We start from the raw sequence: 57,671 nt of genomic DNA, 5'->3' as shown, positions 1-57,671 counted from the left end.
AAAATCAGTGGTTTGGACTTTGACATTTCATACAATATCCAAAATGAATCGACGCTTAATCGAATGGAAGATAGTGGAATTTGGGTAAAAACAAAGTAAAAACTACTTACAACAGCCTGTTGATATAGCCGGTGTATAGTGGAGTTAGCATTCCGCAATCAAGTTTTCTTTAGCCCGAAAATACTCGTTTTCAAAATTGTCGCTACCACCAGTGTCTCGCTTGTCCCTCAAACTAAGCACTGATAGCATCATAAGTAGAATATATAAATTTAGTGAAGGTACTGCAGCCTATTTTTAAGCCTTGTAACTGTTAACTGAACTGATGTATTTACACTGGATAATCATTTTTTAAACAGTAAATTAAAAGCCTAGTAGTAGCATATAATATTTACTTAATAACAAGACCTTTTCTATTACTCAGGATAAAATAACCTATTAAACAACCAAAATCAATTAGATAAACCAAAAATAACCATATGAAAAAAAGTATTTTACTAGGACTGTTTTTACTGCACGGCAGCCTATCATTTTCACAGTCATTTGAACAAAAAATTGCTGTAGAAGCTTGTAACTGTATTTCGAAATTTGAAAAAGCCACAGAGAAAAATTATAGTGACTGTTTTGGGAGTTCTTTCTCGACTGTGTTTTTTGCAGAAAAAGATCAGAAAGTTAAAGAAAAAGCCAATTCCGTTGCAGGAATTACTCAAATAATGAAAGAGGTATTTGCTCTTTTGCCTACCACATGTACTATAAAAAAAACAGTAAGCAGCAATGATAAAAAGAGTTTGTTTTACACAGCGTCTAAAAATGAGAAGGCAATGAGTTCTTATATTATAGGTAAAGATTTAATGAACAATTCTAAATACGAACAGGCAATAGTCCATTTGCAAAAAGCAGTAAAAGATGATAAAGACTTCGTACTCGCTTATGATGATCTGGCTGCATGTTACAGACAACTTAATGATTATGATAATGCCATCAAATACTATCAAAAATCATTAACTGTTTTTCCAGAAGGTGATTTTGCTTTAATGAATTTAGGTGTGGTTTATACATTAAAATCAGATTTTAAAACTGCGATTGATTATTATGAAAAATTAATCACTTTTGAGCCTAACAATGCCGAAGGTTATTTTGGAGCAGCAAAAAATTACTTTCAGATAAAGGAATATGAAAAAGCCTTAAATTATATTTTTATAGCGCACAGAATTTATACCACTGAAAACTCGAATTATAAAAGTGATTCAGAACAAATTTTGGCAGCTATGTACCAACAGCTCAAAGCTGAAAATAAGGAATCTCTTTTTTTAAAAATTGCCGAAAAGAATAATATAAAAATTGATTAATATTCATGAAAATCGGTTTCTTTTCTTCTAGTTATCCCTTCTGGTTACGTCTTTATTTATTTTTGAGAATTTAAATTTAATAGTAATAATCCGTAAAAAAGAACTACTTTTAATTCTAGCATTGGCTAAAATCACTACCCAAATTTAAAACAAATAGTACTATGACAAATTACCTTCAAAGAATTATAATAGTATTTGCTGTTTTTACGGTTAGTACAACGACTTATTCCCAACGAGATAAAGTAGATGATGCTATAAATAAAGTGATGCAAAAGAATAAGATTGTTGGTTTGCAATTAGCTGTAATTAAGGATAACAAAATAGTTAAAACGAGTCAGTATGGTTTAGCAAATATTGAAGATTCTATTGCCGTAGATAGTGAAACTGTTTTTAGCATTAATTCGATGACTAAGTCCTTTACTGGAGTTGCTATTATGCAATTAGTAGAACGAGGGAAATTGCGACTAGACGATCCTATTTCTAAATATTTGAATAATTTGCCTGCTAGCTGGCAAAATATTACGGTCAAGCAAATTGCAACACATACTTCTGGAATTCCTGATATCTGGGAGAAACCAGAGCAAATGTGGTCAAATGATAGTGCTATTTTGTTTCAAAAAATAAAAGAACAACCTATAGTTTTTAAAGCAGGAGAAGAGCAACGGTACAATCAAACGAATTTCTTATTACTTGGGATGATAATCGAAAAAATTAGTGGTCAAACTTTTGAAGAATTCGTAATTAAAAACCAGTTTGAAATAGCTGGTATGAAAAAATCCATTAGGGCAGGAATGGGAGATTTCTTTAGTATAATTAACCATTCTGCAAAACCGTATACCTATTATATAAATGGAAGTTTAACAAATATCTACCAACCAATGCCCAAAAATTTGTATCCAGCAGGTGGCATATTTTCTACTGCCACCGAAATGGCACAATGGGCAATTGCTTTGCAAACAAATAAATTAATCAGCGTAGAAAACTTAAAAATATTGATGGCTCCAACATCTCTAAAAGATGGAGTGATTCACGAAGGAACTGGATTTTTTAATCAAAGTTCGATTGGATTTTTTTTAGCTACAAAAACGAATATGCCTGTAATTGCAACTTTTGGAGGTGCTAGAAACGCTTTATTCATTTACCCCAAAGATAATATTACTGTTGTGGTATTATCAAATTTGGTAGGTGCACGACCACAAGATTTTATTGGAGAAATAGCTAATTTATATTTAACAGATAAGTAATCGTTTCTTCCAAAATACTAAGACAATTACTTTATAGCTGCAATGCTATTCGAAAGAAAACGACAAACGTAAAACCTACTTTATGAAATCCAGGATTATTTTCACAGTCTTCATCGTATTATTATCTATAAACTGTATAGCCCAACAAAAAGCACTCAAAGTGGGTGTTATAGGACTTACACATACTCATGTTCATGGAATTTTAGGAATTAAAGACCGCGGAGATATCAAAATTGTTGGGATTGTGGAACCCAATCGTGTATTGGCACAACGCTACGCTGAACAGTACCATTTTCCAATGGACTTGGTTTTTGATACTATAGATGAAATGATTGCCAGAAAACATCCAGAAGCGGTAACTGCTTTTGGGACTATTTATGAACATTTAGACGTTGTAGCCACTTGTGCTCCAAAAGGAATTCATGTAATGGTTGAAAAACCACTGGCAGTAAGTCTAGAACATGCTAAAAAAATGGAAGCACTTGCTAATAAGTACCACATTAAATTATTGACTAACTATGAAACAACTTGGTATCCCTCCAATAAAGAATCCTATGATTTAGTGAACAAAGGAGCAATTGGTGAGCTGCGCAAAGTAGTCGTTCATGATGGACATAGAGGGCCTAAAAAGATTGGTGTTAATTCGGAATTTTTAGATTGGTTGACAGATCCTGTTCAGAATGGAGGTGGAGCTATAACTGATTTTGGCTGCTATGGTATTAATCTAATGACTTGGTTGATGGAGGGAAAAAGACCTAATTCAGTTACAGCAATAACGCAACAATTGCAACATGAAAACAATCCAAAAGTGGATGATGAATCAACTATTTTATTGACTTATGATAATGCCAATGCCACCATTCAAGGTTCTTGGAACTGGCCAATAGGAAGAAAAGATATGGAAATTTATGGCTTAACTGGAGTCATTTATGCTGACAATAAGAATGACATGCGTGTAAGAATTGCAGAAGGTTATGACGGTTTTAAAGAAGATGCCTACAAAGCAAATAGTCTAGAATCTCCTTATAATGATCCATTTAAGTTTTTTGCCGCAGTAATAAGAAATGAAATAACAATAAAACCTTATGATCTTTCTTCTTTAGAAAACAATATGATTGTTATGGAAATACTTGATGCTGCCCTAAAAAGTAGTAAAACAAAACGAACAATTGAACTCAAATAATACACGCGTTATTTTTTTATGAAAATGAACAAAAACATCTATTTGGCATTAGCAATACTTTTTTTAATTTCTTTTACAAGTTCGTTATTTGCTACTGGAACAACGCACGAATTACTGTTTTGGGAAGTGAACATTTGGGTGTACCGCTTGTTTAGGTTGGTTATCGCTGTGGTATTTATGAAATACTATATAGATAGTAGAAAAGTACAAAAAACAGTTGAGAAATAAAAAGAGCATAAATTTCAGCGCAGCGCAATTAATAAACTTTTAAAAAATAGCCTGATGAGTAATGAATTGGTCCAAAATAAAAGTGGGTTGGAAAGAAATTGGAAGTTAATTTTAACGGTATTGTTTTTTCTCTTAATCAGTGGCTATTTCTTGTTTTCAAGTTTTAAAACTGATGGTATGGATTTAATTCAAGCCTATAATGAAAAAGAGCTTTATGAAAAAGCGTTAGAAATGGTAAAAGAGAATAATGAAGTGAAACACGCTCTTGGCGAATTAGAACCTTTAGACCCGCTGGCTATTATAGAAGGAAGTGCAAAATATAGCACGAACAAAGATTCTATTGAAACAACCGTCCGCATCAAAGGTACTAAGGGAAAAGCTAAGATGGATATATGGGCGATTAAAGTAGGAGGCGAATGGCAGTATTCCAAAGTCGATGTGAGAATAAACTCCAGTAAAAAACGCATCAGTATTATAATGTAATCTTCTAACTTCTGTTATGAATAACTTTAAAAAGTGCTATTTAGTTGTTGCCATGGCTACGCTTCTTTTGGGACTTAACTCTTGCAACAGTAGTAAGCCACAATTTGGAAAAACGCTTGTCCCAAAAGATAGTGATACGCTTTCCTTACAAAATACAAAAGCTGCCATCAGGAAGATTCCCAATACTGCTTTTGAAATAGGGTCTTATTCGGGAAATCAACATGTTCCTATTCAGTACCGTTTGATGAAACCCAAAGTAAATAACCCAACTAAAAGATATCCATTAGTAATTGTCTTTCATGGATCGGGCGCTATAGGGAATGATAATGAAAGTCAGTTAGGATTATTGGCAAAACTCTGGGCTGTGGACAGCATTCAAAAAAAATATCCCGCTTATGTGCTTGCACCACAATTCACAGTCCGTTCTTCTAATTATACGATGGATAAAAGTAGGGGAGTACTCGCCTCTGTCGGACAGGAACCTTTGCCAATAGTACTACAGCTTATTGACTCTTTGCGATCGACTGCGAATATTGATAACAAAAGAATTTATCTCTTGGGTTTCTCCATGGGAGCATCAACGGTAATGAATGTCTTATCAGCCCGACCTGATGTATTTGCTGCAGCGGTAAGTATTGCAGGCATTCCGCAATTTGACAAGATAGAATCATTAGCACAGAAACCTATTTGGCTCATTCACGGTAACCAAGATAAGGAAAACCCTTTTGAAAGCGATGTACAGTTTTATTCCGAAAGGAGTATGTACGATAAAACGCTTTTTTTGGAAATGGATGCATTAGCACATAATGATATTCTTTCGATGCAACTTCTTGGTGAAGCCATTCCGAAGTGGTTATTCCAATTCCGCAATCCATAATTAATTTTTGCAGAGGAATTAGTAGGCGTAAAACAATTTATAGTTATATTTACATAACTAATTATATAATTAACTATGCAAACAGAATTTTTCAATAGAACAGGTAAAATAGCGATTGGTAGCCGACTAAGAATGTTGACCTCAAAAATCACCGAAGACGCTAAAAAATTATACAAAATTTATGATGTTGCACTAGAACCAAAATGGTTTCCTGTATTTTATGTTTTAGCCGCTAACGCTGCAATGACTGTTACTGAAATTGCCTTAGAAATTGGACATTCGCAGCCATCAGTGAGTAAGATAATTCGGGAGATGGCTAAGAAAGGATTGATTGAGGAAAATAAAGACAGTACGGATGGTCGTAAAAATGTTATTACACTCACCGAATCCGGAATTAAAATCAGTGAAAATATTAAACATCAATATACTGATGTGGCTAATGCGATAGAAAACATCTTAACTGAAACACAAAATGATCTTTGGAAAGCAATTGAAGAATGGGAGTTTATGCTAGAGCAAAAGTCTCTTTTGCACCGAGTGATGGAAAAAAGAAAAGAGCGGGAAGGGGCTAATGTGAAGATGGTTGATTATGACGCACAGTATTACAAAGCGTTTAGAGATTTAAATGAGGAATGGATATCCACTTATTTCAAAATGGAAACTACTGATTACAAATCATTAGACAATCCAGATGATTATATATTGAGTAAAGGTGGCCATATCATAGTTGCTTTGCATAATAATGAGGCGGTGGGAGTATGTGCACTGATTAAAATGAATGACGATGACTATGATTATGAATTAGCCAAAATGGCTGTTTCACCAAAAGCACAAGGTCTAAGTATTGGTTGGCTTTTAGGTCAAGCAATAATTGAAAAGGCAATATCGTTAGGAGCAAATTCTTTATACTTGGAAAGTAATACCGTATTAAAACCAGCCATAAATTTATATCATAAATTGGGATTTCAAAAAATTGTTGGGCGTGACACTCCCTACGAGCGTTGCAACATACAAATGGAATTGATTTTAAAATAGTAATACTTACTTTAAAAAAGGTGTGAAACGTAAAAAATTCCTGGTAATAAAACAAAGCGTACATTTGAAATTATAAAATATCGATAATGAAAGAATTAAAAATTGCCGCTTACGAATCAATGTACCATCATGAATATAAAAGACTTTCTATAGAATGGTTAGAGAAATATAATTTATTAGAACCAGCTGACTTGCCAATGCTAGACTATCCACAAGAGGAAATATTAGACAAAGGCGGATCTATTTTTCTGGCTCATTATGACAAAACCATTGTAGGAACAATTTCAATAATGAGAGAAGGGAAAAATAATTTTGAAATCTTAAAATTAGGTGTCAATTCAGATTATCAAGGATTAGGAATTGGACGCAAATTGATGGTGCATTGTATAGATATTTGTAAAAACAAGAATGCTGACGCCATTATTCTTGAAACCAATACTAAACTGTTGAGTGCTATTACACTTTATAAAAGTTTAGGTTTCAAAGAAGTTCCTTTAACAAATTTGATGTATCAAACCGCCAATTATAAAATGGAGTTGGTACTTTCGGAATGGATAGACTCAAACTAAAATAGAAAGAATTCGAGACTATAAATAATTCATTTCGGTTAGGTTAAAAAACTTCTAATTTTAACAATTTAATAATTAAACCCTATTATTTTTTTAGTTATGATGTGAATACATAGCCATTTTATTATAAATTTATGCTTTATCAATTTTAATTAGTTAATACTATGAACTTTATCAAAATTAGCAATGCTCTTTTAGGCTTGACATTATTCTCGACAAGTTTTATCATGGCGCAACATCCAGTAATAAATACGCCTCCTGAAGTTTCTCCCATGGCGATGAAACCAGAAATGACTGAAATTTGGGAGCCTGAAGTAGCTGTGGTTACGCCTGCTAAGAAAGTAGGAGATGCTCCATCTGATGCCATAATTTTATTTAACGGTAGTTCGATGAATCAGTGGGTCAGTCAAAAAGATGTAACTAGGGCTGCTGCCTGGAAAATTGTCAATAATGACTATATGGAAGTAGTACCTGATGCGGGCGGTATTCAAACTAAAATGCAGTTTGGCGACTGTCAATTGCATATAGAATGGAGCGCACCTGATGAAGTGGTTGATGGCGGACAATGGAGAGGGAATAGCGGCGTATTTTTTCAAAATAGATACGAATTACAAGTTCTAGATTCTTATAAAAACAGGACTTACAGTAATGGTCAAGCAGCTAGTATTTACAAAGACCATCCGCCATTAGTCAATGCAATGAAAACGCCTTTAGAATGGAATACCTATGATGTAATCTATACAGCACCTCGTTTTAAAGCCAATGGAAAAATTGATGCACCAGCTAGAATAACTGTTTTACACAATGGTGTGTTAGTACAAAATAATGCTACCATTAATGGATTAACACTGTATACAGGTTTACATAATTATCCAGAATCTCATGGAGAAGATGTGATTTCATTACAAGAACATGGTTGCAAAACACAGTTTAGAAATATTTGGATTAGGAGACTATAATTTTAAATCTCGAATAATGCGATAAAAAAAAGCCCTTAAACTATGTGTTTAAGGGCTTTTCAAATTAAAATAACCTACATTAATTCAGGGTACAGAATTAAGCTATTGCCATCCACCGCCAAGGGCTCTGTATAATTGAATGATGGCTTTGTACTGTTGGAATTTATTATCTACAAGATTTAATTTAGCACTTAAGGCATCATTTTTAGAAGTCAAAACTTCTATATATGTTGCCATACCATAAGTTAGCAATTCGTCAGAGAAAGAACTAGCTTTAGTCAGTGCATCCACTTGTTTTTCACGAACTGCTATTTTGTAAGTTTCATTATTGTATTGTGCCAATGCATCTGAAACTTCTTTACCAGCCGTAAGTAATGATTGTTCAAACTGCAAATAGGCTTTTTCCTGATTTGCTTTAGCAACTTCATATTTAGTTTTCAATTGTCTTTGATTGAAAATGGGTTGTGTTAAACCCGTGACGATATTAGCAAAAATAGAATTGGCACTAAACCATTCTTTTAAGTCGATACTTTGTAAACCGCCGGCCGCTGTAATTCTCAAGCTGGGGTAAAAACCGCTTTTGGCAACATTAGCCATTTCAAAATTGCTAATTAAATTAAACTCAGCAGCGATAACATCTGGTCTGTTGCGCAATAAATTAGCCGGTACGCCAAGTGTAATACTAGGTTGCAGGTTTTGATCTTCAAAGGTCGAACGGGCAATTTTTCCCGAAGCTTCCCCAAGCAATGCACTCATTGTATTTTCTAAAATAAGTACATTGTTTTTTAAATCAGCAATAATAATCTCAGTTGCGTATTTTTGTGCTTCCGTTTGTTTTACACCAACTTCAGTTACGTTCCCCGCTTTTTTTAAGGCTAGAATGGTTTCCACACTTTTATTGCGATTAATCAAAGTTTCTTCGGCTACTTTGATTTGGGCATCAACCGCAAGTAATTGGTAATAGGTTGTGGCAATATTAGCAATTAACTGCGTTTTTATAGCTTGATTTACAGCAGTTGTCTGTAAGAATGAAGCATTTGTAGCGCGCTGATTACTTCTTATTTTACCCCAAATATCGGCTTCCCATGACAGATTTCCAGCTAATTGGTATTGATCAGTATTTAAGTCATTAAGGAAAGATCCTGACTGACTGTTTTTAGAAATTTTCTGATGTGTCCAGTCTGCACCTGCAGAAAGAGTGGGGAAGTAGCCCGCTTCGCCTTGCTTCATCGTAGCTTGTGCAGCAGCGATATTTTGCATGGCAATGCGAATATCCAAATTGTTCGCTAAACCTTTTGCAATGTATCCTTGTAAAAGAGGATCAGTAAAAATCTTGTCCCAAGACACCGCTGCAAAAGAATTCGTGTCTGTTGCCACTACTTCGTTTCGATATAAATTTTCTGTTTTTAATTCAGGACGCTGGTAATCTTTCGCAACAAAACACGACTGTAATAGTGTTGCAGTAACTCCTAAGAGTGCGATTCTATATAGTTTATTTTTCATTTTTTTCTTCTAAAAGTGCAACATCTGATTCCTGATTTGCTACAGGAAGGGGTTTTGTACTAATTCTTTCCTGTAATGACTGGAAGACCATAAACAATACAGGTATAACAAAAACGCCTAATAGTGTTCCTATTAACATTCCTCCAATGGCTCCAGTACCAATCGCTTTATTTCCTACAGCTCCTGCACCTTGCGCCAGCATAAGTGGCAATAATCCGAAGATAAAGGCAAACGAAGTCATCAAAATAGGACGTAACCTAGCAACGGCTCCTTGGATCGCTGCCTGTGCAATACTGAGGCCTTTTTTCCTGGCTTCTACAGAAAATTCGACAATCAAAATGGCATTTTTGGCAAGTAAACCAATAAGCATGATGAGCGTAATTTGTAGGTAGATGTTATTACTCACATTGAATAAAAAAGCAAAGATATATGCTCCAGCTAAACCAATGGGTAACGAAATCAAAACTGCAAATGGTAGCATATAACTTTCATACTGAGCAGCTAGTAAGAAGTAAACAAAAACTAAACACAGTAAGAATATATACAAGGTTTGTCCGCCAGCACTAATTTCTTCACGTGTCATTCCTGAAAATTCATATCCGTATCCGATAGGTAGTTTTTGACTCGCGACCTCTTCTACTGCTTTAATTGCATCACCAGAACTGAATCCTTCATTAGGAGCTCCGGTCACTTTAACCGAGGTAAACAAGTTGAAACGATCAATGGCTTGTGGCCCAAATACCTTTTCTAAGGTCACAAATTGAGAAATAGGAGCCATTTGCCCTTTGTTATTTCGAACCAATACTTTATTTAAAGATTCTGGATTGCTTCTAAACTGTGGTTCTGATTGGTAAACGACGCGATATTGTTTACCAAATTTATTGAAGTTAGACGCATAAACTCCACCATAATATCCTTGCATTGTTCCCAGAACATCAGTTACCGTTAAACCGGATCTTTTTATCGCAGCAACATTTAAATCAATTCGATATTGAGGATAATTAGGAGAGAATGATGTTGCAGCATATTTGATTTCTGGACGGCTATTTAAGGCAGCTAGAAAAGCATTATTGACTTCACTTAATTCCTGAATTGTTCCTCCTTTTTGATCTTGAAGTTGAAATTCAAATCCATTAGTGAAACCAAAACCAACAAGTGTAGGGCGAGCAAAATAAAGTACTTTGGCATTTTTAACCGCTGCTGTACGTTTAAATAATTCTTGAACAATCATTGAAATCTCTTGATTAGCATCTTTACGTTCTGCCCAAGTTTTTAATTTCACAATAACCATCCCGTAGTTACTTCCTGTACCACTAATCAAACTTCGTCCAGATATACGAAGCACTTCTTTAATTTCGGGGATATCTTTAACTTTATTTTCGATTTCCAACAAGACTCTTTCTGTATTTTCTAGTGAAGTCCCTGGTGGAAGTGAAACATCCGAAAGGATAGCACCTGTATCTTCTCCTGGTACAAAAGCTTTTGGAGTGATGTTTAATAATAGCACAAAGATTCCTGCAAAAATGGCAATTCCTAGAAATGCCAACCATTTTCTTTTAATGAAAAACTCAACAGATCGTTTGTATTTCTTAGTGGTCGTATCAAATCCTACATTAAATGCAGTATAAAAACGGTCCAAAAATCCTGTTTTCTTTTGATTGTCATGAGGTTTTAAAAAGATCGCACATAAGGCAGGCGAAAGTGTTAACGCATTAATAGCTGATAACACAATAGAAACCGCTAATGTCAAACCAAATTGCTTGTAGAACACCCCCGCTGATCCACTGATGAAAGAAACTGGTATAAATACTGCCGACATCACTAATGTAATGGAAATAATGGCGCTACTAATGTCTCCCATAGCACTGTGTGCCGCTTTTTTAGGATCGTGTTCTCCTGCTTCCATTTTGGCATGGACAGCTTCGACTACCACAATAGCATCATCGACAACGATACCCACGGCGAGTACTAAGGCAAACAGCGTTAGTAAGTTGATCGTAAACCCAAAGACACTAAGGAAAAAGAAGGTTCCCAAAATTGCTACGGGCACTGAGATCGCAGGTATTAAAGTAGATCTCCAATCTTGTAAGAAAATGAAAACGACAATAAATACTAATAGGAACGCTTCAATTAATGTGTGAATTACTTTGGTAATAGACTCCTCTAAGAAGTCATTGGCATTAATTAAAGTGGTATAATGAACTCCTTTTGGAAAGCTTAAAGAGGCTTTATCTAAAACATTTAAAGAACCTTCAATAACTTCCTGCGCATTAGAACCAGCAGTTTGTGCGATTGCAATCGCCACTGATTGATTTCCATTAGTAAGGGTATTACTAGCGTAATTCACTGCTCCTAATTCGATGCGGGCAACATCGCCTAATTTTAAAATCTCTCCATTCTCTGTGGAACGAACAACAATTTCTTCAAATTCTTTAGCGTCTTGTAAGCGGCCTTTGTACTTCAAAGTATATTGAAAAGATTGGTTGCTGTTTTCTCCCAGTTGTCCTGGTGCAGCTTCAATATTTTGCTCGGCTAATAATGCCGTGATATCAGAAGGAATTAATCCATAAGCTCCCATGACATCTGGCTTTAGCCAAATACGCATGGAATAATCTTTTTGACCAAAAATAACAGCTTCTCCTACACCAGCCACCCTTTTAATTTTGGGTAATATATTAATGTTGGCATAATTTTGTAGGAATGTCATATCATAATCTGGATTCTCACTATATAAGGAGAAAATCAAGATGTTATCACTTTGTCTTTTGGAAGTAGTAACTCCCGCTTTGGTCACTTCTTGTGGCAACAATGGTGTGGCACGTGATACTCTATTTTGAACATTAACTGCTGCTAAATCTGGATTAGTCCCTAATTTAAAATAAATACTAATCGAAGCTGAACCGTCATTATTAGAAGTCGAAGTCATGTAGGTCATGTCTTCGACACCATTAATTTGTTCTTCTAGCGGAATTACAACAGAGTTCATTACCACTTCGGCACTGGCACCTTGGTAATTTGCGGTCACCGTAACTGTGGGTGGCGCTATTTCTGGATATTGTGAAACAGGAAGGGAGACTAGTCCAATCACTCCTAAGATTACGATGATAATGGAAATCACCGTTGACAATACCGGTCTGTCAATGAATTTTGAAAACATATTTTGTTATTTATGCAATAGTTAGTATGCCAATTATTTTTTTGTAGGATCAATAGTAGTATTAAAATCAACTACCTCAGGCTTTATAGGCGTACCTTCTGTAACGATACCCACACCTTCGATCAACATTTTGTCGTTGACATTAAGTCCGCTATCTACTACAAAAAAGCGACCACCAGGAACGGGGCGCACCACAATAGGTACAGCTTTTACTTTGTTCTCCTTGTCAACAATTAGTGCAATGCGTTTGTCCTGCATTTCTAAGGTTGCATTTTGTGGAATAATAATAACATCTTGCAAATCTGTAGGGATTTGAATAGTTCCGCTTCCACCAGAGCGCAATAATCTATTGCTGTTTGGGAAACTGGCTCTTACGTTAAAGGAACCTGTTTGTGCATTGGCTTGACCACTAAAAGTCTCTATTTTTCCTTTTTGTTCGTAAGCAACACCATTGCTTAAAACTAAATTAACAGCCGGCATTTTGTTTATTTTATCTTGAAAAGTCTTTCCTTCAGAGTTCATCATGATATCCAATTGTTGTTTTTCATTCACAGAAAAATAAGCATAGATAGTACTCACATCAGAAATACGTGTTAGAGGCTCTACAGTTTGACTACTTACATAACTTCCTAAACGTAAAGGAAGGCTTCCTACAATTCCGTTAACGGGACTTTTGATAGTAGCATAATTAATTCTGGCTAGAATACTTTGATAAGTACTTTTAACACCAGCTAGATTTGCCTTAGCAGTTTCTAGTTGTACGTCGCTTATGATATTGCGGTCAACCAAAGGTTTTAAACGATTTACTTCTACTTGTGCAGCGGTGATTTTTGCTTTTGCAGCAGCAGCTTCTTGTGTAGCCGTTTGTGTTTCTAGTTTAAAGAGTAATTGCCCTTTTCTTACTTCTTGTCCTTCTTGAACATAGATCTTTTCAATATATCCATCTACTTTTGCACGAATATCAATGTCGGTTATGCCTTCTAAACTAGCAGGATATTCAGCTAGCAACGTGGTGTTTGATTTTCCTATTTCGACTACCTTATAAGGCATCACAGCAGGAGCAGCAGGAGTGGTTTCTTTTTTACAGGAGAGCAAGCTTATTGATAATAAGACTGCACTTATAAAGTATCTTTTTTTCATATGGATAGTGACTAAATGGATTACTAATTATTGATTGTTTTTATTTTTGATTTCTATTTCTTGGAATTTCTTGATGGTGTTAGTGATGACTTTTTCGACTTCATTGACATGACTTTTGTATGCCTTTACGTTCTCTAGATTACATTTCTCTGCAGGACAAGAAGCAGTTTGTTCTCTATAAGCAATCATACGGTTAACGATTGTCATTTCAGAATCAATTAACTGTAAGTAATTCTCTAATCTTTTACTTAAATCAGCAGCTTTAAAATATTTTTTACGGTCACCACAAACAGTGAAGTACGTAATCTTGTCCATTTTTAACAGTAAATTGAGATTTGTAGAAATGGAACTTTTACTTGCGCTTAAGGATTCTACAAGTGTTTCAAAGGTCAGACCTGACTTGCAGCCATCCATAATAAGTGTTCCTAATATTCTGGCAGCTAAAGGGGGAATGTTGTATAATTTCTCAAAGTGGATACCAAACATCTCCTTTAACTCATCTCTTTCTTTCTGAATGTCCATTGTAAGTAATTTTGCGCAAAGATAAGATTGGTTCGTAAAACACCGAACCAATCGAACTTAATTTTATGTTAATTTTATCATTATTATTAAATTCTCAATCGCTGCCTTTAAAAAGTTGTTTTTAACAAGAATTACAGCCATTAAAAACACTTTAATGATTAAAATCTATTTTACTTATATTTGTTGACTTAAATACAATTTAGCGTGAGTCATATCAATAAACTAAAAATATTTAATGATCCCATTTATGGTTTCATTAGCATACCAAATGCCTTAATTTACGATCTCATTCAGCATCCTTATTTTCAACGATTAAGGCGTATTTCCCAAATGGGTTTGTCTTACTTAGTTTATCCTGGAGCTAATCACACCCGTTTTCATCATGCACTTGGTTGTATGCATTTGATGCAGAAAGCGGTTGATGTATTGCGTTTTAAAGGTGTTGCCATTTCACCAGAGGAAGAAAATGCATTATATATTGCTATTTTACTACATGATATAGGTCATGGTCCGTTCTCACACGCCATGGAAAGAAGTATCGTTGAAGATGTACACCACGAAGAAATTTCGCTATTGTTCATGAACGAACTAAATGTCAAGTTTAATGGACAGCTGGATCTGGCTATACAAGTATTTAAGGGAGAGTACCACCGCCTTTTTATGCTGCAGCTTATTTCCAGTCAATTAGATATGGATCGAATGGATTATCTAAAAAGAGATAGTTTTTACTCGGGAGTGGCTGAAGGTAATGTCAATTCAGAACGGTTAATTCAGATGATGAATGTGGAAAACGATGTACTTGTCATTGAAGAAAAAGGAATTTATTCTGTAGAAGAGTTTTTAATGTCTCGAAGATTGATGTATTGGCAAGCCTACTTGCATAAAACTAGCTTGGTAGCCGAATTAATTTTGACAAAAATATTAAAAAGAGCCAAGGAGCTTACTTTAAAAGGAACAGTATTGCCGTGCAGTGAGCCTTTACAGTTCTTTTTGCAAAACAGAATTACATTAGATTCTTTTGATACTAAAATTTTGGATTTATTCTCTAGATTAGATGATTTTGATATCATCAGTGCTCTGAAATCATGGCAGTATCAAGAGGATTTTATTTTGTCATCACTAAGCAAAATGATTATTAATAGAGATTTGTTAAAAATAAAATTAACGAGCGAAAAAGTGCCTAACGAAGACTTACAACCTTTAAAAGAGCGTTTTGCATTAGAGAACAATATCAGCTTACAAGAAGCAAACTATTTTATTTTTAAGGGAAAAATTAAAAATCAGGCGTATAGTAAGGAAGCAGAACCGATACGAATTTTGAAAAAAGATAGAACTGTGGAAGATGTTATTGAATCTTCTGATCAGCTGAATTTAAAATCATTATCAAAAGCAGTTACCAAATATTACATTTGTTTCCCAAAACAACTTGTATAAATGAACATTTAAAATCTATTTTTTTATATTTTTGTCGGAATGAAATTTACAGCAGAACAAATAGCGGGGATCTTGGAAGGTGAAGTAGTTGGTAATCCCAATGCTGAAGTGCACGAGTTAGCTAAGATTGAAGAAGGAAAAGACGGTTCATTGACTTTCTTATCAAATCCAAAATACAATAATTACATTTATACAACAGAGGCTACAATTACTATTGTAAATAAAAGCTTTACTCCAGAATCAGATTTAAAAACAACATTAATAAAGGTAGAAGATGCTTATATTGCATTTTCTAAGCTATTGGAATTTTATGACCAAGCCAAAGGGAGTAAAAGTGGTATTGAGCAACCTTCTGTAATTGCAGAAAATGCAAAATACGGTAAAAATTTATATCTTGGAAGCTTTAGTTATATCGGGGCTAACGCAGTTATTGGGAATAATGTAAAAATTTATCCTAATTGTTTTATAGGAGATAATGTTGTCATTGGAGATAATGTCACTATTTTTGCTGGTGCCAAAATATATTCAGAAACTCTAATTGGTACTAATTGTACCATTCATTCTGGAGCAATTATAGGTGCAGATGGTTTTGGTTTTGCACCAAATCCTGATGGAACATTTAAGAAAATTCCTCAAATAGGGAATGTGATAATTGAAGATAACGTAGATATAGGTTCCTGCACGACAATCGATAGAGCTACTATGGGTGCTACGATTATTCGAAAAGGAGTAAAACTGGACAATCAAATTCAAGTTGCCCATAATGTTGAAATAGGTGAAAACACAGTGATTGCTGCACAAACAGGAATTGCTGGTTCGACTAAAATTGGTAAAAATTGTATGATTGGTGGTCAGGTGGGAATTGTAGGACATTTAACCATTGGGGATAATGTGCGTATTCAGGCTCAAGCAGGAGTAGGAAGAAATATAAAAGACAATGAGGTATTACAGGGAAGTCCTGCATTTGGATACAATGATTTTAGCAAATCATACGTTCATTTTAAAAACTTACCTAAAATTGTCGCTGAAATAGAAGAGTTAAAAAAAGAAATATTAAACCAAAAAAATGGAAACAATGGTTAAACAGAAGACCATCAATACAGAAATCTCACTAACAGGAGTTGGATTGCATACTGGTAAAGAAGTTAAAATGACTTTTAAACCTGCTCCAATTAATAATGGTTTTACTTTTGTAAGAGTAGATTTAGAGGGACAGCCTATTGTTGAAGCGGATGCCAATTATGTGGTGAATACTCAAAGAGGAACAAACTTAGAAAAATTAGGCGTTAAAATTCAAACTCCAGAGCATGTCTTAGCAGCCCTTGTAGGTTGTGATTTAGACAACGTTATTATAGAATTAAATGCATCTGAACTACCGATAATGGACGGTTCTTCTAAATATTTTGTAGAAGCACTTGAAAAAGCAGGTATTGAAGAACAAAACGCAAAGCGCAATGTTTATGTAGTTAAAGAAGTAATTTCATTCACTGATGAAGCATCAGGAAGTGAAATCTTAATCATGCCTAGTGACAATTATTGTGTTACAACAATGGTCGATTTCGGTACTAAAATTTTAGGTACTCAAAATGCTAATATGAAGAACATTGCTGATTTCAAAACTGAAATCGCAGCTTCAAGAACTTTTAGTTTTTTACACGAATTAGAGTCATTGTTAGAAAATGGTTTGATTAAAGGAGGTGATTTAAATAACGCTATTGTTTATGTAGATAAAGAAATTTCTGAATCTACAATGGAGAATTTAAAAGTAGCTTTTGGAAAAGACACTATCAATGTTAAACCTAACGGAATATTAGATAATTTAACTTTACATTACCCAAATGAGGCTGCAAGACATAAGCTACTTGATGTAGTAGGTGATTTAGCTTTAATAGGTACTAAAATTCAAGGTAAAGTTATTGCTAACAAACCAGGTCATTTTGTAAACACACAGTTTGCTAAGAAAATGGCTAAAATTATTAAAATTGAACAACGTAATTATGTTCCTGTTTTTGACTTGAACCAAGAACCGTTGATGGATATTCATAAAATCATGGCTGTGCTTCCTCACAGACCTCCATTTTTATTGATTGACAGAATTATTGAAATGTCTGAGACACATGTTGTGGGGATGAAAAATGTAACAATGAATGAGAATTTCTTTGTAGGGCATTTTCCAGAAGCACCAGTTATGCCAGGAGTTCTGATTGTTGAAGCGATGGCACAAACAGGAGGGATACTTGTTTTGAGTACGGTTCCAGATCCAGAAAATTACCTGACTTATTTCATGAAAATAGACAATGTAAAATTCAAGCATAAAGTACTGCCTGGGGATACTTTGATATTTAAATGTGATTTAATTACTCCAATTAGGAGAGGGATTTGTCATATGCAGGCCAATGCGTACGCTAACGGTAAGTTAGTTGCAGAAGCGGAATTAATGGCGCAAATTGCAAAGAAGCAATAAAGATACAATTATAGTAAAAGCCTCAGAATAATTATTTTGCGGCTTTTATTCTGAATATAAAAATAATAAAAAAAAGCAGATGAATCAACCATTAGCATATGTTCATCCTGGCGCCAAAATCGCCAAAAATGTAGTTATAGAGCCTTTTACCACTATCCATAATAACGTTGTTATTGGAGATGGAACTTGGATTGGTTCTAATGTTACGATTATGGAAGGTGCAAGAATTGGAAAAAATTGTAATATATTTCCAGGAGCAGTGATCTCTGCAGTTCCACAGGATTTAAAATTTGGTGGAGAAGAATCTTTGGCAATAATTGGTGACAATTGTACCATTAGAGAATGTGTAACTATAAATAGAGGGACAATTGCATCAGGTCAAACGACGTTGGGAAACAATTGTTTAGTTATGGCAACAGCTCACATAGCCCATGATTGCCATATTGGTGATAATGCTATTATTGTAAATGGTGTCGCTTTAGCAGGACATGTAACTGTAGGTAAATATGCAGTTATTGGAGGTTTAGCAGCAATTCATCAGTTTATCCATATTGGTGATCATGCAATGATTTCAGGTGGATCTTTAGTAAGAAAGGATGTTCCACCATTTACTAAGGCAGCTAAAGAACCTTTATCTTACGTGGGAATCAATTCTGTTGGTTTAAGAAGACGAGGATTTACAACAGAGAAGATTAAAGAAATTCAAGATATTTACAGAATTTTGTACCAAAAAAATTATAATACCACTCAAGCAATAGGTATTATTGAAGCAGAAATGGAAGCAACTCCAGAACGTGACGAAATTTTGGATTTTATTCGAAATTCATCACGAGGAGTAATGAAAGGATACACTGGAAATTACTAATAAAGAAGGGTAGTTGTTTATTACTGAGAATTGAATTTCAGTGAAGTAAACAAATCAAAATAAAAACGAATCAAAAAAAGAACAAAATGGCATCTACATCAGATATTAAAAACGGATTGTGTATTAAATACAATAATGATATTTATAAAATCATTGAATTCCTTCATGTGAAACCAGGAAAGGGACCAGCTTTTGTGAGAACTAAACTAAGAAGTCTAAGTAATGGTAAAGTATTGGACAATACTTTTTCTGCTGGTCATAAGATCGAAGAAGTAAGAGTTGAGAATCATAAATTTCAGTATTTATATCCAGAAGGGGATGAATTTCATTTTATGAATACAGAGACATTCGAACAAATATCTTTAAATAAAAACATCTTAGATTCTCCAGATTTATTAAAAGAAGGAGAAAGTGTAATGGTGAGTATTAATACTGAAACTGATTTGCCATTATCAGTTGATATGCCATCTTCTGTTATTTTAGAAGTGACTTATGCTGAGCCAGGAATTAAAGGAAATACAGCTACAAATGCTACAAAATCAGCTACTGTTGAAACTGGGGCTACTGTAAATGTACCTTTATTTATCAATGAAGGAGATAAAATTAAAATAGATACAGCATCTGGGAACTACATGGAGCGTGTTAAAGAGTAATTGACGTTATGAAATTTCCTAAAATTTACTCCTTACATGATATTGCCAGCATCATCTCCTGTGAATATGTTGGTGCTGTTGATTTCCCTGTTTCAGGTATGAATGAAATTCATGTCGTAGAACAAGGAGATATCGTTTTTGTAGATCATCCCAAATATTATGATAAAGCTTTGCAATCAGCAGCAACTATTATTTTAATTAATAAGAAAGTAGATTGTCCTGAAGGAAAAGCCTTGTTAATTTCAGATGATCCTTTTAGGGATTTCAACAAATTAACCCATCATTTTAAACCTTTCCAGTTTTCGAATGTTTCTATTGCGAGTACAGCTACGATAGGAGAGGGGACGGTTATTCAACCTAATGCTTTTATAGGAAACCATGTTACAATAGGTAAGAACTGTTTAATTCATGCTAATGTTGCTATCTATGATCATACGGTGATAGGTGATAATGTCATCATACATGCTGGAACGGTTTTAGGTGCTGATGCATTTTACTACAAAAAAAGAGAATCTGGTTTTGATCAGTTACTTTCTGGTGGTAGAGTGGTTATCAAAGACAATGTTGGTATTGGTGCTTTATGCACAATTGATAAAGGGGTTACTGGTGACACCACCATTGGAGAAGGAACAAAGATTGATAATCAGGTTCATGTAGGTCATGATACTGTAATAGGAAAAAAATGTCTAATTGCTTCTCAAACAGGAATTGCTGGTTGTGTTGTAATTGAAGATGAAGTTACCATCTGGGGCCAAGTAGGAACTACTAGTGGTATCACTATTGGAGCCAAAGCGGTTATTATGGGGCAAACAGGAGTAACTAAATCTGTAGAGGGTGGTAAATCATATTTTGGAACCCCAATCGAAGAATCCAGAGAAAAGTTAAAGCAATTAGCTAATATTAAAAAAATTCCCGAAATTCTAATCAAATTAAAATAGTATGTCTGCAAAAGAAATTATCCAGAGTTTTTACAAATCTGACGCGCTGATCAATAGTGAAGTAATGAAAGATTTTTTGCATGACGAAGTCATGCTGGATTGGAATAGCAGTAAAGGATTTATACAAATGAATTATGATGCCTTACTGGATTTGTCAAATGAATTAAGTAAAGCGTATGTTCGTTCTAAGGTTAGAATTAGTCATATTATCTCTGAAGATGATATGATTACTGTCCGTTATTCTCATTTTGTAAAAACAATTGAAAATCCAAGAGAAGAGATGTTATTGGCACATTTTATAGCAATTTGGCAAATAAAAGACAATAAATTATACCGAGGGTATCAAATGAGTCAATTATCGTAACATATTTTGATAAGAAAACGGCTCAAAATAATTTACAAAACCTTACTTTTGCATCACAATTTTTAAAAATCACATAAAATATATATCATGAGTGTTTTAGTTAATAAAGATTCCAAAATAATTGTTCAAGGATTTACAGGAAGTGAAGGAACTTTCCACGCTTCTCAAATGATTGAGTACGGAACCAATGTTGTTGGTGGTGTAACTCCAGGAAAAGGTGGATCGACTCATTTAGATCGTCCAGTTTTTAATACTGTGAAAGACGCTGTAGACCAAGCTGGTGCTGACACAACTATTATCTTTGTACCACCTGCTTTTGCTGCTGATGCAATTATGGAAGCTGCTGATGCAGGAATTAAAGTAATTATTGCTATTACTGAAGGAATTCCAGTTGCTGACATGATCAAAGCAAACAGCTATGTAAAAGAAAGAAATGCTAGATTAATAGGACCTAACTGTCCTGGTATCATCACTCCAGGTGAAGCTAAAGTTGGTATCATGCCAGGTTTTGTTTTCAAAAAAGGAACAGTAGGTATTGTTTCTAAATCAGGAACATTAACTTATGAGGCTGCTGACCAAGTTGTAAAACAAGGTTTAGGTATCACAACTGCTATTGGTATTGGTGGAGATCCAATTATTGGAACTACAACAAAAGAAGCTGTTGAATTATTAATGAATGACCCAGAGACAGAATGTATCGTTATGATAGGTGAAATAGGTGGTCAATTAGAAGCAGATGCAGCACATTGGATTAAAGCTGATGGTAACCGCAAACCAGTTGTAGGATTTATTGCAGGAGTTACCGCTCCAGCAGGTCGTACAATGGGACATGCTGGTGCTATTGTTGGTGGATCTGACGATACAGCTGAAGCTAAAAAACAAATCATGAGAGAATGTGGTATCCACGTAGTAGATTCTCCAGCTGAAATTGGTAAAAAAGTAAAAGAAGTTTTAGGATAGTGTTCTGTTTTTAACTTATAATACAATTAGCCTCACATTTGTGGGGCTTTTTTATTATAAAACAGAATTAAAGAAATACATTTGCACTTTATTAAAAAAAGTATGTTTTTTAATACTTATAAATAAAATGGTTTCATAAATAATCGACCAATAGTGAATCGAAGTTTTATGTAGCCTTATCCAATTGAAAAAAAAATAGAAATAATATGTACAAAGAATTAGAAAAGTTCACAGTTAGTAATCAATTTTCATTTACTAAAGACGATAGTTTAGAAGAAGTGTGTAATGCTACTGAAGGTAGTGGTGTCTTTTTAGTTTATGCTGTTGCCGACGATAAAGAGTTAATTATGGTGGGTTCTACTGGAACTGTTCAAAATGACGGAACTTTAAAAATTAAAAATGGGGGATTAAAAGACAAGATTGTTGAAGGACACCAATTTGCAAAAACAGGTAGAAAATATTCTTGGCCAGCACAAATGGCAAAAGAAGATATTAGTGTTTTAGAAGTAGTTTGGTACGAAACCTTCAATGACGATTCTAAATCAATTCCTACAGCTGTAGAAGGGCAAGTTTTACAAAACTTCTTAGATGAAAATGGAAGATTACCAAGATGGAATGTGGCTTTTTAATCACCATTTTCAACTTAATACCCTAAAATAAAAAAAAGCTTTACTTCGGTAAGGCTTTTTTTATGGATAAATTTAATTTTTGTTGTGCAACTTATAAAATAATAAGTACTTTTGCAGCCGTTATCACGAATCTCATTATGAGATAGCAACCTGCAACAACGAGCAAGGTGCTAAAACGATAAGCCAATCCTTTGGAAAAAATGTTGTTTTACATTCCCATTTTTAGCTTTTGTTTTTCGTCATGATAATTAATTTTTAAATTATTTTTATGACCACTTTTTCAAAGAAAACCGGTAATCCGTTTGCATTGATTCCGTTATTTGTTTTTATTTTTACATTTTTAGGAGCTGGAATTATTTTGAATGACTTCTATGCATTTCCCTCACCAGTCGCCGTCTTGATTGGTATCATCTCTGCTTTTATATTATACAAATCATCTACGGATGACAAAGTGAGCACGCTGATTGCCGGTTGTGGTGAAAGCAAAATCATGACAATGTGCTTAATTTACCTCTTAGCGGGTGCCTTTGCTGTTGTGAGCAAAGCCATGGGAGGTGTAGATGCTGTGGTGAGTTTAGGTATTAATAATATTGATGTAGCTTATTTTCCATTGGGGATTTTCTTAATAGCTGCATTTTTATCTACTGCTACAGGGACTTCGGTAGGGGCTATAGTGGCTATAGGTCCAATTGCTGTGACTTTGGCAGACAAGAGTGGTGCGTCATTACCTTTAATTGCGGGTGCTTTGCTAGGTGGATCCATGTTTGGAGACAACCTATCAATGATCTCTGATACAACTATTGCTGCCACACAGTCGCTTGGTTGTGAATTGAAGGACAAATTTAAAATTAACTTGTTTATTGCTTTTCCTGCAGCAGTTTTAACTGTGATATTGTTTTTTTACTTGGGTTTAAATTCAGAAATTATTACAGTAGCAATACCTAAAACAAGTTTTGTTTGGATGGCCATCATACCGTACATATTGGTTATTATATTGGCTTTAGTAGGAGTGAATGTTTTTTCGACTTTAATTATAGGAACTCTTTTAGCTGGAATTATAGGATATATAGGAGGTTCATTTACAATAATGGAATTTACCCAAAAGATTTATGAAGGCTTTACCAGTATGACTGAAATCTTTTTATTGTCAATGCTAACAGGTGGTTTAGCTGCATTAGTAGAAAAAGCTGGTGGTATCAATTATTTGCTGCATCAAATTAAAAGGCGCATTAAAAGTAAAAAATCGGCAGAAGCTGGAATTGGCGCTTTGGTGGGTTTTGCAAATCTGGCTATAGCCAATAACACGGTATCGATTGTTATTACTGGTCCTATCGCTAAAGAAATTAATGATGAGTATAATTTAAGTCCTAAAAAGACTGCCGCTATCTTAGATATATTCTCTTGCATTGTGCAGGGAATTTTACCGTATGGAGCACAGGTTTTATTGATTTTGAGTTTTGCGAATGGAAAATTAGACTTCTTTGATTTGATTGGAAACGCTTGGTATCACTTGTTTTTATTTGCTTTTACATTGTTAGCCATTTACAGCTCTCACTGGGATAGATGGGTTAATAAATTTTTTAAAATATAAACTTTAGCCCTACTTATAGGTTAATGAGGTTTGTATTTTTTTTAAAAAAGGAATTATTATATATTTGACAAGTGTAAGATAGCCCTGATAGTAGTGAAAATCCTTTTATAATAGCCATGGCGTTTATAAAAGATTGTAGCGAATAGCAGGAATAGCTCCTGAAAATTAACAGGATAAGTACAAATAAAAAAACAAACTAATTTTATATCATGAAATTACTAGAAGGAAAAGTTGCCATTATTACTGGAGCAAGTCGCGGAATAGGAAAAGGAATTGCAGAAGTTTTTGCAAAACATGGAGCAAATGTTGCTTTTACATACAGTTCATCTGTAGAATCGGCACAGGCGTTAGAAAATGAATTAAATGCTTTAGGAGTTAAAGCAAAAGGATACCAATCTAATGCAGCTGACTTTAATGAAGCGCAAGCTATGGTTGATGCTGTAATTGCTGAGTTTGGTACTGTTGACGTCTTAATAAACAATGCTGGTATAACGAAAGACAACTTGTTAATGCGTATGTCTGAAGAAGATTTTGACAAAGTAATTGATGTCAACTTGAAGTCGGTTTTTAACATGACTAAAGCAATTCAGAGAACTTTCTTGAAGCAACGTGCAGGATCAATCATTAACATGAGCAGTGTTGTAGGTGTCAAAGGAAACGCTGGTCAGACAAATTATGCGGCTTCTAAAGCAGGTGTAATAGGTTTTACAAAATCTGTAGCATTAGAGTTAGGTTCTCGTAATATTCGTTGCAATGCTATTGCACCTGGATTTATTGAGACTGAAATGACTGCTAAATTGAATGATGATGTAGTACAAGGGTGGAGAGACGGCATTCCGTTGAAACGCGGTGGAACTACAGAAGATGTGGCTAATGCTTGTTTGTTTTTAGCTTCAGACATGAGTGCTTATATCACCGGTCAGGTTTTAAATGTAGACGGAGGAATGCTTACTTAGTATTTAATTGAAAGATTAAATAATTCAATTATAGAAAGATTTTTGAACAATTTTTTTAATTTTAAATATTTAATCATAAATAAATGACAACAAACACCATGCTATTAATTGTTCTTTCTTTATTAATAGCAGGTGGTTTGTCTTTTTTTCAATATTACTACCAAGCCAAAAACAAATCTAAATTGAATTTGTTTTTGGCTTTTTTGCGTTTTCTAGCTGTGTTTGGCATTTTATTATTGCTAATAAACCCAGTGATTTCAACAAATACTATAGTAATTACAAGACCAGTTTTGCCTGTTGTTGTAGATAATTCAAGCTCCATCACCACGCTAAAAGGGGATAAAAAAGCTTTGGAAGTATATAATAAGTTGATTTCGAATAGCCAATTGCAAGAAAAATTTGATATACAATCCTATCAAGTGGATAGTGACTTTTTAGTATCGGATAAATTTGATTTTAAGGGTAAGCAAACTAATCTGGATTTGGTTGCCAAAAATCTAAAAGATATTAATAGGAGACTTACTTTTCCAACTATTCTTATTACAGATGGGAACCAAACTACCGGAAATGATTTTGAATATAGTTTTGATGCGTCTAATAAAATATTCCCAATAGTTTTAGGAGATACTACTAAAGTTCTTGATTTGAAAGTCAATCAGATCAATGCTAATAAATATGCTTTTTACAGGAATAAATTTCCCGTAGAAGTATTTTTAGAATATTCTGGCAATAAAACACTTTCGGCAAATTTTACAATTTCACAGGCTAAAACAATTTTGAATAGCCAGCAAATTACATTTTCACCAAGCAAGAGAAACGCTGTTGTGAAAGTAGTACTACCAGCGGATCAAATTGGATCACAGCTGTATACGGTAAAGATAAATAGTGAGGAAAAAGAACAAAATACGTTTAATAACGAGAAGAATTTTGTCGTAGAAGTAATGGATCAAAAAAGTGAAGTTGCTATAATTACAACGCTGAATCATCCTGATATAGGCGCTTTAAAACGCGCTATTGAATCTAACGCACAGCGTAAAATAACTGTTCTTAATCCTAACAATATTAGTGATTTAAAGAAATATACAATACTGATATTATATCAGCCGAATACTTTATTTAAAAAGGTATTTGATCTTAATAAACAGGCTGGTGTTAATACATTTATTATTACTGGAACGCACACTGATTTTTCATTTTTGAATGTACAACAAGACAATTTAGATTTTAAAATGAGTGGTCAAAATGAAGACTATACCGCTTTATTTAATAAACAGTTTAATTTGTTTGCTACTGAAGATATCGATTTTGAAAATTTTCCTCCTTTAGAAAATAAATACGGTAAAGTGACAACAAGAGCTAATGTATCAGTATTGCTTTCTTCAAAAATACGGAATATGGAAACCAATGCACCATTATTAGCTTTTGCTGAAAATCAAAGAAGTAGAAGTGCTTTTTTATTGGGTGAAAACCTCTGGAAATGGCGTGTGCAAAGTCACGCCTCAACAGATTCATTTGAGAAATTTGACTTATTTATTAATAAAACAATTCAATTTTTAGCAAGCAGTACTACAAAAAAGTCTTTAGTGGTTACTCATGAACAATTTTATAATTCCGGGGAAGCTATTGCCTTTTCGGCACAGTATTTTAATAAAAATTATGAGTTTGATGAAAATGCACGTTTGACTATTACTGTCACTAATACAAAAACTAAGCAAACCAAAAATTACGATTTTCTGAAAAGTACTAATGATTACAAAGTTAATTTGGATGGTCTGGCAGCAGGGCATTACAGCTTTACTGTGAGGGAGCTCAATTCAAAAACTGCATACAGTAACCAGTTTGAAATCCTAGATTTTGATATAGAAAAGCAATTTATTAATCCTGATGTTGCAAAACTCCTAAGAGTAGCTAATCAAACGAGTGGAACTTTATTTTTTCCAGATCAAGTTGATCAATTAATAGATTCGTTATTAAAAGACGAAAGTTACAAAGCAGTTCAAAAAACAAATGTTTCTCGTTCCCCTTTAATTGAATGGTATCGGTTATTAGTTTTAATAGCTGTTTTTCTGTCTGCAGAATGGTTTATAAGAAAATACAACGGATTGCTGTAAAAATGTAAAATACAATTATGGATTTTAGACTAAAAGTATTTTTGACTGTTGCCAACAGACTGAGTTTTACCAAAGCTGCGGCTGAACTATTTATAACGCAGCCCGCCGTCTCCAAACACATACAGGAATTAGAAGAAGAGTACAAAATTAAATTATTTGATAGGAAAGCTAATAAAATAGTACTGACTGAGGCGGGAATTTTATTACTGCAACACTCCAACCGAATTTTTGAAATTTACCGCGACATTGATTTTGACATGAGTGCGCTGATACAGGAGCAACGCGGTTTGCTGAGAATAGGAGCAAGTACCACTATTTCTCAATATATTATTCCCACTATTTTAGCACAGTTTCATCAAAAACTACAAGATGTCAAAGTTAATTTGCGAAATGGTAATACGGAACAAATTGAAAAAGCCTTATTAGATAAAGAAATCGAAATAGGTATTGTTGAAGGACAGTCTAAAAATCAAGCCATTAAATACATCCCGTTTTTGAAAGACGAATTGGTTTTGGTGTGTAAGTCTAACCATGACTTGGTTTCTAAAAGCGAAATTACAAAAGAAGACTTGTTAGCAATGCAGTTCTTAATGCGAGAACAAGGTTCGGGAACATTAGAAGTTATCGAATATGGTCTAAAATCCCTGAATATTTCATTAGCTCAGTTAAAAACTGAAATGCAATTAGGTAGTACAGAGAGTATAAAATCATACCTGCTCAACTCTAATTGTGTTGCCTTTATTTCGATACATGCGATTGAAAAAGAACTAAAAAATAAAGAATTACAGATACTAGATGTAAAAAATTTAATTATAGAGCGCAATTTTTATGTCATAAGTTTACACGGCAAGGCTGATGCACTGTCAGAACTATTTCTAAAAAACCTATTTAATCATTATAACTTGAAGTTATGAGGGATCGCTTTTTGGAATTAGCTAAAACCTTTTTATAATGAGAATTTTGTAAAGTAATCACTCACTTACTTTACATTGAAACAACAACAAACAGTTATTAAGTTTTTAGCGTTATCCAATTCTGGCTTAACCAACACCTTACAAATTTTTATTTTTGTAACCTTAGTGTCGATATGTGTATCTGGAACAGTTAGCCCCCCCATTGCTTTACTACTGGGATTATTAATTGCTAATGTGACCGGACATCCATTTTTAAAATACAATCACAAAGCAGTTCAGATATTACTGCAAGTTGCTGTTGTTGGTTTAGGTTTTGGAATGAATGCTACAGCTGCCTTTTCAGCTGGTAGATCAGGTTTTCTATTTCCATTTGTATCAATAAGTAGCACTTTAATTTTAGGCACTATTTTAACGAAATGGCTGAATGTAGATAAAAAAATTGGACATCTAATTTCTTGCGGTACTGCCATTTGTGGTGGAAGTGCTATTGCAGCTATCGCACCGGTTATTAAAACAGATGAGAAGCAAACTTCAATAGCTTTAGGGGTAATATTTATACTTAACTCAGTCGCTTTATTCCTATTTCCAGTTCTAGGACATTGGTTAGAGATGAGTCAACAAGAATTTGGACTGTGGTGCGCTATTGCAATTCACGATACGAGTTCAGTTGTTGGCGCTGCTAACAAATACGGACCAGAAGCGCTACAAATAGCTACTACGGTAAAATTAGCGAGAGCCTTGTGGATTATTCCCATTGCATTAATTAGTGCACGTCTCTTTAAAAATAAGGCTAGCAAAATCAAAATTCCCTATTTCATAGGATTTTTTATTCTAGCGATGTTGCTAAACACTTATGTAGCTCAAACAGCTTTTGTAGCTCCGTTTATAGTGGGTTTAGCAAAAATAGGTCTTAGCCTGACATTATTTTTAATAGGAGCAGGTTTGAATCTGAACGTTATTAAATCAGTAGGTTGTAAACCTTTGATGCAGGGCGTGGTACTATGGAGCTTCATATCGGTTCTTAGTTTGATAGGAATTCTTTTATTTATCTAAATTGTTAAATTTTAGCAAACACAAAATTAATTTCTTTGAGTTATGTTTAAAAAAAATACATTTGTAGTTCTTAAAAATAGATATAAATGAAAAATAGTAACTTGAAACGCACTACAATATTGATTAGTGCAATTGTAGTTGGTTTCCTAACACTTTCATGGGGAATTGTTGGACATGAAAGAATTAACAAAGCAGCTGTAATGGCATTGCCAAAACCTATGCAGGTGTTTTTTTACAATCACATTGATTTTATAACGCAAGAATCAACAGTTCCTGATTTAAGAAAATATATTTTACAAGATAGAGCAGAGAATCCAAGACATTATTTTGATATGGAGAACTTTGGTGCTGTGGATAGTTTTCCAAAGACTATGGCTGAAGCCAAAAAGAAGTACGATGATAAATTCCTGTCTAAAAATGGTACTTTACCTTGGCATATTCAGGATATGATGGCTAAACTAACACAAGCTTTTAAAGATAAAAGAAAATCAGAAATTCTATTTATTGCTGCAGAACTTGGTCATTATATAGGAGATGCACACATGCCATTACATACCTCAGACAATCATGACGGACAACTTACAGACCAAAAAGGAATTCACTCTTTATGGGAAAGTAGATTGCCTGAGTTGTTTGTGAAAAATTATAAGTTTACGGTTTCTCCGGCACATTATTATGAGAATGTGGATCAAGCTACTTGGGATATGATTCATGATACTCACAGCTTAGTTCCTGCATTATTAGCCGCTGACAAAGGGTTAAGAACATCATTGGCTACAAATCAAATTTTTGTTACAGATGCTTCGGGTGCTATTGTTAAAAACAAGTACAATGGTGTAAGATATACAGATGAATACGCTGGAAAGTTCCATACAGCTTTGAACGGAATGGTAGAAAGCCAAATGAAAAAAGCAGTGACTGCTACAGCTAGCTTTTGGTATACGGCTTGGGTAAATGCAGGAAAACCAGATTTGAGTAATTTAGATGCTCAAGCGTTGACAAAACGCAATTGCAAAGCCTTAAAGAAAGACAACAAGCTTTTCAAAAAAGGAGATCTCTTCGGAATTGCAAGTGATAAAGACGCTGAATAAGCTAACCTTATTTTATATAAAAAAAGCCTGTGAGTTTATTCACAGGCTTTTTTTTAATACTTAATTTTTTTGATACTTCTTTTTCTTTAGCATATCTGATGCTGTTTGATAAAATGAGATGGTTTCATTCACCAGATCCCGCCTTTCCTTATCCAAAGGCTTTTGATCATAATACAATTGGAAATCATTTTCAATCCCTTCTTTAGGCAACAACGTCAATTGATATTGCTTTACTTGCTGTTTAGGTGAGATAATAGTCAAAATATTGTCTTTGATCATCCCTAAATCTTGATAAGTAGCGATTAAAGCTCTTGGTTTGTAGTTCTCTTTTAAAACATCTTGTCCAAAGAACTTGCTTTGGTAATTGAAATTCAATAATCCAAAAACAGTTGGCATAATGTCAATTTGTGATACCAATTTGGTGTAGTGTTGTGGTTGTATGAAACCTGGGCTATAAATCATAGCTGGAATTCGATATTTATCTACTGGAAGTTCTGTTTTACCGGCACTGGAAGCACAGTGATCTGCTAAAATAACAAAAACAGTATTCGCAAACCAAGGTTGTTTTTTGGCCATTTCAAAGAATTTCTTCATGGCATAATCAGTGTATTTTACACCACCATCTCGAGACTTCGCATCACCTGGAATATCGATTTTATTGTTCGGATAGGTAAAAGGTCGGTGGTTACTCACTGTCATAATATGATTGAAAAAAGGTTTGTTTTCCTTTGCCTCTTCGTTCATTACTTTGATGGCTTTGTTATACATATCCTCATCACAAACACCCCATATATTATCAAATGTAATTTCGTCAGCAGTGAATGCTTTTTTGTCCACAATATCGTAATCATTTCCAGAAAAGAAATCTTCCATATTATCGAAGAAAGCGTCCCCTCCATACAAATATTTGACATTGTATCCCTTTTGCTTAAATACATGAGCTGTTGAGAATTTGTCTTTGTTGTCTTTTCTTTTAACAACGCTTTCGCCTGCAGTAGGAGGTAAACACAAGGTTACGGCTTCCAGACCGCGCACAGTTCTATTTCCAGAAGCATAAAAATTAGTAAATAATAAACTTTCAGAAGCTAACTGATCTAAAAAAGGTGTTAGATTTTTATCACTGCCATACAGTTTCATGAAGTCAGCACTGTAACTTTCGATTGTTATTAAAACCACATTTTTATGATTTTCGGCTGCTGCACTTTTAATCTCTCTAAGAGTAGATTCAGTTGTTAATGACGGTATCTGATTTGCTAACAAGGCGTAAGCCTGTTTTTCAGGTAATGTCTTATAAAACTTAAAATAGTCCAATTCGCTATTCATAAAGGCAAGGTAAAAACGATAGATTCCATTTGCTTGCAGCTCATTTGAAAAGATGTTTTGCGAATTTTCGTTAGTTGCCAATGCAGGAATTGCTAGAAGTGAAAATCCAAATAATACGAAGTACAAACCTGAAATTTTAACTTTCTCAACGAAAGTAGGAATGCTGTCAATATACAACTTAGACCGACCTACAATAAAATAAGTGACAATTCCGGCAATAATAAACAAGCCTGTAAATAAAGGAACTACGGGATAAGACTCCATTATATTTCCGATGACCTCATTGGTATAGACCAAATAGTTAACTGCGATGAAATTGTATTTAACGCCGAATTCATTCCAGAAAAAATACTCACTTATCGCATTTTGAAGAATCAAAACAACAAATAAGAACATCACAAAACTAAACAACCAGAATCTTATTTTGTTTCGGTATTTTGGGAGAAAAAGCAGTAATCCAAACAGCATGGTTTTAATCCCCACGAAAATTAAACCAATTTTAGGTAAGGCCCCTCCATACTCATTAAGGATTGATTTTCCTGAATATATGTAGAGAAACAATGCTACAAAAAGTCCGAAAATAATATATCCGTAAGGTTTTAAGTATTTTGTATTCGAAATAAAAATCAAATAAAGCCATAAAAAACCACTGGCTAAAATGAATACAAAGAAATCAGAAACAATACCGAGTGAAAAAATTTTCAAAGAATCGATAAATGAAAAAGAAGCTTGCGTAATAGGATGGAAAAGCAAAACAATTCTTAAAATGAAACTGACGATAACATAGAAAAATATCAAGTTATAGAAAGGGGATAGTTTTTTTAAAAATGACATAGAGGTTAATTTTTTGTAAAAATAATGCTTTTTAAAGGATAACTAGCTAGTTTACTGTGCCATCTATTCTTAATGTTCGCTTAAGAAGAATTAGCTTTAACAATAAGTTATCAAGCTTTGAGTTAAGTTTGTTGGGTATTAAACACTTATTTATTTACTGACAGTTCTTTACATAATTTATAAATTTTATTCGATGAAAAATAAAATTGCTTTATTACTATTGCTTGTTGCATCAATAGGATATTCTCAAAACTGGCAAACGGATTTCAATCAAGCAACAACTGAAGCAAACGCTCAAAACAAACCAATTGTACTCGTTTTTTCGGGATCTGATTGGTGTGCTCCGTGCATAAAGCTAGATACAAACATTTGGCAATCTGAAACATTTAAAGAATATGCTGCCAAAAACTATATCTTAGAAAGAGCAGATTTTCCTAAAAAGAAACAAAACGAGCTGACTGCTGAATTAAAAAAGCACAATCAAGAACTAGCAGAAAAATACAATCAAGAAGGCATCTTTCCACTAGTTGTAGTTTTAGATAGTAAAGGAACAATATTAGGAAAAACCACCTATAAAAACGTAAGCCCTAACGAATATATTGAAATCCTTAATTCATTTCTAAAGTAAATAAGTGATGCGACAACTCTCTTTGTTACTATTTCTTTTTACAGTATTAGGTACTTCTGCACAAGTAACTCATAGAAGAACGTTATCCATGTTGGGCAGTCCATTTGAAATGACTGTAGTTGCAAAGGATATTCCTGAAGCAGATCATTTTATTGATATGGCTGTAGCCGAAACCTCCAGATTAGAACATTTAATTTCTGATTGGATTCCTACTACTACTATATCAGAAGTAAATAGAAATGCAGGGATAAAGCCCGTAAAGGTGCCCAAAGAAGTATTTGATTTGGTCCAGCGATCTATTAAAATATCTGAGTTAACCTCAGGAGCATTTGATATTAGTTATGCTTCAATGGATAAAATATGGAAATTTGATGGCAGCATGACTCAAATGCCAACTCCCGAAGAAATAAAAAATTCTGTAGCAAGGGTAGGGTACCAAAATATAATACTTGACGCATCTAATAGCACCGTATTTCTTAAGAATGTAGGAATGAAATTAGGTTTAGGTGGAATAGGTCAAGGATTTATTGCTGACAAAATTAAAGCGATGTTAGTAAAAGAGGGGGTCACTGCTGGAATTGTAAATATCTCAGGAGATATTAATACTTGGGGTAAACAGCTCGATGGCAAACAATGGAAAGTAGGAATTAAAAACCCATTAAATAAAGATAAAATTTTTGCTACTTTTCCCTTAGAAGATAGTGCTGTAGAAACCTCAGGTAGTTATGAAAAATATGTCACTTTTAATGGTAAAAGGTATTCACATATTATCGATACCCGCACGGGTTATCCTGCTTCTGGAATTATTAGTGTATCCGTTTTTGCAAAATCTACTGAATTAGCTGATGCCTTAGCAACGGGTATTTTTGTACTAGGTGTAGATGTGGGCCTCGATTTAGTAAATCAACTTCCGGGAGTTGGTTGTATATACGTAGAGGATAATGGTAAAATTTCAGCTTCAAAAAATATTGATTTAAAAAAGTATAAAAATGATTAGAGCACTGCTTCTTTTAGTAATTCTTGTTCTAATGCAATCATGCGTTGCAGTAAAAGAATACGATAAATTGTACATAAATGATCCCGATATGAAGTTAGCGGCAAAACCTGCTGAGCGATATGAAACTACTTTTCAAGTTTATCGTGAAGCTGCGGCTGGTGCCAATGGAGGAAAAACAGGTGGTGGTTGTGGATGTAATTAATTTTCGAAAATGAAAAAAATAGTATTAGCAGTAGTTATATTGATACATGTAACTGCCTTTGCGCAGCAGCAAGATTCCTCTACCACTTTTAAAAAAAGGGTTTTAGAAAATACTGAAGTTGACTTTTTACTGAGCTATTACAAACAGGATGGTGTCCATTCTGCAGTAGGGGGCGGGCTAGGATCTGAAAAACTTACAGATATTGCTTCTAATATTGTGGTAGCTGTACCGCTAAATGCTGATGATGTTTTGACTTTTGATGTGGGAGTGTCGGCGTATACATCTGCATCTTCCAGTAATATCAATCCGTTTAATTCTAATAAAAACACTTCTTCTACAAGTTCAGGAGCTTCTGGTCAGAGTACAACAACAACTACAGAAAATGCAGGGCCCTATGGAACTCCATGGTTTGCTTCTTCTGGAGCTTCAGGAAGTGATCAGTTGGCATCCATAACAGCAAATTACAGTCATAATTCTGATGATCGCAACACAATCTGGAATGCTGATGTTTCCTTTTCTAATGAATACGATTATACCTCAATTGGTTTTGGTGGAGGTTTTACTAAATTATTCAATCAAAAAAACACCGAAATTAGTTTCAAAGCGAATGCTTATTTAGATCAGTGGCGACCTATTTATCCAACAGAATTAAATGAATATGCTTTAAATGGTGCCAATTTTCAAAATCAAGGTTATTTAAATGGAGTAACAATTCTGGATCAAGATGGAAATAAAACAACGGATTATTTGCCTGCGTCTTTTTCAGAATATTCTAAAGTGAATAGAAATTCCTACTCGGCTTCTATTTCCTTCTCACAAATCTTGACTAAAAAAATTCAGATGTCCATTTTTATGGATTTACTAAAGCAAGAAGGACTATTGGCTACGCCATACCAAAGAGTTTATTTTGCAGATAAACCTAACTATTATATTGGTCTTCCACAGTACATTCCTGTTTATGGAACCGCGGCTAATGAAGGGGTTTATCATCTGGCCGACGATAATGAACATTTACCAAGTACACGATTTAAAGTTCCTATAGGGGCAAGGGTAAATTTCTATATTAATGAATATGTGGTTGCCAAAACCTATTACCGTTATTACCAAGATAATTGGGGGATACAAGCCCATACAGCTTCTATCGAATTACCTATTAAGCTAAATGCTAAGTTTACTATTGCTCCGTTATATCGTTATTATACGCAAACAGCATCCGATTATTTTGCTGGATACAAAGAGCATTTGTCCACAGAGGAGTTTTATACCTCTGACTATGATTTGTCTCAATTTAACAGTAACCAATATGGTTTTGGTTTAACCTACACTGATATTTTTGCCCAAGCCAAAATTTTTATTTTAGGTATGAAATCAATAGATTTACGATTGAATCATTATCAAAGGAGCGACGGCTTATCAGCAAATATTGCTTCATTAGGATTTAAATTTGAAATCGAATAATACTAAACAAAAATGCATATTTTAATAGTGGAAGATGAAGCCGGTATTGTACAATTTCTCAAACAAGGTTTAGAGGAAGAGGGCTATACTGTAACAGCAGCTTTAGACGGTCTTACGGGTTTTGAATTGGTTCAAAATAATAGTTATGATCTTATTTTATTAGACTGGATGTTACCCAAAATGAGTGGCTTTGAATTATGTAAAGCCATTAGAATAAAAGATGTCACTACTCCAATTATTTTTTTAACTGCCAAAGATACTATCCAGGAAACTATTGAAGGTTTAAAAGCTGGGGCTAATGATTATATCAAAAAACCTTTTAGTTTTGAGGAATTAGTCGAACGCATAAAAATACATTTTAGAAATCAAAAGGAGACAGAAACCCTATCTTTAGGTACGATTCTGATTGATTTGAGTAAACATAGCGTTACTGTTAATGATGCTGAAGTTGCATTAACCCAGCGAGAGTTCGAACTGCTCAGCTATCTCGTGAAAAATAAAGGAAAGGTGTGTACCCGAAACCAAATTATTGAAGATGTGTGGGATATTCATTTTGAGTATGACACGGGTGTCATTGATGTATTTATCAATGCCATTCGCAAAAAACTGAATTTAAGAATAGAAGAAGATTATATAAAAACGGTGCGAGGAGTAGGGTATATCGCTAATGATAAGTAAATAATGCAACAATTTTCATTTAAAAATAGAATCGCTTTTAATTATATCATTACTACAGCCTTGCTAATATTTGTAGTATTTGCTGTTATTTTTTCTATTGTACGACTGAGTGTTTATAGTCACATCAATAGCGATATTTCTATTGAAGTAGCACACCATTTAAAAGAAATAAATATTTCTAAAGATTCGTTTCATCTAACGCATCAAGATGAATGGAAAGAGAGAGAACACAACACAGTTGATGTAAATCCTGTTTTTATACAGTTTTTAGATCGAAATGGTAAGCTAATTGAGAAGTCACCCAATCTTAAAAAGCAAACACTAAATTTCAATAAGGAGGTAGACGATAATGAACTATTTGATACCAAATTGTTAGGGAACAAAATACGTCAAATTCAGGTTCCCATTATTTCAGAAAATATAAAAGTCGGTTATATTTTAATAGCCATGTCTTTAGAGGGAGCTTCTGTAGTTATTCAAAACTTATCTGAAATATTAATTATTGCCTATCCTTTGATTTTAATAGTACTTTTCTCCATTGCTCGTTTTATTGCTGGACGAAGTATAAAGCCGATAAGTGCTATAATTGAAACTTCTAACATCATTACAAAGGACAACTTGTCAGCTAGAATTCCGTTGCCACAAAATAAAGACGAGCTTTATGTACTTTCAAAAACAATTAACAAACTACTAGATCGAATTGAAAGTACTATTGAAAGAGAAAAGCAATTCACATCTGATGCTTCCCATGAATTACGTACGCCACTAACAGTAATTAAAGGAACACTTGAAGTTCTTGTTAGAAAACACAGAAATCCAGAAGAATATGAGGAGAAAATTAATTTTTGTGTGGCTGAAGTAGACCGTTTAAATCATTTAGTAGATCAATTGTTATTATTAGCTCGTTTTGAAAACCAAAAACAAGGCTTGCAAATAGAGCCTGTTTATTTAAATGGAATTATATTAGATACACTTTCTAGATATACCAATACAATTCAGGCGAAGGAAATTCAAATTGTCACTGACTTCTCCCACGATTTTTATATCAATACTGATAATTATTTATTTTCAATAATTATTAACAATTTGATTTCCAATGCTTTAAAATACTCAAATAAAAACACTAAATTAGCTATTACCATTACAAAAGATGTTAATACTATTGAATGCAGGATAATCGATTCGGGTATTGGAATTGATTCGAAAGATGTTGGGAAAATTTATAATTCTTTTTTTAGATCTGATTCTACTGACCATCCTGAAATTAAAGGTACAGGATTAGGATTATCAATTGTAAAAAAATTATGCGGATTGCTTGCTATTGAAATTCAAATTTCCAGTGAAAAGAATGTGGGGACTTCAGTTATTTTAAGCATGCATGAAGAAGACCTTAAGTAGTTCTTAAGACAACTTTTCCATTTTCACTGTATTTTTGAAAGATAAAATAAAGTTAAAATGCTCGAAAAAATAATTGCTTTTAGTCTTAAAAACAAACTCATTGTTTTACTATTTACCTTAGGGATTTTTGCCTTTGGAGTTTACTCCATCTTTCAAATTTCCATTGGTGCGGTACCTGATGTGACTAATAATCAGGTGCAGGTAATTACAACTTCTCGTAATCTGGCTACCCAAGATATTGAACAATACATTACATATCCAGTCGAAATTGAAATGGCTAATTTGCCTGGAGTACAGGAGATCAGATCTATTTCTAAATTTGGATTATCTGTCGTTACTATTGTTTTTGATGATGATTTGGGAACATATTTGCCCAGACAATTAATTGCCGAAAAAATCAAATCAGCTTCTGAGAAAATTCCAGCAGGCTTTGGCTCCCCAGAAATGGGCCCCATTACAACTGGACTTGGGGAAATTTATCAATATACACTTGAAGTAAAACCACAATTCAAAAGTCAATATTCAGTAACTGATTTAAGAACAATACAGGACTGGGTTGTAAAACGCCAACTATCTGGTATAAAAGGAGTGGTGGAAATTAATACCTGGGGAGGCTTTTTAAAACAATATGAAATTGCTATAAAGCCATCCAATTTAAAGGCGATGAACATCAGTACTACCGATGTTTTCACAGCGCTCGAAAAAAATAATAGTATTGCTGGTGGTGCTTATATTGAAAAAATCAATCAAAGCTATTTTATTCGAGCAGAAGGAAAGGTTAAATCGCTACAGGATATTGAAAATATTGTTGTTAAGAACAGTAACGGTCTGCCTATTTATATTAAAAATGTTGCCGAAGTTCGTTTTGGATCTGCCAATCGTTTTGGCGCCATAACTGGTAATGGAGAAGGCGAAAAAGTGCTAGGCCAAGTAATGATGCTTAAGGGAGCTAATTCTAAGCAAGTTATAAACGATGTTAAAGATAGGATAGCTATAATTCAAAAATCACTTCCTGAAGGTGTTTATATCAATGGCTTTTTAGAACGAAGCGAATTAGTAGGCAAAACAACATTTACCGTAGCCGAAAATTTAATTTTAGGCTGTTTGATAGTTATTTTTGTTGTGGTTTTATTGTTAGGGAACTGGCGTTCGGGATTAGTTGTTGCCTCGGTAATTCCTTTGTGTTTACTCTTTGCTATTTCACTGATGAATATATTTGGAATTGATGCTAACTTAATGAGCTTAGGAGCCATAGATTTTGGAATTATCATTGATGGAGCAGTAATTATCGTAGAGTTTATTGCTTTTCAAATTGCCAGTAAATCCGCTCAGTTAGGTCCACTTTCTAAAGAAGACAGACAAGTTCAGATTGACCAAATAACGTATAAAAGTGCATCAAAAATGATGAATTCAGCCATCTTTGGACAGCTGATTATTTTAATTGTTTTTATACCCATTCTTTCTCTATCTGGTATTGAAGGTAAAATGTTTAAGCCTATGGCTATGACCTTTAGTTTTGCTTTAGTGGGAGCGATGCTTTTTTGTTTTACGTATGTTCCTGTAGTTTCTTCTTTATTTTTAAAACCAAAAGAAGAGAACCCAAATTCTATTTCTAGTAAATTAATACGAAAATTAAATTCTTGGTATCTCCCCATTATTACTTGGGCATTAACGAATACTAAAAAGGTGCTGTATGGTGCTGTTGGATTACTGCTGATGGCAGTAGTATTATTTGCAACAATGGGAGGAGAATTTATTCCCACCTTAGACGAAGGGGATTTTGTAATTCAGCCAGTTTTAAAAACGGGAACATCACTAACAAAAACAATTGCTACGACTACTAAAATAGAGCAAATTATTCTTAAAAATTTCCCAGAAGTACAGCAGGTTGTCAGTAGGATAGGAGCTGCAGAGGTACCTACAGATCCTATGAGTATGGAGGAAAGTGATGTAATTGTAAAGCTTAAGCCAAAATCAGAATGGGTCTCTGCATCGAGCAAAGATGAACTCGCAGATAAAATTAAAACCGCTATCGAAAAACAGATTCCAAATATGGAAATTGAATTTACGCAGCCGATTGAAATGCGTTTTAACGAATTAATTTCAGGTACACGATCTGATGTCGCGGTAAAAGTGTTTGGTGAAGATTTAAATGTTTTAGCCAGAAAAGCGCACGAGATTAAAAAAGCTATAGCAAATGTCGAAGGCGCATCAGATGTCATTATTGAAAAAACGGAAGGCTTGCCTCAGATGACAGTACGCTATGACCGATCTAAAATAGCCCGTTATGGGTTGAATATTTCCGACTTAAATGATATGATTGCGCTGGGATTTGCAGGGAAAACGGTAGGAAATGTATTTGAAGGTGAAAAACGTTTTGATATGGTAATCCGTTTGGATCAATCCAATCGACAAGACATAAATGACCTAAAAAACCTATATGTATCCACTTCTAATGGGCAACAAATTCCGTTACAAGAACTAGCAAACATTGAGTATACCGAAGGACCAGCCAAAATATCTAGAGACAATACCAATAGAAGAATTGTCGTAGGAATCAATGTGAGAAATAGAGATTTACAAAGTGTTGTTACTGATATTCAGAAAATTGTTGACACTCAAATTAAATTACCCGCAGGATACTATGTGCAATATGGAGGGCAATTTGAAAACTTGCAAAGTGCTAAAGCAAGATTGATGATTGCGGTTCCTATTGCCTTATTTTTAATATTTATCTTATTGTACTTTGCCTTCGGTTCTATCAAAGAGGCGTTAATGGTTTATTCGGCGATACCGCTTTCGGCAGTAGGTGGTGTGTTATTTTTATGGATACGCGGTTTACCCTTTAGTATTTCGGCTGGAGTCGGGTTTATTGCCTTATTTGGAATTGCTGTTTTAAACGGAATTGTATTGATCGAACATTTTAAAGAATTAAAACATCAGGGAATGAAAAATATTGACGAACTAATTTTAAAAGGAACGACAGATAGATTACGTCCCGTTTTGTTAACTGCGGCAGCAGCAGCGCTAGGTTTTTTACCAATGGCAATCTCTTCCTCGGCAGGAGCTGAGGTGCAGCGCCCTTTAGCAACAGTTGTTATTGGAGGCTTGTTTACTGCAACTATTTTAACCATGGTGGTTTTACCAATTTTATTTAAAGTATTTGATAAAAAAGAGTTTAAAAAACCAAAGTTTAAAAAACATCAAAGTACAACTTATACTATATTGTTTTTATTGAGTGCTACTGTTTCATTTTCTCAAAATCCGAACTCTGAATTAGAAAGTTTGATTCAAAGCGGTATTGCGAATAATAAAGGATTAAAAGCTTTTCAATTGCAAGTTGATAAGCATCAGGCAAACATTAAAACTGCTTATACGTTTGATAAAACCACTGTTTACTACAATTACGATCAAAATAATATTGCATTTAATAATGAACCGTTAAAGATTTTTGGAGCGCAGCAACGTTTTTCTTTTCCCACAGTATATAACGCTCAAAAAAAGCTTAATACCACAGAATATGAAAAAGAAAAAGCCCATTATGAAATTCAAAAAAATAAATTGTCCCTAGAAATATCCAAGGCATATTATCAAATTGTGTATTTGCAGCATCAAGAAAAACTGTACCATTATCTGGATAGTTTGTATCAAAATTTTTCCAAAGCAAGTGACAGACGTTTTGAATTAGGAGAAACTAATTATCTAGAAAAAATAACGGCCCAAGCTAAATTTCGACAAATAAAAACTAAATTATCACAGCTAGAAAATGATAAATTTATACAGTATAATGTGCTAAAATCTTTAATCCAATCTGATGAAAATATAGTGGTTAAAAGCATAGAAATTGCGCCTTTGCTTAATTCAACCAATGAGTCAGTTAAATCTTCATATAGTGATTATTTAGAGAGAATTACAGATAATTATAAAAGTCAAGTAAATCTGCAAAAACAAAGCTGGTTACCTGATGTACATTTGGACTATTTCAGAGGTTCAAATAAAGGATTATCAAAGTCGTTAAATGGTTTTCAGGTGGGTTTAGGATTACCTATTCTGTTCTCAGGAAATGTATCCAAAGCTAAAGTAGCTCAACTGGAATTACAAAGTTGGGAACAACAAAAACAGAACGAAGAGTTAAAAATGGACAGTTATTTAGTCCAAAAAAAGAACGAATTAGCAAAATACCAGCAAGCCATAAATTACTATAATCAATACGGGAAAAAGTTATCAGATGAAATTATTAAGGTTGGAAATATGAGCCATAAACATGGCGAAATTGACTTTTTTCAATACATCCAAAGTTTAGAAAACGCAACTGCCATCCAAGTGGAATATTTAGCCAATGTGCTACAATACAATATTACAGAACTTGATTCCCAATACCTTAATTACTAAAAATCTAAAAATGAATAAATTTATATACCTATTAACGTTGTCAGTAATTTTGTTCTCTTGTAAAGAAGCCAAGCAAGAGGAAGCTATAGTTAAAGATGATAATCTGACAGCAGTGACTGTACAGCAGTTTAAGTCCGCAGGAATGGAAATTGCCAATCCTTCAGATCAAGAATTTGATATTACCGTAAAAACATCAGGTAAAATAGATGTTCCGCCACAAAACAGAGCTCAAGTGACCACGTTTGTTGGTGGGAATGTAAAATCGACTAGACTATTAGTAGGAGACAAAGTAACAAAAGGACAAGCCTTATTAACACTTGAAAATACCGCTTTTCTAGATATTCAAAAGGAATATCTTGACGTTGCTGAACAAATCAAGTATTTAAAATCAGAATATGATCGCCAAAAAACTTTATTCGACGAGAAGATAACTTCACAAAAGAACTATTTGAAAGCAGAGAGTGAGTATCGAAGAACGAAAGCAATGTACCAAAGTCTTAGAGCAAAGCTAAAGATGTTGAATATCAATCCTGCTAAGGTTGAGCAAGGGCAACTAACCTCCATTATTACTATTTTCTCGCCTATATCTGGTGATATTGTGGTGATGAATGCTAATGCAGGGATGTATGTTGGTCCTACCGACGTCTTATTAGAAATTATACAAACAGATCATTTGCATTTGGAATTATCTGTTTTTGAAAAAGATATTTTAAAAGTAAAAGTAGGTCAAAAAATAAATTTTACTGTTCCTGAAGCCTCAAAAGAGGTATTTAATGCTGAAGTACATTTAGTGGGAAAATCGATTGAAGGCAATGATAGAACCATCAATGTTCATGGCCACTTAGAAGAGAATGTTAAACAAAGTTTAATCACTGGAATGTTTGTTGAAGCAGGGATTGTAGTTGATTCAAAAAAAGGTTTAGCTATTCCTAATGAAGCACTAATAACTGAAAACAATAAAAACTTCGTACTTTTATTAAAGGAAAATAAAGAGAATAGTTATTTTTTTGAGAAAGTAGCTGTAAAAATTGGAGCACGCTCCGATAAATATTCCGAAGTTTTACCCAACAACCAAATTAGTGCTGCCTCAAAAATTCTAATTAAAGGGGTTTTTGATTTAATCAATTAGTTGTAGAGAGATTGCTACTGTGATTAATAAGTAGATAAAGTTTGATTTGTTTGATAAGATGGAGAGATCGTTATTTGTGTTTTGTTTTACTGCTTGTTGTTTTAATTAAGGGACGGAATGATTATATGTTCAATGTTTTATTAGCGAAATAAATGTATTAGGTTTGTTACCTATTAATTCACCATTATAAATATACTATTATGAATGATGCACACTTACACATGCTTGTCAACCATTTTCCTATCATAGGAACTATTTTTGGTCTAGGAATATTAATTATTGGATTTGTATTTAAAAACAATACTCTTAAGTTTACTGCGTATGTACTGTTTCTAGTTGCTGCAATTTTTGCATTTGCAAGCATGGCAACAGGAGAAGGAGCCGAGGAGCTCGTTGAAGATATGCCAAACATAGGGCATCAAATTATTCATGAGCATGAAGAATTAGCTGAAAAATTGGCAATACTGTTATATGCAACAGGCCTGTTCAGTATTTTATCTCTTTACACTGCGATCAAAAAGCATAAATATGCCTCCATACTTTCTTATATCACCTTAGTTTTAGCTATCGGCGCAACAGTTGTAGGTTCTTTAGTGGGCAATTCTGGTGGTGAAATTCGTCACACCGAAATTAGAAAAAATGCACTAGACAGTACGATTACAAAGGAAAATATAGATACTGATGCTGTGCTTGACCACGAAGATGAACATTAGGTTTAACAAAAAAGTATCATTAAGTTAAAATAATAATTGCTTTTGAATCAAAAAAGCACTTATATTTGCATAATAAAAAAAACAATCATGTTTACAATACAATTACATCACCATCATTTTCATTATTGCTCTCAAGCGATGTGTTAATGATATGTATGTAAGTCATCATATTTAAAAACCCGTTTGAGTACATCAAACGGGTTTTTTATTGCCTCATATTGTACTCAAGCATAACTAGTAAAAAAACAAAAAAATGAGTACATTAAAAATTGCAATTCAAAAATCAGGACGCTTAAACGAAGACAGTATTCAAATCCTAAAAGATTGCGGAATTTCTATAAATAACGGAATTGATCAGTTAAAAGCTGAAGCGTCTAATTTTCCCCTTGAAGTTTTATATTTAAGAAATTCTGATATTCCTCAATATTTGATTGATGGAGTAGTAGATATTGCTATTGTGGGAGATAATTTATTAGTAGAAAAAGGAAAAGGAATTCAAGTAGTTCAGAAACTTGGATTTTCAAAATGCAAAGTTTCTGTAGCAGTTCCTAAAGCATTTGAATACAATTCCATTCAGGATTTAGATGGACTTCGTATTGCTACTTCGTATCCCAATACAGTTATTGACTATTTTAAATCATTTGGTGTCAATGTGGATATTCACCAAATTTCTGGTTCAGTTGAAATTGCGCCAAATATAGGTTTAGCTGATGCAATTGTAGATATCGTTTCTAGCGGAAGTACTTTGTTTAAAAACAACCTGAAAGAAGTAGAGATTATTTATAAAAGTGAAGCAGTGTTAGCGGTATCTCCTAAAGTGACTCCCGATGTTCAAAAATTAATAGATACTTTAAAGTTCAGAATTGAATCTGTTTTAAGAGCTAGAAAATCAAAATACATCTTGATGAACGTTCCCAATGATAAAATTGATGCAGTAGGAAAAATTCTTCCGGTACTACGTAGTTTAACAGTCTTACCATTAGCACAAGAAGGATGGAGTAGTGTACATTCAGTTATTGATAAAGATACTTTTTGGGATGTTATCGATCAATTGAAAGAGGCAGGAGCCGAAGGGATTTTGATTTGCCCAATTGAGAAAATGGTACTTTAAGTAATTATTTTTTCAATCTTTTAATTTTTCAATCTTTAAATCAAATTAAATGAATAAAATATACGAACCCACAGCAGATACTTGGTCAGCTTTATTAGAGCGACCTACAAAAACGGTTGACGATATTGAACTTACGGTAAAAGAAATTTTTAAAGAAGTTCAGAAAAAGGGAGATGAAGCTGTAGCCAAATACACTTCGATATTTGACGGTGTAAGTTGTGATAACATAGAAGTTTCTAAGCAAGAAATTGAAGATGCAGTAGCTGTTGTTCCGGCTGAATTAAAAGAAGCGATTCAGTTAGCTAAAAGTAATATCGAAAAATTCCACGCTGCTCAAAAAACGCCTAAAGTTGAAGTAGAAACCGTTGAAGGTGTGCAATGCTGGCAAGAAAAAAGACCAATTCAAAAAATTGGTTTGTATATTCCTGGAGGAACTGCACCTTTGTTTTCAACTGTTTTAATGCTGGCTGTTCCTGCAAATATTGCGGGCTGTAAAGAGATTGTTTTGTGTTCACCTCCAGACAAAACAGGAACTATAAATCCGGCTATTTTATATGCTGCGCAACTGTGTGGAGTAACTAAAATAGTGAAGGTAGGTGGTATACAGGCTATTGCAGCTTTGACTTTTGGTACGCAAAGTATTCCTAAAGTGTATAAAATTTTTGGACCAGGAAACCAATTTGTAACTGTAGCTAAACAATTAGCAACCCAATTTGGCGTTGCTATAGATATGCCAGCAGGACCTTCGGAATTATTGGTTGTGGCTGATGATACGGCTGTACCGGCTTTTGTAGCTTCAGATTTGTTGTCACAAGCAGAACACGGAACGGATAGCCAAGTGATTTTAGTTTCGACTTCTAAAAAGCTAATAGATGCAGTTGAAGAGGAGATTCAACTTCAATTAGAGCAATTAGCTCGTAAAGAAATTGCAGAGAAAGCGATTGCTAATTCCAAATTGATTTACGTTCAAAACGATACGATTGCCTTAGACTTAATCAATGAATACGGACCAGAACACTTTATTGTGTGCACGGCAAACGATGATTTTTATGTCAACGGAATAGAAAATGCTGGTTCGATTTTTATTGGGAATTATACGCCCGAAAGCGCAGGAGACTATGCTTCAGGTACAAATCATACGTTGCCTACAAACGGTTATGCTAAAAACTATAGCGGTGTTAACTTAGATAGTTTTGCTAAATCAATGACTTTCCAAAAGATATCTAAAATTGGAATTCAAAATATTGGTAGCGCCATTGAAATTATGGCTGAAGCTGAGGGATTACAAGCACATAAGAACGCGGTAACGTTAAGATTGAAAGATTTAAAAATTTAAAGAGTAAACGATGAATTTCGATTTAAATAATTTAGTTCGTGAGAACGTCAAAACCATGAGACCGTATTCATCAGCACGTGATGAATTTAAAGATTTTGATGTGGCTCAAATGATTTTTTTGGATGCCAATGAAAATCCGTATCAAAATGGTGTAAATAGATATCCAGACCCACAACAAACTAGTGTAAAAGCAGTTTTGGCAAAACAAAGAAACCTAAAAACTGATCAAGTTTTACTAGGAAATGGTAGCGATGAAGTATTGGATTTATTGTTCAGAGCTTTTTGTGAGCCAAAGGTTGATAACGTCATTACATTACCACCTACTTACGGAATGTACAGTGTTCTGGCTAATATTAATGCGGTAGAAAATAGAGAAGTAGTACTATCAACTGATTTCCAGCCGGAGATTGATGCAATTCTTGGAGCTGTAGACACGAATACAAAAATGATCTTTCTATGTTCGCCTAACAACCCAACAGGAAATTCTTTTGCTGATGAAAGTGTGGTGACCTTATTACAAAATTTTAAGGGCTTAGTAGTTATTGATGAAGCCTACATCGACTTTTCAAAGAAACCAAGTTGGTTGAATGAATTAGACGAATATCCAAATTTGGTTATTACGCAAACATTATCAAAAGCATATGGTTTAGCAGGAATCCGTTTGGGAATTTGTTATGCTTCTGCTGCTGTAATTGCTATTTTAAATAAAATTAAGCCTCCTTATAATGTTAATGAATTAACACAACAAAGGGCATTAGAAAGATTGGCAGACAAAGAAAAAATACAATTAGAAATTGACTCAATTATAATACAAAGAGATGATTTACTTAAAGTATTACAAGAAGTCAATTTTGTTTCTAAAATTTATCCAACGGAAGCTAATTTTGTTTTAATTAAAGTTGATGATGCCACTAAAAGATATAATGAATTAATAGCTGAAGGAATTGTCATCAGAAACAGAACCACACAGCCACTTTGTGAAAATACTTTGCGTCTGACAATTGGAACTATTGAAGAAAATAAAAAATTAATGGATGCATTAGTTGCGATCAGCTAACTGTCAAAAGAAAAATAAAAATGAAAAAAGTACTTTTTATCGATCGTGATGGAACGATTGTTTTAGAACCAGAAGGATATCAATTAGATAGTTTAGATAAATTAGAATTTTATCCAAAATCATTTCAATATTTGGCCAAGATTGCCAATGAATTGGATTATGAATTAGTGATGGTGACCAATCAAGATGGACTAGGAACAGATAGTTTTCCAGAAGAAACATTTTGGCCTACACAAAATTTTATTTTGAGAGCTTTTGAGAATGAAGGGATTCTTTTTGACGATATTTTTGTAGATCGTTCTTTTCCGGAAGACAATGCTCCAACGCGCAAGCCAAGAACGGGAATGTTGACGAAATATATTGACAATCCAGCCTATGATTTGGTTAATTCATTTGTATTAGGAGATCGTTTAACCGATGTAGAATTGGCCAAAAATCTTGGTGCAAAAGCCATTTTTATGAACACGAGCGAAGGTGCTGGAAGTACTGAAATAGCTTCGAAACGTGAGGAATTAAATGATGTTATAACATTGCAATCAACTGATTGGAAGGTAATTTATGAGTTCCTTAAACTGGAAGCTCGTTCAGCTACAATTTCAAGAAAAACCAATGAAACGGACATTTTTATTAATTTAAACCTTGATGGTACAGGGAAAAGTAAAATTGAAACTGGAATCGCTTTTTTTGACCATATGCTCGACCAAATTGCCCGTCACGGACAAATGGACTTAGAAATTCTTGTAAAAGGTGATTTAGAGGTAGATGAACATCATACCATTGAGGATACAGCAATTGCCCTTGGAGAAGTTTTTGCAAAAGCATTGGGAAATAAATTAGGTATTGAGCGTTATGGTTTTTGTTTACCAATGGATGACTGTTTAGCACAAGTAGCTATTGATTTTGGAGGTAGAAATTGGTTGGTTTGGGAAACTGAATTCAAACGGGAGATGGTAGGAAAAATGCCTACAGAGATGTTCTTGCATTTTTTTAAATCTTTCTCAGATGGGGCTAAAGCTAATATCAATATTAAAGCCGAAGGACAAAACGAGCACCACAAGATTGAAGCGATTTTTAAGGCTTTTGCCAAAGCTGTAAAAGTAGCGGTTAAACGTGATACAGAGAAAATGATTTTGCCTTCAACGAAGGGAATGTTGTAAAAATTAGTTCAAAGTTCAATGTTTCAGGTTCTATGTAGAACTTTAAATGTTAAACTTTAAACCTGAAACTAAATACATGAAAATAGTAATTATTAATTACGGAGCAGGAAACATTCAAAGCATTATGTTTGCTATCGAAAGATTAGGATATAAAGCCGTTTTGAGTAATAATCCTGAAGAAATAAAAGCAGCCGATAAAGTGATTTTTCCAGGTGTGGGCGAAGCAAGCTCGGCGATGAAAATGTTGCTAGCAAGTGGTTTAGATACGTTGATTCCAACGTTGACGCAACCTGTTTTGGGAATTTGTTTAGGAATGCAATTGATGTGCAACAGTTCTGAAGAAGGTAACACAAAAGGATTGGGAATTTTTGACGTAGATGTTCTAAAATTTTCTACAAAAGTTAAAGTGCCACAAATGGGTTGGAATACGATTTATAACTTGAAATCAGATTTGTTTAAAGACATTTCAGAAGACGAGTATATGTATTTAGTACACAGTTTTTATGCTCCATATTGCGCTGAATCTATTGCTACCACAAATTACGAAGTCGAATATGCTTCGGCATTACAAAAAAACAATTTTTACGGAACCCAATTTCACCCAGAAAAAAGCGGTGATGTAGGAGAGAAAATTTTAGGAAATTTTCTAAAATTAAAAGATGGAAAGATGTAATGATTAAAAAATTCTGAATCGGGTACTACCAAGTTCAAAATTGCTAATCGTTAAATTCTTCAATTTTTAAATCTTTAAATAAAAAAAATGAGAATAATACCAGCCATAGACATCATTGAAGGAAAATGTGTCCGTTTATCAAAAGGAGATTACAATACAAAAATTATATACAATGAAAATCCGCTTGAAGTGGCGAAATCATTTGAAGCTCACGGAATCGAATATTTGCATTTAGTAGATCTTGACGGAGCGAAATCAAGCAAAATTGTCAATTATAAAATATTGGAACAAATTGCGACTCAAACGAGTTTAAAAATTGATTTTGGAGGAGGATTAAAGTCGGATACCGATTTGAAAATTGCTTTTGAAAGTGGTGCCAATCAAATCACAGGTGGAAGTATTGCTGTAAAAAACAGAGCGATTTTTGAAAAATGGATTGCAGAATACGGAGCTGATAAAATAATTCTTGGTGCTGATGCAAATAATGAAAAAGTAGCTGTTTCAGGATGGTTAGAAGAGTCAAACGAAGATTTAGTGCCGTTTATTCAAGAGTATCAATCTAAGGGAATCCAGTACGTTATTTGCACTGATATTGCAAAGGACGGAATGCTAGAAGGACCTTCTTTTGATTTGTACGCTAAAATTTTGGCGGAAGCCCAAGGAATTAAATTAATTGCATCTGGTGGAATTTCTACTTTCGATGAATTACCTAAATTAGCTGAACTAGGTTGTGAAGGAACTATCATAGGAAAAGCAATTTATGAAGGAAGGATTTCGTTAAAACAGTTGGAACAATACATATTAGAATCTAAATAATTTGAAGATGTGAAAATTTGAAAATGAGATAATGCATTTTCAAATTTTTTAATTTTCAAATTTTCAAATTAAAAGAGATGTTAACAAAAAGAATAATCCCCTGTCTAGATATAAAAAATGGTCGTACAGTTAAAGGTGTAAATTTTGTAGATTTGCGTGATGCTGGTGATCCTGTAGAATTAGCTAAAATTTACTCTGATGAAGGAGCTGATGAGTTGGTTTTTTTAGACATTTCCGCAACGGAAGAACGACGAAAAACATTAGTTAATTTGGTTCGAGAAGTTGCTGCTACAATTAATATTCCGTTTACAGTAGGTGGCGGCATTTCCTCTGTAGCAGATGTGGAAGTCTTGTTGCAAAACGGAGCCGATAAAGTCTCCATCAATTCATCAGCGGTAAAAAATCCACAGTTGATTAATGATTTGGCTGGTAAATTTGGAAGCCAATGTGTAGTTGTTGCTATTGATGCTAAACAAATTGACGGGCAGTGGATCGTACATTTAGTAGGTGGAAAATTACCTACAGAATTAAATTTGTTTGACTGGGCAGTAGAAGTAGCCGAAAGAGGTGCAGGAGAAATACTGTTTACGTCAATGGATAATGACGGAACTAAAAACGGATTTGCTAATGAAGCTTTGGCTAAATTAGCAACATTAATTAATATCCCAATAATAGCTTCAGGAGGAGCGGGGAACATACAGCATTTTGTAGATAGTTTCAAAGTAGGGAAAGCAGACGCAGCCTTGGCAGCAAGTGTTTTTCATTTTAAAGAAATTGAAATCAAAACCTTGAAACAAGAATTGAGAAATAATAATATCGCAGTGCGATTATAGAACTTAGAAAAAAGAACAAAAAGGTCAGATCTAAAAATCTTTCCGTATTTGATTCTTTTAATCATTAAATAAGATAAAATGAACATCGATTTTTCAAAAAGCGCAGATGGATTACTTCCAGTAATTATACAAGACAGCGAAACAAAAACGGTTTTAATGTTGGGTTACATGAATGCCGAAGCATATCAAAAAACAATTGACACGCAAAAAGTAACTTTTTTTAGTCGATCCAAACAAAGACTTTGGACAAAAGGTGAGGAGAGTGGTAACTTTTTAAATTTGATTGCTATTAAAAATGACTGTGATGGTGATACTTTATTGATACAAGCAAAACCTGAGGGACCAACTTGTCATACAGGTGCTGATACTTGCTGGCAAACAGAAAATAAATCGGATTATGGATTTATATCTGACTTAGAACAAACTATCAAAACAAGAAGAGAAAACGCAGATTCTGAAAAAAGCTATGTGGCATCTTTATTCAAGTTGGGCATGAATAAAATTGCTCAAAAAGTGGGTGAGGAAGCGGTAGAAGTGGTTATTGAAGCTAAAGATGACAATGATGAGTTGTTCTTGAGTGAAAGTGCTGATTTGTTATTTCATTATTTAATTCTTTTGCAAGCCAAAGGATTTGAATTGGAAGATGTTGTTCAAGTTTTAAAAAGTCGTCAAAAATAAGAATCTAATACTTAGTTTTTTAAACATAAAACCCAATAGTAAATTGATTTATTATTGGGTTTTGTTTTTCTTTCAAAAGCAATAAACTATATTTACTTAGTATTTTAACACCTACAATTGTTCTTGTACTTGTAAGAACGGATGGTGAATAACTCAATTAAAAGTAAGTATGAAAACAACACAAATAAATAGCTTAAAGGGTTTTTCTGGAACAATCATAATTCCTGTATTTGAAACGACTGCAAAAAACTTGATTCCGATAAAATTTGAGAATGTAGAAATTTCATCAAAAGTTTTTTATGGTAAAATAGATAGTTCTTATTTAGCTGAAAAAGAGGGGAATACCTATGTGTTTTTAGGTTTAGGAAAAGAGATTGACTATAAATCATTAAAAACCATATTTAGAAGAGTAGCATCTCAGCAGAAAGAAGTTTTTACAAAGGCAACAGCATTGGCTTTGCCAAAAGAATTTACTGACGAGCAAGTTGAGGCAAGTCTTTCAGGATTAGTATTAGGAACTTACAATATTGGTCATTATAAAAAACAGGACAAACACCCCTTTTTAGAATCTGATTTTGAATTGCACATATTATCAGAAACCAACTTTTCTACCACCATAAATAAAGCTATTAAAATTGCCAGAGCACAGTTAGAAACCTTGACTTTAGTAGATTTACCTCCTAACTATGTTACGCCAAAATATTTAACTGAGTGGGCAGTAGACAAAGGAAGCAAATATGGTTTTAAAGTGACCGCTTTGGGATTAGAAGCCTGCGAAATAGAAGGATTAGAAGCTTTTATATCTGTAGGTAAAGGCAGTCAAAATGAAATGCAGTTTATCATCATGAGTTATGAGCCAAAAGAACCTGTAGAGGATGTTAAACACATTGGATTAGTGGGTAAAGGTATCACATTTGATACAGGAGGCCTCAATATCAAAACAGCAGGAATGCTCGATATGAAATGTGATATGGCAGGTGGCGCAGCAGTTTTTGGGGCCATGCAATTAATTGCCGACCTGCAACTTCATGTCAAAGTAACAGCCATTGTTCCCTGTGCGGAAAATGCAGTGAGTAGTAAATCCTTTTTGCCAAGTGATGTTATAAAAAGTTATAGTGGAAAGACCATTGAAATAATTGATACAGATGCTGAAGGACGCTTGATTTTAGCTGATGGAATATCGTATATGGTTAAAAATTTTAGTCCTGACTATTTAGTAGACATAGCGACTTTAACAGGAAGTAGCATGGGAACATTTGGTCATGAGTGTGCAGCATTGTTCACTAACAATCAATCAGTATCAGGAGCTTTGCAACTTGCCGGTGATAGCATTGGTGAGCGAATGTGGCCTTTGCCTCTTTGGGAAGCTTATAATCAAGATATTGAAAGCGAAATAGCAGATGTAAAGAATTACAGTGGTAAACCATTAGCAGGGGCTATAACTGCTGCTAAATTTTTAGAATACTTTACTAAAGAGCATACGGCTTGGGCACATTTAGATATTGCTGGAGTGGCTTTTGGTAATGATGAGTTCTCAAAAAATAAACATGCTACTGCTTATGGAGTGCATTTACTTTCTAAGTTCATCGAAAATCTATAATTTAATAACATTCATATCCATTTGTAATGGAAAAAAAGTAAAGTTTCGATCCATGAAAATAAACAATTATTACTTCCTCACTGCTTTTCTAACTTTCAATACGTTAAGTGCTCAAGGTCTTTTAAACAAATCTGAAATGGTTTTTAATAGGCAAGATTCACTTCGCGGAAGCATTACTAAAGAACGTGCTTGGTGGGATGTTAAAAAGTATCATTTAGATATTAAAGTAAATCCTATAGACAGCACCATAACAGGTTCTAACGTTATTCAATATAAAGTATTAGACGCATACAATAACATGCAAATTGATTTGCAAAAGCCAATGGAAATCACGCGCGTTATTCAGGATGGAAAACCATTAGAATTTACAAGAGAGGGTAATGCCTTTTTTATAAAACTACTTTCAAAACAAACAGTAGGCAGTACAAAAGAGCTTGTTGTTTTTTATGGCGGAAAACCCAAAGTTGCTGTGAATCCACCATGGGACGGAGGAATTACGTGGAAAAAAGACGCTAATGGAAAGCTGTTTATTGCCTCCTCTTGTCAAGGTTTAGGCGCCAGTGTTTGGTGGCCAAATAAGGACCATATGTATGATGAAGTGGAAGGAATGACGATAAGTGTAAATGTTCCAGGTGATTTAATGGATGTCTCCAATGGTAGGTTAGAAAGTGTGAAAAAATTAAAAGACGGTACAAAAACTTATACCTGGATCGTGACCAACCCGATTAATAATTATGGAGTAAATATAAACATTGGTGATTATGTTTCCTTTTCCGAAAAATATAAGGGCGAAAAAGGGGTTTTGGATTGCAATTACTATGTTTTAAAGGACAATTTGGCTAAAGCCAAAGAACAGTTCAAGGATGTTCCTAGAATGTTGCAGGCATTTGAACACTGGTTTGGTCCTTATCCTTTTTATGAAGATAGTTATAAATTAGTGGAAGCACCTTATTTAGGGATGGAACATCAAAGTTCTGTGACTTATGGTAATGGTTATAAAAATGGTTATCGAGGTCGTGATTTGAGCGGTACAGGTTGGGGATTGAAATTTGATTTCATCATTATTCATGAGTCGGGACATGAATGGTTTGCTAATAACATTACCTATAAAGATATAGCTGATATGTGGATACATGAAAGTTTCACAAATTACTCTGAAAGTCTTTTTGTCGAATATTACTATGGTAAAGAGGCAGGTTATGAGTATGTACGCGGCATCAGAAAAAACATAGAAAACGACAAACCCATTATCGGTCAGTACGATGTGAATAATGAAGGGTCAAGCGATATGTACTATAAAGGTGCAAACATGTTGCATACCATCCGACAAATTGTTGATAGTGACGAAAAATGGCGCTCTATTTTAAGAGGTTTAAATAGTACTTTTTACCATCAAACAGTGACCTCAAAACAAATCGAAGATTACCTGAGTACTGCTGTGGGGATTGACTTAACAACCATTTTCAATCAATATCTGCGAGATACAAGAATTCCAACTTTAGAGTATTTTATCAAAGGTAATATTGTTAGTTTTCGCTGGACCAACTGTGTTAGTGGTTTTAATATGCCTCTTAAAGTAATGATTGATGGTAACGAGAATTGGTTGAAACCTACTACAGAATGGAATACTACCTCAGTAAAAGACGAAAATTCTCAGCTACATATTGACCCAAATTTTTATGTGGCTGGATTTGATATTACAGAATAATTTTTGCTAATTTTACAAAGGAATTGGATAAACCAACAATACTATTCCAGCTGTTTTATGAAAAATACAATTATTGCATTTTCTCTTTTTTTATTTTCATGTACAATTAGTCATGGGCAAAATAGTACTGATAAGTCAAAATTAAAACCGAATGATGCATTAAAAAATATTGCTACGGTTGAGGCTACAGAAGATTCTTTAGTTTTAACCAAGTCTAGTAAAATGCTTGATGAAGACAGTTACTGGGCTATAATTGCAAACTCATTAAAGCAAACAGATAATCAGGAAGATCAAGAGCTATTTTTAATTTCGGAAATCGAAAAAATGTCCCCTTATGAGATGATAGGTTTTCGTTTAAGAACTGATAAATTACTTTATGACACCTATAATCAAGAATTATGGTGTGCTGCTTATATTATGAATCAAGGATGCTCAGATGGTGGATTTGAATACTTTAGATGTTGGTTGATATCAAGAGGTAAAGAAGTATTTTACGCTTCTAAAGCAAATCCAGACTCGTTATTAAAAGAAGTCGTAAAAGATAAAGAAGTGTATGAATTTGAAGGAATGTGGTATGTAGCAATGAACGCTTTTAAAAATACTACTGGCGAAGAATTGTTTAGCTATATTGATTACGATAATTTTACCACTAATGATGAAAATTATCCAATTTTAAAATTTGCATGGAATGTAGATGAACCAGAAACAATGGGTAAAGTTTGTCCTATTTTATATCAAAATCTTTGGAAGTAAATAATTTAAAAGAGGGATGCTTATTAGCATCCCTCTTTTATTTATCTTAAATTAAATTCTTTTTGATATAGTTGTAACTTGCAGCTGCAGATTCTATAGGATTAGGAAGGTAATTACTTTCATGCTCAAGAAAGAAGCGCTTCATCCCTGACAGTTCTGCTTGTGCGAATATAGCTTTAAAATCAAGTGTTCCAGTTCCAATTTCAGCATTAAAATCAGGGTTAACTTTATCCATGTCTTTTACATGCCACATTTTAAAACGTCCAGGATGTTCCTTAAATAATTCTAGAGGATTATTCCCCGATCGCACCACCCAATACAGGTCCATTTCAAAATCAACTAAACTCTTATCAGTCTCCTTAAGCAAAATTTCATAACCATTAGTAGACCCAAATTTTTCAAATTCGAAATCATGATTGTGATAGGCTAATTTTATTCCGGCACTTTTAAAAATTTCGGCGGCTTTATTAATTTTTAAAGCTAATTTTTTATAATCATCACCACTTTTACCTCTTAGATTTTCAACAATGTAAGGTACCGTGATGTATTCGCTTCCTAAAATGTTAGCAGCTTCGGTATATGACTGTAGTGCATCAGTATTACCATTTTCAATATATCCATTGAAATCAAAATGATTACTCGTTGCCTTTAAACCGTTATCAGATAATATTGCTTTGAAGTCTTTTACTGAGGTACCAAAGAAGCCATTCGTTGGTGAAAAACCAAATGTCTCAACTTCGTTAAATCCTACTTTCCCCACTTGTTCCAAGACGCCTTTTACATCTTTAGGCAGGGTGTCACGTAACGTCCACAATTGAATTCCAATGGCTTTCTTTTTTAAAGAAAATGCAAACGATGGAGCAATGGCTATAGCTCCAAGGGCCAATCCGCTATTTATTAAAAAATCTCTTCTTTTTATCATGAGTTCTATTGTTAAAGTCGTTAAATATCACAAATTGTTATTGCCTTTTGTAGCGATTCAAGCTTATTCTTATTTAATGGTATAAATTCTTGTGCAACATAACCAGTGAATCCAGTGTCATGGATAGCTTTCATTATGGCGCTATAATTCAATTCTTGTGTTTCATCAATTTCATTTCGTCCTGGTACGCCAGCAGTATGATAATGGGCTATATAGTTATGATTGTCCCGTATAGTCCTGATAACATCACCTTCATCGATTTGCATATGGTAGATATCATATAACAATTTAAAATGATCTGAATTTAACCGTTTAGCTAATGCTACTCCCCAAGCAGTAATGTCACAATGGTAATCAGGATGATTAATTTTACTGTTTAATAATTCCATAACTAAAATTACTCCATGTTTTTCAGCAATAGGAAGTAGTTTTCTTAGACCAAGAACACAATTAGTCAACCCTTCCTCATCAGTTTTACCTCTTTTATTCCCGCTGAAGCAAATTAGGTTTTTATATCCCGCTTTGGCCACAAGTGGTATCATCTCAGTATAATTTTGAATTAGCTGCTCATGAAATTGTATGTCATTAAAACCATCAACTAAATTTATTTCGGCTCCATTACACATTGGCGAATCGAGACCATATTTCTGTAGTATTGGCCATTCTTTAGGTCCCACTAAATCAATACCCTTGATCCCCATTTTTTTTACTGCATTACACAGCGTATCTAAGTCAATATCATTAAAACACCAGCGGGCAACAGAGTGGTTAATTTTACCTTTTAAAACTCCCGTATTTATAGGCAACTCTTCCGCAGCTATTGCAAATGCTGATAAACTTGAAGGCACTCCTAATGTCGCCGTACCTGCTATTATACCTTTTATAACTGATCTTCTACTTATAGGTAAATTCATAATAGTGACTTTAAACGGTCCTGATTTCTTTTTCTTTTTTTGAATCAAATAATAGAGCAAAAATTAAAAATACTGCAAATGCGATTCCTGCT

At 33.9% G+C, this 57,671-nt stretch carries 53 protein-coding genes and 1 riboswitch (2 of these 54 only partly in view); of the genes, 45 read left to right on the top strand and 8 right to left on the bottom strand.

Annotation, left to right across the window (positions count from 1 at the left end):
* The 10 genes from ACEN2K_RS10075 to ACEN2K_RS10030 form a co-directional block, all read left to right on the top strand.
* Positions 1 to 99, top strand: the end of a protein-coding gene (locus tag ACEN2K_RS10075) for a hypothetical protein (protein WP_441759205.1). 276 nt of this gene lie to the left of the window's left edge; only the last 99 of its 375 coding nucleotides appear in the window; its start codon lies off the left edge, out of view; the stop codon is at positions 97 to 99.
* Positions 100 to 476: 377 nt separating this feature from the next.
* Positions 477 to 1,346: a tetratricopeptide repeat protein gene (locus tag ACEN2K_RS10070; RefSeq protein WP_441759204.1), complete on the top strand. Its 870-nt coding sequence runs from the start codon at positions 477 to 479 to the stop codon at positions 1,344 to 1,346.
* Between the two features lie 161 nt (positions 1,347 to 1,507).
* Positions 1,508 to 2,590 (top strand): serine hydrolase domain-containing protein, encoded by a 1,083-nt coding sequence (locus tag ACEN2K_RS10065; protein WP_441759203.1) that lies wholly within the window; start codon positions 1,508 to 1,510, stop codon positions 2,588 to 2,590.
* Between the two features lie 82 nt (positions 2,591 to 2,672).
* A complete protein-coding gene (locus ACEN2K_RS10060; protein ID WP_441759202.1) occupies positions 2,673 to 3,773 on the top strand; it encodes a Gfo/Idh/MocA family protein in 1,101 nt (366 codons plus the stop codon).
* A gap of 24 nt (positions 3,774 to 3,797) precedes the next feature.
* Positions 3,798 to 4,001 (top strand): hypothetical protein, encoded by a 204-nt coding sequence (locus ACEN2K_RS10055; protein WP_441759201.1) that lies wholly within the window; start codon positions 3,798 to 3,800, stop codon positions 3,999 to 4,001.
* 54 nt (positions 4,002 to 4,055) lie between these two features.
* A complete protein-coding gene (locus tag ACEN2K_RS10050) occupies positions 4,056 to 4,484 on the top strand; it encodes a cytochrome c oxidase assembly factor Coa1 family protein (RefSeq protein WP_441759200.1) in 429 nt (142 codons plus the stop codon).
* 16 nt (positions 4,485 to 4,500) lie between these two features.
* A complete protein-coding gene (locus ACEN2K_RS10045) occupies positions 4,501 to 5,361 on the top strand; it encodes a prolyl oligopeptidase family serine peptidase (RefSeq protein WP_441759199.1) in 861 nt (286 codons plus the stop codon).
* A gap of 75 nt (positions 5,362 to 5,436) precedes the next feature.
* Positions 5,437 to 6,396, top strand: coding sequence for a bifunctional helix-turn-helix transcriptional regulator/GNAT family N-acetyltransferase (locus ACEN2K_RS10040; protein ID WP_441759198.1), 960 nt, complete (start codon positions 5,437 to 5,439; stop codon positions 6,394 to 6,396).
* Between the two features lie 86 nt (positions 6,397 to 6,482).
* A complete protein-coding gene (locus tag ACEN2K_RS10035; protein WP_441759197.1) occupies positions 6,483 to 6,965 on the top strand; it encodes a GNAT family N-acetyltransferase in 483 nt (160 codons plus the stop codon).
* 164 nt (positions 6,966 to 7,129) lie between these two features.
* Positions 7,130 to 7,924, top strand: a complete 795-nt coding sequence (locus tag ACEN2K_RS10030; protein WP_441759196.1) for a 3-keto-disaccharide hydrolase — start codon at positions 7,130 to 7,132, stop codon at positions 7,922 to 7,924.
* A 102-nt stretch (positions 7,925 to 8,026) separates the two neighbouring features.
* Here the strand turns inward: ACEN2K_RS10030 and ACEN2K_RS10025 are convergent, their stop codons facing one another.
* From ACEN2K_RS10025 to ACEN2K_RS10010, 4 genes are read right to left on the bottom strand one after another with little or no spacing between them, the layout of a single operon-like run.
* Positions 8,027 to 9,427, bottom strand: coding sequence for an efflux transporter outer membrane subunit (locus ACEN2K_RS10025; RefSeq protein ID WP_441759195.1), 1,401 nt, complete (start codon positions 9,425 to 9,427; stop codon positions 8,027 to 8,029).
* Positions 9,417 to 12,584: an efflux RND transporter permease subunit gene (locus ACEN2K_RS10020; RefSeq protein ID WP_441759194.1), complete on the bottom strand. Its 3,168-nt coding sequence runs from the start codon at positions 12,582 to 12,584 to the stop codon at positions 9,417 to 9,419. Before ACEN2K_RS10020 ends, ACEN2K_RS10025 begins: the two co-directional genes overlap by 11 nt.
* 33 nt (positions 12,585 to 12,617) lie before the next feature.
* Positions 12,618 to 13,724, bottom strand: coding sequence for an efflux RND transporter periplasmic adaptor subunit (locus ACEN2K_RS10015; protein ID WP_441759193.1), 1,107 nt, complete (start codon positions 13,722 to 13,724; stop codon positions 12,618 to 12,620).
* Positions 13,725 to 13,751: 27 nt separating this feature from the next.
* On the bottom strand, positions 13,752 to 14,246 hold the full coding sequence (locus ACEN2K_RS10010) for a GbsR/MarR family transcriptional regulator (protein WP_441759192.1): 495 nt from the start codon (positions 14,244 to 14,246) through the stop codon (positions 13,752 to 13,754).
* 204 nt (positions 14,247 to 14,450) lie between these two features.
* Here ACEN2K_RS10010 and ACEN2K_RS10005 point away from each other — a divergent pair, with 204 nt between their 5' ends.
* The 15 genes from ACEN2K_RS10005 (at position 14,451) to ACEN2K_RS09935 (ending at position 30,269) form a co-directional block, all read left to right on the top strand.
* Positions 14,451 to 15,680, top strand: coding sequence for an HD domain-containing protein (locus tag ACEN2K_RS10005; protein ID WP_441759191.1), 1,230 nt, complete (start codon positions 14,451 to 14,453; stop codon positions 15,678 to 15,680).
* A gap of 39 nt (positions 15,681 to 15,719) precedes the next feature.
* Positions 15,720 to 16,763 (top strand): UDP-3-O-(3-hydroxymyristoyl)glucosamine N-acyltransferase, encoded by a 1,044-nt coding sequence (gene lpxD / locus ACEN2K_RS10000; protein ID WP_441759190.1) that lies wholly within the window; start codon positions 15,720 to 15,722, stop codon positions 16,761 to 16,763.
* On the top strand, positions 16,756 to 18,144 hold the full coding sequence (locus ACEN2K_RS09995; RefSeq protein ID WP_441759232.1) for a bifunctional UDP-3-O-[3-hydroxymyristoyl] N-acetylglucosamine deacetylase/3-hydroxyacyl-ACP dehydratase: 1,389 nt from the start codon (positions 16,756 to 16,758) through the stop codon (positions 18,142 to 18,144). The genes lpxD and ACEN2K_RS09995 overlap by 8 nt, the downstream gene beginning before the upstream one ends.
* A gap of 79 nt (positions 18,145 to 18,223) precedes the next feature.
* On the top strand, positions 18,224 to 19,009 hold the full coding sequence (lpxA, locus tag ACEN2K_RS09990; RefSeq protein WP_441759189.1) for an acyl-ACP--UDP-N-acetylglucosamine O-acyltransferase: 786 nt from the start codon (positions 18,224 to 18,226) through the stop codon (positions 19,007 to 19,009).
* An 86-nt stretch (positions 19,010 to 19,095) separates the two neighbouring features.
* Positions 19,096 to 19,662, top strand: a complete 567-nt coding sequence (gene efp, locus ACEN2K_RS09985; RefSeq protein WP_441759188.1) for an elongation factor P — start codon at positions 19,096 to 19,098, stop codon at positions 19,660 to 19,662.
* 8 nt (positions 19,663 to 19,670) lie between these two features.
* On the top strand, positions 19,671 to 20,600 hold the full coding sequence (locus ACEN2K_RS09980; protein WP_441759187.1) for a UDP-3-O-(3-hydroxymyristoyl)glucosamine N-acyltransferase: 930 nt from the start codon (positions 19,671 to 19,673) through the stop codon (positions 20,598 to 20,600).
* Position 20,601: 1 nt separating this feature from the next.
* A complete protein-coding gene (locus ACEN2K_RS09975; protein WP_441759186.1) occupies positions 20,602 to 20,964 on the top strand; it encodes a nuclear transport factor 2 family protein in 363 nt (120 codons plus the stop codon).
* Positions 20,965 to 21,051: 87 nt separating this feature from the next.
* Complete coding sequence (gene sucD / locus ACEN2K_RS09970) at positions 21,052 to 21,924, top strand: succinate--CoA ligase subunit alpha (protein WP_441759185.1); 873 nt, start codon at positions 21,052 to 21,054, stop codon at positions 21,922 to 21,924.
* A gap of 206 nt (positions 21,925 to 22,130) precedes the next feature.
* The gene (locus tag ACEN2K_RS09965; RefSeq protein WP_441759184.1) at positions 22,131 to 22,553 is read left to right on the top strand and encodes a hypothetical protein; all 423 of its coding nucleotides are present in this window, start codon (positions 22,131 to 22,133) and stop codon (positions 22,551 to 22,553) included.
* Positions 22,554 to 22,668: 115 nt separating this feature from the next.
* Positions 22,669 to 22,764: riboswitch (SAM-I-IV-variant riboswitch) on the top strand.
* 57 nt (positions 22,765 to 22,821) lie between these two features.
* Entirely contained in the window at positions 22,822 to 24,144 is a 1,323-nt protein-coding gene (locus tag ACEN2K_RS09960; protein WP_441759183.1) for a Na+/H+ antiporter NhaC family protein, read from the top strand.
* Between the two features lie 209 nt (positions 24,145 to 24,353).
* Positions 24,354 to 25,100, top strand: coding sequence for a 3-oxoacyl-[acyl-carrier-protein] reductase (fabG, locus tag ACEN2K_RS09955; RefSeq protein WP_441759182.1), 747 nt, complete (start codon positions 24,354 to 24,356; stop codon positions 25,098 to 25,100).
* Positions 25,101 to 25,183: 83 nt separating this feature from the next.
* Positions 25,184 to 27,211: a hypothetical protein gene (locus ACEN2K_RS09950; RefSeq protein WP_441759181.1), complete on the top strand. Its 2,028-nt coding sequence runs from the start codon at positions 25,184 to 25,186 to the stop codon at positions 27,209 to 27,211.
* Positions 27,212 to 27,228: 17 nt separating this feature from the next.
* Positions 27,229 to 28,125: a LysR substrate-binding domain-containing protein gene (locus tag ACEN2K_RS09945; protein WP_441759180.1), complete on the top strand. Its 897-nt coding sequence runs from the start codon at positions 27,229 to 27,231 to the stop codon at positions 28,123 to 28,125.
* A 75-nt stretch (positions 28,126 to 28,200) separates the two neighbouring features.
* Positions 28,201 to 29,178 carry a YeiH family protein gene (locus ACEN2K_RS09940; RefSeq protein ID WP_441759179.1) on the top strand — a complete coding sequence of 326 codons (978 nt, stop codon included), beginning with the start codon at positions 28,201 to 28,203 and terminating at the stop codon, positions 29,176 to 29,178.
* A gap of 86 nt (positions 29,179 to 29,264) precedes the next feature.
* Positions 29,265 to 30,269 (top strand): zinc dependent phospholipase C family protein, encoded by a 1,005-nt coding sequence (locus ACEN2K_RS09935; RefSeq protein ID WP_441759178.1) that lies wholly within the window; start codon positions 29,265 to 29,267, stop codon positions 30,267 to 30,269.
* A gap of 60 nt (positions 30,270 to 30,329) precedes the next feature.
* Here the strand turns inward: ACEN2K_RS09935 and ACEN2K_RS09930 are convergent, their stop codons facing one another.
* Positions 30,330 to 32,426, bottom strand: a complete 2,097-nt coding sequence (locus ACEN2K_RS09930) for an LTA synthase family protein (RefSeq protein WP_441759177.1) — start codon at positions 32,424 to 32,426, stop codon at positions 30,330 to 30,332.
* 193 nt (positions 32,427 to 32,619) lie between these two features.
* Here ACEN2K_RS09930 and ACEN2K_RS09925 point away from each other — a divergent pair, with 193 nt between their 5' ends.
* The 20 genes from ACEN2K_RS09925 to ACEN2K_RS09830 all read left to right on the top strand — a co-directional run bounded on the left by ACEN2K_RS09925 (position 32,620) and on the right by ACEN2K_RS09830 (position 55,743).
* Positions 32,620 to 33,054, top strand: a complete 435-nt coding sequence (locus tag ACEN2K_RS09925; RefSeq protein WP_441759176.1) for a thioredoxin family protein — start codon at positions 32,620 to 32,622, stop codon at positions 33,052 to 33,054.
* Between the two features lie 7 nt (positions 33,055 to 33,061).
* Positions 33,062 to 34,051 carry an FAD:protein FMN transferase gene (locus ACEN2K_RS09920; RefSeq protein ID WP_441759175.1) on the top strand — a complete coding sequence of 330 codons (990 nt, stop codon included), beginning with the start codon at positions 33,062 to 33,064 and terminating at the stop codon, positions 34,049 to 34,051.
* The gene (locus ACEN2K_RS09915) at positions 34,044 to 34,253 is read left to right on the top strand and encodes a DUF4266 domain-containing protein (RefSeq protein ID WP_441759174.1); all 210 of its coding nucleotides are present in this window, start codon (positions 34,044 to 34,046) and stop codon (positions 34,251 to 34,253) included. Before ACEN2K_RS09920 ends, ACEN2K_RS09915 begins: the two co-directional genes overlap by 8 nt.
* 9 nt (positions 34,254 to 34,262) lie before the next feature.
* Positions 34,263 to 35,711 carry a DUF3570 domain-containing protein gene (locus ACEN2K_RS09910; RefSeq protein WP_441759173.1) on the top strand — a complete coding sequence of 483 codons (1,449 nt, stop codon included), beginning with the start codon at positions 34,263 to 34,265 and terminating at the stop codon, positions 35,709 to 35,711.
* A 12-nt stretch (positions 35,712 to 35,723) separates the two neighbouring features.
* Complete coding sequence (locus ACEN2K_RS09905; protein ID WP_441759172.1) at positions 35,724 to 36,389, top strand: response regulator transcription factor; 666 nt, start codon at positions 35,724 to 35,726, stop codon at positions 36,387 to 36,389.
* A gap of 3 nt (positions 36,390 to 36,392) precedes the next feature.
* Positions 36,393 to 37,787, top strand: coding sequence for a sensor histidine kinase (locus ACEN2K_RS09900; RefSeq protein ID WP_441759171.1), 1,395 nt, complete (start codon positions 36,393 to 36,395; stop codon positions 37,785 to 37,787).
* Between the two features lie 57 nt (positions 37,788 to 37,844).
* Positions 37,845 to 42,179: a CusA/CzcA family heavy metal efflux RND transporter gene (locus ACEN2K_RS09895; RefSeq protein WP_441759170.1), complete on the top strand. Its 4,335-nt coding sequence runs from the start codon at positions 37,845 to 37,847 to the stop codon at positions 42,177 to 42,179.
* A 10-nt stretch (positions 42,180 to 42,189) separates the two neighbouring features.
* Positions 42,190 to 43,308: an efflux RND transporter periplasmic adaptor subunit gene (locus ACEN2K_RS09890; protein WP_441759169.1), complete on the top strand. Its 1,119-nt coding sequence runs from the start codon at positions 42,190 to 42,192 to the stop codon at positions 43,306 to 43,308.
* Between the two features lie 200 nt (positions 43,309 to 43,508).
* A complete protein-coding gene (locus ACEN2K_RS09885; protein ID WP_441759168.1) occupies positions 43,509 to 44,021 on the top strand; it encodes a hypothetical protein in 513 nt (170 codons plus the stop codon).
* Positions 44,022 to 44,274: 253 nt separating this feature from the next.
* Entirely contained in the window at positions 44,275 to 45,132 is an 858-nt protein-coding gene (gene hisG, locus ACEN2K_RS09880) for an ATP phosphoribosyltransferase (protein ID WP_441759167.1), read from the top strand.
* A gap of 49 nt (positions 45,133 to 45,181) precedes the next feature.
* The gene (gene hisD, locus ACEN2K_RS09875; protein ID WP_441759166.1) at positions 45,182 to 46,468 is read left to right on the top strand and encodes a histidinol dehydrogenase; all 1,287 of its coding nucleotides are present in this window, start codon (positions 45,182 to 45,184) and stop codon (positions 46,466 to 46,468) included.
* 10 nt (positions 46,469 to 46,478) lie between these two features.
* The gene (hisC, locus tag ACEN2K_RS09870) at positions 46,479 to 47,525 is read left to right on the top strand and encodes a histidinol-phosphate transaminase (RefSeq protein WP_441759165.1); all 1,047 of its coding nucleotides are present in this window, start codon (positions 46,479 to 46,481) and stop codon (positions 47,523 to 47,525) included.
* Between the two features lie 20 nt (positions 47,526 to 47,545).
* Entirely contained in the window at positions 47,546 to 48,682 is a 1,137-nt protein-coding gene (gene hisB, locus ACEN2K_RS09865) for a bifunctional histidinol-phosphatase/imidazoleglycerol-phosphate dehydratase HisB (protein ID WP_441759164.1), read from the top strand.
* Positions 48,683 to 48,758: 76 nt separating this feature from the next.
* Complete coding sequence (hisH, locus tag ACEN2K_RS09860) at positions 48,759 to 49,355, top strand: imidazole glycerol phosphate synthase subunit HisH (protein ID WP_441759163.1); 597 nt, start codon at positions 48,759 to 48,761, stop codon at positions 49,353 to 49,355.
* An 87-nt stretch (positions 49,356 to 49,442) separates the two neighbouring features.
* Positions 49,443 to 50,171: a 1-(5-phosphoribosyl)-5-[(5-phosphoribosylamino)methylideneamino]imidazole-4-carboxamide isomerase gene (gene hisA / locus ACEN2K_RS09855; protein ID WP_441759162.1), complete on the top strand. Its 729-nt coding sequence runs from the start codon at positions 49,443 to 49,445 to the stop codon at positions 50,169 to 50,171.
* A gap of 77 nt (positions 50,172 to 50,248) precedes the next feature.
* Positions 50,249 to 51,004, top strand: a complete 756-nt coding sequence (gene hisF, locus ACEN2K_RS09850) for an imidazole glycerol phosphate synthase subunit HisF (protein ID WP_441759161.1) — start codon at positions 50,249 to 50,251, stop codon at positions 51,002 to 51,004.
* Positions 51,005 to 51,082: 78 nt separating this feature from the next.
* Positions 51,083 to 51,682: a bifunctional phosphoribosyl-AMP cyclohydrolase/phosphoribosyl-ATP diphosphatase HisIE gene (gene hisIE / locus ACEN2K_RS09845; protein ID WP_441759160.1), complete on the top strand. Its 600-nt coding sequence runs from the start codon at positions 51,083 to 51,085 to the stop codon at positions 51,680 to 51,682.
* Between the two features lie 169 nt (positions 51,683 to 51,851).
* Positions 51,852 to 53,282 carry a leucyl aminopeptidase family protein gene (locus ACEN2K_RS09840; RefSeq protein ID WP_441759159.1) on the top strand — a complete coding sequence of 477 codons (1,431 nt, stop codon included), beginning with the start codon at positions 51,852 to 51,854 and terminating at the stop codon, positions 53,280 to 53,282.
* A 52-nt stretch (positions 53,283 to 53,334) separates the two neighbouring features.
* The gene (locus ACEN2K_RS09835) at positions 53,335 to 54,990 is read left to right on the top strand and encodes a M1 family metallopeptidase (RefSeq protein ID WP_441759158.1); all 1,656 of its coding nucleotides are present in this window, start codon (positions 53,335 to 53,337) and stop codon (positions 54,988 to 54,990) included.
* Positions 54,991 to 55,047: 57 nt separating this feature from the next.
* The gene (locus ACEN2K_RS09830; RefSeq protein ID WP_441759157.1) at positions 55,048 to 55,743 is read left to right on the top strand and encodes a DUF4240 domain-containing protein; all 696 of its coding nucleotides are present in this window, start codon (positions 55,048 to 55,050) and stop codon (positions 55,741 to 55,743) included.
* Positions 55,744 to 55,789: 46 nt separating this feature from the next.
* Here the strand turns inward: ACEN2K_RS09830 and ACEN2K_RS09825 are convergent, their stop codons facing one another.
* The 3 genes in view from ACEN2K_RS09825 to ACEN2K_RS09815 are tightly spaced (at most 20 nt apart) and all read right to left on the bottom strand, a layout consistent with a single transcriptional unit that may run on beyond the window.
* On the bottom strand, positions 55,790 to 56,665 hold the full coding sequence (locus ACEN2K_RS09825; protein ID WP_441759156.1) for a sugar phosphate isomerase/epimerase family protein: 876 nt from the start codon (positions 56,663 to 56,665) through the stop codon (positions 55,790 to 55,792).
* A gap of 20 nt (positions 56,666 to 56,685) precedes the next feature.
* Entirely contained in the window at positions 56,686 to 57,579 is an 894-nt protein-coding gene (locus ACEN2K_RS09820; RefSeq protein WP_441759155.1) for a hydroxypyruvate isomerase family protein, read from the bottom strand.
* 10 nt (positions 57,580 to 57,589) lie between these two features.
* Positions 57,590 to 57,671 carry the 3' portion of an MFS transporter gene (locus ACEN2K_RS09815; protein WP_441759154.1) on the bottom strand. The gene runs 1,154 nt beyond the window's last position, so 82 of the gene's 1,236 nt are visible here — the last part of the coding sequence; its start codon lies off the right edge, out of view; the stop codon is at positions 57,590 to 57,592.

Source organism: Flavobacterium sp. W21_SRS_FM3 (assembly GCF_052113625.1).
Taxonomy (GTDB): Bacteria; Bacteroidota; Bacteroidia; order Flavobacteriales; family Flavobacteriaceae; genus Flavobacterium.
The sequence above is the reverse complement of the archived record's forward strand: the minus strand, read 5'-3'. Positions and strand labels throughout refer to the sequence as shown.

What these genes read in the sequence shown, in the direction of transcription:
- lpxA (WP_441759189.1), top strand. Translation starts at nt 18,224, where the DNA reads ATGAATCAACCATTAGCATATGTTCATCCTGGCGCCAAAATCGCCAAA.
- ACEN2K_RS09830 (WP_441759157.1), top strand. Translation starts at nt 55,048, where the DNA reads ATGAAAAATACAATTATTGCATTTTCTCTTTTTTTATTTTCATGTACA.
- ACEN2K_RS09895 (WP_441759170.1), top strand. Translation starts at nt 37,845, where the DNA reads ATGCTCGAAAAAATAATTGCTTTTAGTCTTAAAAACAAACTCATTGTT.
- ACEN2K_RS10070 (WP_441759204.1), top strand. Translation starts at nt 477, where the DNA reads ATGAAAAAAAGTATTTTACTAGGACTGTTTTTACTGCACGGCAGCCTA.
- ACEN2K_RS09885 (WP_441759168.1), top strand. Translation starts at nt 43,509, where the DNA reads ATGAATGATGCACACTTACACATGCTTGTCAACCATTTTCCTATCATA.
- ACEN2K_RS10040 (WP_441759198.1), top strand. Translation starts at nt 5,437, where the DNA reads ATGCAAACAGAATTTTTCAATAGAACAGGTAAAATAGCGATTGGTAGC.
- ACEN2K_RS09920 (WP_441759175.1), top strand. Translation starts at nt 33,062, where the DNA reads ATGCGACAACTCTCTTTGTTACTATTTCTTTTTACAGTATTAGGTACT.
- ACEN2K_RS09980 (WP_441759187.1), top strand. Translation starts at nt 19,671, where the DNA reads ATGAAATTTCCTAAAATTTACTCCTTACATGATATTGCCAGCATCATC.
- efp (WP_441759188.1), top strand. Translation starts at nt 19,096, where the DNA reads ATGGCATCTACATCAGATATTAAAAACGGATTGTGTATTAAATACAAT.
- ACEN2K_RS09945 (WP_441759180.1), top strand. Translation starts at nt 27,229, where the DNA reads ATGGATTTTAGACTAAAAGTATTTTTGACTGTTGCCAACAGACTGAGT.
- ACEN2K_RS10050 (WP_441759200.1), top strand. Translation starts at nt 4,056, where the DNA reads ATGAGTAATGAATTGGTCCAAAATAAAAGTGGGTTGGAAAGAAATTGG.
- hisIE (WP_441759160.1), top strand. Translation starts at nt 51,083, where the DNA reads ATGAACATCGATTTTTCAAAAAGCGCAGATGGATTACTTCCAGTAATT.
- ACEN2K_RS09820 (WP_441759155.1), bottom strand. Translation starts at nt 57,579, where the DNA reads ATGAATTTACCTATAAGTAGAAGATCAGTTATAAAAGGTATAATAGCA.
- ACEN2K_RS10015 (WP_441759193.1), bottom strand. Translation starts at nt 13,724, where the DNA reads ATGAAAAAAAGATACTTTATAAGTGCAGTCTTATTATCAATAAGCTTG.
- sucD (WP_441759185.1), top strand. Translation starts at nt 21,052, where the DNA reads ATGAGTGTTTTAGTTAATAAAGATTCCAAAATAATTGTTCAAGGATTT.
- ACEN2K_RS09840 (WP_441759159.1), top strand. Translation starts at nt 51,852, where the DNA reads ATGAAAACAACACAAATAAATAGCTTAAAGGGTTTTTCTGGAACAATC.
- hisC (WP_441759165.1), top strand. Translation starts at nt 46,479, where the DNA reads ATGAATTTCGATTTAAATAATTTAGTTCGTGAGAACGTCAAAACCATG.
- ACEN2K_RS09930 (WP_441759177.1), bottom strand. Translation starts at nt 32,426, where the DNA reads ATGTCATTTTTAAAAAAACTATCCCCTTTCTATAACTTGATATTTTTC.
- ACEN2K_RS09960 (WP_441759183.1), top strand. Translation starts at nt 22,822, where the DNA reads ATGACCACTTTTTCAAAGAAAACCGGTAATCCGTTTGCATTGATTCCG.
- ACEN2K_RS09925 (WP_441759176.1), top strand. Translation starts at nt 32,620, where the DNA reads ATGAAAAATAAAATTGCTTTATTACTATTGCTTGTTGCATCAATAGGA.
- hisF (WP_441759161.1), top strand. Translation starts at nt 50,249, where the DNA reads ATGTTAACAAAAAGAATAATCCCCTGTCTAGATATAAAAAATGGTCGT.
- hisD (WP_441759166.1), top strand. Translation starts at nt 45,182, where the DNA reads ATGAATAAAATATACGAACCCACAGCAGATACTTGGTCAGCTTTATTA.
- ACEN2K_RS10020 (WP_441759194.1), bottom strand. Translation starts at nt 12,584, where the DNA reads ATGTTTTCAAAATTCATTGACAGACCGGTATTGTCAACGGTGATTTCC.
- fabG (WP_441759182.1), top strand. Translation starts at nt 24,354, where the DNA reads ATGAAATTACTAGAAGGAAAAGTTGCCATTATTACTGGAGCAAGTCGC.
- ACEN2K_RS10065 (WP_441759203.1), top strand. Translation starts at nt 1,508, where the DNA reads ATGACAAATTACCTTCAAAGAATTATAATAGTATTTGCTGTTTTTACG.
- ACEN2K_RS09915 (WP_441759174.1), top strand. Translation starts at nt 34,044, where the DNA reads ATGATTAGAGCACTGCTTCTTTTAGTAATTCTTGTTCTAATGCAATCA.
- ACEN2K_RS10025 (WP_441759195.1), bottom strand. Translation starts at nt 9,427, where the DNA reads ATGAAAAATAAACTATATAGAATCGCACTCTTAGGAGTTACTGCAACA.
- ACEN2K_RS10060 (WP_441759202.1), top strand. Translation starts at nt 2,673, where the DNA reads ATGAAATCCAGGATTATTTTCACAGTCTTCATCGTATTATTATCTATA.
- ACEN2K_RS09835 (WP_441759158.1), top strand. Translation starts at nt 53,335, where the DNA reads ATGAAAATAAACAATTATTACTTCCTCACTGCTTTTCTAACTTTCAAT.
- hisG (WP_441759167.1), top strand. Translation starts at nt 44,275, where the DNA reads ATGAGTACATTAAAAATTGCAATTCAAAAATCAGGACGCTTAAACGAA.
- hisA (WP_441759162.1), top strand. Translation starts at nt 49,443, where the DNA reads ATGAGAATAATACCAGCCATAGACATCATTGAAGGAAAATGTGTCCGT.
- ACEN2K_RS09975 (WP_441759186.1), top strand. Translation starts at nt 20,602, where the DNA reads ATGTCTGCAAAAGAAATTATCCAGAGTTTTTACAAATCTGACGCGCTG.
- ACEN2K_RS09995 (WP_441759232.1), top strand. Translation starts at nt 16,756, where the DNA reads ATGGTTAAACAGAAGACCATCAATACAGAAATCTCACTAACAGGAGTT.
- ACEN2K_RS10030 (WP_441759196.1), top strand. Translation starts at nt 7,130, where the DNA reads ATGAACTTTATCAAAATTAGCAATGCTCTTTTAGGCTTGACATTATTC.
- lpxD (WP_441759190.1), top strand. Translation starts at nt 15,720, where the DNA reads ATGAAATTTACAGCAGAACAAATAGCGGGGATCTTGGAAGGTGAAGTA.
- hisB (WP_441759164.1), top strand. Translation starts at nt 47,546, where the DNA reads ATGAAAAAAGTACTTTTTATCGATCGTGATGGAACGATTGTTTTAGAA.
- ACEN2K_RS09890 (WP_441759169.1), top strand. Translation starts at nt 42,190, where the DNA reads ATGAATAAATTTATATACCTATTAACGTTGTCAGTAATTTTGTTCTCT.
- ACEN2K_RS10035 (WP_441759197.1), top strand. Translation starts at nt 6,483, where the DNA reads ATGAAAGAATTAAAAATTGCCGCTTACGAATCAATGTACCATCATGAA.
- ACEN2K_RS09910 (WP_441759173.1), top strand. Translation starts at nt 34,263, where the DNA reads ATGAAAAAAATAGTATTAGCAGTAGTTATATTGATACATGTAACTGCC.
- ACEN2K_RS09935 (WP_441759178.1), top strand. Translation starts at nt 29,265, where the DNA reads ATGAAAAATAGTAACTTGAAACGCACTACAATATTGATTAGTGCAATT.
- ACEN2K_RS09950 (WP_441759181.1), top strand. Translation starts at nt 25,184, where the DNA reads ATGACAACAAACACCATGCTATTAATTGTTCTTTCTTTATTAATAGCA.
- ACEN2K_RS10055 (WP_441759201.1), top strand. Translation starts at nt 3,798, where the DNA reads ATGAACAAAAACATCTATTTGGCATTAGCAATACTTTTTTTAATTTCT.
- ACEN2K_RS09905 (WP_441759172.1), top strand. Translation starts at nt 35,724, where the DNA reads ATGCATATTTTAATAGTGGAAGATGAAGCCGGTATTGTACAATTTCTC.
- ACEN2K_RS10045 (WP_441759199.1), top strand. Translation starts at nt 4,501, where the DNA reads ATGAATAACTTTAAAAAGTGCTATTTAGTTGTTGCCATGGCTACGCTT.
- hisH (WP_441759163.1), top strand. Translation starts at nt 48,759, where the DNA reads ATGAAAATAGTAATTATTAATTACGGAGCAGGAAACATTCAAAGCATT.
- ACEN2K_RS09965 (WP_441759184.1), top strand. Translation starts at nt 22,131, where the DNA reads ATGTACAAAGAATTAGAAAAGTTCACAGTTAGTAATCAATTTTCATTT.
- ACEN2K_RS09900 (WP_441759171.1), top strand. Translation starts at nt 36,393, where the DNA reads ATGCAACAATTTTCATTTAAAAATAGAATCGCTTTTAATTATATCATT.
- ACEN2K_RS10010 (WP_441759192.1), bottom strand. Translation starts at nt 14,246, where the DNA reads ATGGACATTCAGAAAGAAAGAGATGAGTTAAAGGAGATGTTTGGTATC.
- ACEN2K_RS09825 (WP_441759156.1), bottom strand. Translation starts at nt 56,665, where the DNA reads ATGATAAAAAGAAGAGATTTTTTAATAAATAGCGGATTGGCCCTTGGA.